Source organism: Belliella filtrata, from assembly GCF_022549775.1.
GTDB classification, from domain to species: Bacteria; Bacteroidota; Bacteroidia; order Cytophagales; family Cyclobacteriaceae; genus Belliella; species Belliella filtrata.
This window is the reverse complement of record NZ_JAKZGP010000016.1, coordinates 1-57,671: the sequence shown is the minus strand read 5'-3', so window position 1 is coordinate 57,671 and position 57,671 is coordinate 1. Positions and strand designations below refer to the sequence as shown.

Here is a 57,671-nt window from a genome sequence, read left to right as displayed (position 1 = left end):
TCCTTGTGCTTCACGCTCAGCATTGATCTTTTCAAATTCTTTTCTTGGAAGAAAAATCTCACCACGGACCTCGAACTTTATAGGAATATTTTCTCCTTTGACATGTAAAGGAATATTTCGGATAGTTTTTACATTTTCTGTGACGACATCACCCTTAGTCCCATCACCTCTAGTTACAGCACGAAGTAATTTGCCATTTTCATAAACCAAACTAATAGCGACACCGTCAAATTTTAACTCACAAAAATATTCATAATTTCTATGCCCAAGACCTTTGGCGACTCTCTCATCAAAGGCAGATAGTTCTTCTTCGGAATAGGTGTTTCCTAAAGAAAGCATGCGGTATTCATGCGCTGCTGACTCAAATTCCTTTGTGATACTACCTCCAACTCTTTGTGTTGGGCTATCTTCTGATAAAAATTCCGGGAACTTTTGCTCAAGTTCTATCAACTCCTCCAATAATTTGTCAAATTCAAAATCTGAAATATCTGATTTATCTTCTTGATAATAAAGGTGGTTGTGATAATTTATCTGCTTGGTGAGTTCTTCTATCCTCAGTTTGGCTGTTGTTGCCATCATATATTTTTGCTTTGAGTCTATTGCTTCTGTAAAGTCAAAATTAATCTTTGTATTCCAAAGGACAAAGCAGAAAGACGTAGTAAAGCATGATAAGCATTTTAAGTTTGTGGAAGTGTTTGCCTATATTTGTTTTGAAATGAAAAGCAATGAGTAAAAAAAACGATACAGAAGCTAAGATTTTAGATATAGCCTATAAGCTATTTGTCAATCAAGGATACAAAAACACAACAATGGATGACATAGCCCAAGACTTGGCAATGAGTAAAAAGACACTTTATAAGTATTTCCCTGGTAAACAGGAGCTACTTGCTGCTTCATTTGATTTACTTAAAAATCGGCTGTCTCTAAAGGTGGAAACTATTTTAGAAAATAGGTACCTACCCTTTATGGCCAAGCTGAAATCTTTTTTGACTGTTGTAGCCAATGACCTGGCACCGATTAATCCAGAGCTTCTCCAAGATTTGAGAGATCATGTGCCAGAGGTTTGGGGAGAATTGCAAGATTATGTCAGAGACTCAGCGTATTTGAGGTTTCAGCGCCTGATAGAAGAAGGTATAGCGAAAGGCTATGTTCTACAAGGATTAAACAAAACACTTATTGTATTGGTCTATGCTTCTGCTATTCAAAACTTAATTGATCCCAAATTTTTAGCTCAATTTCCTAGACAGATGCGAGAAAATATGAATCTAGGCACATCTGAAATTTTTGATCAAGCCATTCAGATTATTTACCAAGGCATCTTAACCGATGAAGGTAGGGAAGAATACCTCAAGGCTTAAGCTGAATAATTTCCTGTCAATTTAAAAATAAGAGAATCACCAAATTTTCTATCTTTGCACGCTATGAATAAGAATGAATTCAAAAGATATACCGTTACAGCGGCACTTCCATATGCCAATGGACCTTTACATATTGGGCATCTAGCAGGATGTTATATTCCTTCAGACATATATGTCAGGTACTTAAGGTCTCAAGAGCGAGATGTGGCATTTGTGTGTGGATCTGATGAGCATGGGGTGGCTATTACCATCAAAGCCAAAAAAGAAGGCATTAGCCCTCAAGAAGTAGTCGACAGGTATCATGAAGTGATGAAAAGTAGCTTTGAGCAGTTTGGAATAAGTTTTGACCATTATTCAAGAACTTCTTCTCCACTTCATCATGAAACAGCCTCTGCATTTTTCAGGGATTTATATGACAAAAAAGAATTCCTAGAACAGTCTACCGAACAATATTTTGATGAGGAAGCGGGGCAGTTTTTAGCAGACAGATACATAGAAGGCACTTGTCCAAAATGTGGACATGAAGGAGCCTATGGTGATCAATGTGAGAAATGTGGCAGCTCTCTAAGCCCTACAGAATTGATCAACCCAAAATCAAAGCTTAGTGGTAATACACCTGTTTTGAAAGAGACAAAGCATTGGTTTTTGGATCTTGCCAGGTATACAGAGTTTCTGAAAAAGTGGATTCTCGAAGATCATCAAGATGATTGGAAAAACAATGTGCTAGGTCAATGTAGGTCTTGGTTAGAAGCTGGAGAAGGATTACAAGCAAGATCCATGACCAGAGATCTAGATTGGGGAATTCCAGTGCCTATAGAGGGTGCGGATGGGAAAGTACTTTATGTATGGTTTGATGCACCTATAGGTTATATTTCATCGACCAAAGAATGGGCTGACGCCAATGGTAAAAACTGGGAGTCTTATTGGAAAGATAAGGACACAAAGTTGGTACATTTTATTGGCAAAGATAATATCGTATTCCACTGTATAATTTTCCCTGCCATATTGAAGACACATGGTGGCTATATACTTCCTGAAAATGTACCAGCCAATGAGTTTTTAAATTTAGAAGGAGACAAGATTTCAACATCAAGAAACTGGGCAGTATGGCTTCATGAGTATCTTGAAGAGTTCCCTGGCAAGCAAGATATTCTAAGATATGTTCTCACAGCAAATGCCCCAGAAACCAAGGATAATGATTTCACTTGGAAGGATTTCCAATCAAGAAATAATTCAGAACTGGTTGCTGTTTTTGGTAACTTTGTGAATAGGGCTGTAGTGTTGACACACAAATTTTTTGATGGTGTAGTGCCTATAAGGGCTGAACTGAATGGGTATGATCAGGAGGTAATAGAAGCGATGAAGGGTTTCCCAGAAAAAATAGCAGCCTCCATAGAAAGATACAGGTTCAGAGAAGCACTATCTTATGTGATGGATTTTGCAAGATTGGGCAACAAATACTTGGCTGATACAGAGCCTTGGAAAACTATCAAAGAGGATAAAGAAAGAACAGGTACAATACTTAATATTGCCCTGAACATTGCAACTAACTTGGCGGTGGTAGCAGATCCATTTTTGCCATTTACTTCGAAAAGAATGTTAGAAATGTTCAATTTGGAGACATTAAAATGGTCTGATGCTTCAAATGATTCCCTGCTAAAGGCTGGACATGCAATCAATGCAGCTGCTTTGCTTTTCGAAAAAATAGAAGATGAGACAGTTGAAAAGCAGGTAAATAAACTCTTGGAAGCAAAAAAACAAAATGAGCTTGCAAATGCTACTGTTCCAGCCATGAAACCTATTATAACTTTTGATGATTTTGCAAAATTAGACCTTAGGGTAGTGACGGTGCTACATGCTGAGCCAATGCCTAAATCTAAAAAGCTCCTAAAGCTTACAGTGGATACTGGTTTAGAAAAAAGAACTGTACTAAGTGGAGTTGCCGAACATTTTAAGCCTGAAGATTTGATAGGAAAACAAGTGACCATGCTTATCAACTTGGCGCCTAGAAAGATGATGGGAATTGACTCTGAAGGAATGATTCTCATGGCAGAAGATAAAGATGGAAGCTTGCGACTTCTTCAGCCTGGACAAGCGACAGCAAGTGGATCAACGATAAGTTAATACGATTGCTGGTTTGGAATATCATGTCCAAATCAAGTTTCAGTGCTTGGAAATTATAAAAAGGATTGTCAGATAAATGCTGACAATCCTTTTTTGTTTAATTGTATTTAAAATATGTGAAGCAAGTATCAGTATTAGCGTAGTTTGGGTTGGTTGGCAATTTTATCTGGCTTTTATGATAATTAACAAGCCAAATTATAGATTAGTATGAATAGCATGGTTTCAGCCGATTATTTATCTATCTAAAAAAAATGAAAGAGGATTATCTCGGTTTGAATAGCTTAAAATTTTATGTAAAATGATTATTGGTTATTTAAACCTGTCATTTGACTGTTTGTTGGTTAAAAATACTTTAAATATAGGTTATTATTCATTTATAGGTCGAGGTGTTAAAATTTTTTTGAATTAAATATTTTCCAGAACGCGTAAAAATCACTAAAGTTTGGAATATTCGTAATTTTTAGCTATATTAATGATCAAATTTTTAATTAAACAAACAATATTTTATGGATCTACAATCTTACGAGTTTAGTGCCAATTTTGACGAAATGTTTGATACCGGAGGGAAATGCAGGGGACATTATCAAGAATTATTAAGTCTGATTAAGAAAACGAGTTCTAAGAAATTGGGGCAGTTGCAGTTTTCGGCAAACAAGACACAAGTAGCCATGGGAATGACATTCAATGTCTATCATGATAGTCAAGGCACAGAAAAAATTTTACACTTAGATATAGTACCACGGGTTATCCCGAATGCGGAATGGAGCATGTTGGCTGCTGGTTTGAAGCAAAGAATCAAAGCATTGAACCTTTTTTTGCAAGATATATATAACGATAGGCAGATACTCAAAGATGGGATAGTTCCAGAAGAACTAATTCTGAATAGCAAAGATTATTTAGAGCCTTGTATAGGCTTGACACCTCCCAAAGGAATCTGGTGCCATATCACGGGTACAGATTTGGTGCGGGACAAGAGTGGAGAATATTACATATTGGAAGATAATTTGAGGTGTCCTTCGGGCGTATCCTACATGTTAGAGAGTAGGGAGATTATCAAGCGAGCTTATCCGGAGCTTTTCAATGAATTAGGAGTAATGCCAGTATCAGATTACCCAGCTAAACTCTTGAAGATGCTTCAATTTCTTTCTCAAAAAGATAAGCCTGTTGTCGGTGTTTTGACCCCAGGGATATATAATTCAGCATACTTTGAGCATTCTTACCTTGCCTTACAAATGGGAGTAGAATTGGTTTCTGGAGTAGATCTTGTGGTAAAAGATAAGAAAGTCTACATGCAAACGACAAAAGGGCTTCAGCAAATCGACGTATTGTACAGAAGAATAGATGACACCTTTTTGGATCCTTTGACCTTCAACCCAGACTCTATGCTTGGTGTTCCAGGAATTTTTGAGGCTTACAAAGCTGGAAATATAGCGTTTGCAAATGCGCCAGGAACAGGTGTAGCAGATGACAAAGCTGTCTATGCCTATGTGCCGAGAATCATTCAATATTATCTCAATGAAGAACCAATATTGAAAAATGTGCCTACTTACTTATGTAGGGAAAAAGAAGATAGAAAATATGTTTTGGATAACATTGAAGCATTGGTGGTCAAAGAAACTAATGCAGCTGGAGGCTATGGTATGCTTATAGGGCCTAAAGCTACTAAAGAAGAGCATGAAAAATTCCGTGAGCTTATAAAAAACAACCCCAACAACTACATCGCTCAACCTACACTTTCACTTTCCACAGTTCCAACACTTACAGAACAAGGTTTAGAAGGTCGGCATGTTGATCTGCGACCTTATATACTGTATGGCGAGGATATAGAAGTGATACCAGGAGCACTGACAAGAGTAGCGCTCAAAAAAGGATCATTGGTAGTGAATAGCTCTCAAGGTGGGGGCAGTAAAGATACGTGGGTTTTATATAAATAATAAATATGTTAAGTAGAGTAGCAAATTCAATATATTGGCTAGGTAGATACCTGGAAAGAGCCGAAAATTATGCTCGTTTTATTGATGTTAATATAAATCTATCGATGGACTTACCTCCTGATTTGAACGAACAATGGGAACCTTTGGTCAAAGCCACTGGAAGCTTTGAAAGTTTTAAGACTAGAGGTTTAAGCTTCGATAGAAAGCAAGTGATACACTTTTTGACTTTTGACACAGAGAACTTGAATTCCATAATTTCTTCTGTGACTTTTGCTAGGGAAAATGCTAGGATTATTCGAGAGAATTTGACCAAAGAAACTTGGGAAAAACTCAATGAATTGTATCATTTTGTAAAAAAGAAAGCAATTAAAAAAGAGTGGAAAGCAGAAGATCTTCGGGAGTTTTTTGAATCAGTCAAAAATCAAATTCTTTTAATTTATGGACTTGCTGAATCCACAGTAGCCCGATCAGAGAGTTGGCATTTTCGACAGCTGGGCATGTACTTGGAGCGAGCAGATATGTCTAGTAGGATTTTGGATGTGAAATATCACATTTTACTACCCTCTCCGAATATGATTGGAACACCTTTGGATTTCTTACATTGGACAGCATTGCTCAAGTCCGTGACTGCATTCAATACTTACAGAAGACTTTACGGAAACATAGATTCATCAAATGTAGTAGAATTTCTAGTATTGAATGGGACTTTTCCGCGGTCGATATACTATTGTATGTTGGAGGCAGAGAAATCTCTTCAGAAAATATCAGCTGAAGGAAGAAGTGGAGGTAGAAATAGTGCCGAAAAAGCTTTAGGAGAATTGAGGTCAAAACTTGAATTTGATGATGTTACAGATGTGATCAATTCAGGACTTCATGAGTACCTTGATGAAGTTCAATTGAAAATAATTAAAATTTCAAATGAGATTGACAAGAATTTTTTCCAGATTAAACATAATTTTATAACTCAAAAAATCGAACAATAATGACATTTTGCTTAGGAATCAAAACTAAAAATGGATTGGTGGGATTGTCTGATACCAGAATTACATCAGGTAATGAAACTACTACATCCAAAAAAGTATATAAAGTAAATAAAGAGAAGCATTCATTTTTCATCATGACTTCAGGTCTTCGCTCTGTTAGAGACAAAGCGATCACTTATTTCTCTGAAACAATCGAAAAGACTGACGACCAATTCAAAAAATTGTATGAGGCAGTGAACGAGTTTGGAGATCAGATCAAACGTGTGGCCAAAGAAGATAAGGAAAGTTTGGAAGAGGGGGGACTATCTTTTAATCTATTCTCTATCATAGGAGGTCAATTAGAAGATGATAAAAGTCCGAAGTTGTACCTACTGTATCCGCAAGGCAATTGGATAGAAGTTAGACGAGGAACACCATTTGTAATCATTGGTAACTCTGGAGCAGGAAATCCAATACTGAAGCGATCATTGAAATATGAAGAATCCTTAGATTACGCTTTGAAATGTGCTTTTTTGGCATTTGATGCAACTAGAATTTCGGCAAATGACGTGGATTTCCCGATTGATACGGTAATATTAGAAAATGACAGTTACCATATCATAGAAAAGCGCTTTGAACAAGCTGAACTTTCACATATTTCTGAATTCTGGAATTCAAGAATTAGAGAAGCGATCAGTGAACTTCCAGCTGATGTATTGAAAAAAGCCTTTCAAGACGCTGCTGCTCTCACAAATCAATGAGTAGGTTACTGAAAATTGACCATAAGTCAACATACTTTTATGAAGAAGTTGTTTCACTTAGTCCTCATGATGTACTGATTTTTCCCCAGCCTAGGACATATTTTGAGCTTAAGGATACAAGCCTGCATATCAGACCAGACCCTAAAGGAAAGTATGAGAGAATCAATGCCGAAGGTAATATTTATTATAATATGTGGTTTGAAGGTGAAACCACAAAACTTGAAGTGCTTTCATCGATCACCGTCGAGTTATTTGAATTTAATCCGTTTGGGTTTATTCTCAAAAGGGATTTAAAGTATCCATTCAGCAATTTCCAATATGAGGAAAGCGATAAAATTGCTCTTAGTCCATGTTTGATTCAAGAAGAGGACGCAAGTCTTCTTCTTGAGTTTGTTGACAAAGTGATGCAGGAGTCTATGGATTTAGTTTCATTTTTGACCCGCCTAGTTTCGCAAGTGAAAGAGACCTGGAGCCATGTACAAAGAGAGGAGGAAGGTATTCTTCCATTGTCAAAGATCTTTGCTTCCAAGTCAGGTTCATGCCGTGACTTGTCTTGGTTGATGATTCAGATGCTAAGGGCCAAAGGTTTAGCTTCCAGGTTTGTAAGTGGATATGCATTCAATCCCGATCTGGACACGGGTCATGAGCTTCACGCTTGGGTAGAAGTGTATTTGCCAGGCGGGGGCTGGGTTGGATTAGATCCTAGTCTGGGTTTGTTTGCTGATGAGTTTTATATTCCATTGGCCTGTAGCCATGACCCCTTGTTGACAATGCCAATTTATGGTTCATTTTCAGGAACTAAAAGTAGCCGGTTGGAAACTCAGGTTGATATTATTCAAATTAACAAATAATATGATCTAGATCAGAACTATTATAGAGGAATAACTGTATAAGACTTCGTACAATTTATAATTAACAATATGAATCAAGTAGGAAGTCTTATTTTTCTTGTTGCACTATTCTTATTTTCCACCTTTCTGAATTGGTATGTTTTTCAAGCTTACAAAACGGTTCTTTCTGGAGTGGATTCAGAAAGGTCAAAGCAAATGCTAAACCTTATCTATTGGATAGTATTTGGAGGGATTTCCATTTGGGTAGTATATACTTTTCATCAAATATTTAAAGCAGGGGAAATTTCCACAGCACATCAACAAGTATTGAATGTTTTCTTGACTATCGTAGTGACTCAATTGGTCTGTACTATTTTTCTTTTCGGGGAGGATATTTTTAGAAATATTCAAGCTGGATTTTCACTTTTGGTAAATGGCAAATCGGAAACAAGCTTCCCAACGAGACTTAAATGGTTAAGTATTATAGCTATAGCGATATCTATGGTGCCATTTACAAGCTTCGTTTATGGTATCACCAAAGGAAAATACAACTTCACTGTACATAGAGAAATCATTTATTTCGATGATCTTCCAGATGCATTTGATGGTTTTACCATTACCCAGTTGTCAGATATTCATGCAGGTAGTTTCAAGAATCTTGATGCTGTAAAAAAGGGTGTTGACCTGGCAATTGCCCAGCAATCTGATCTTTTTGTATTTACAGGGGACCTTGTCAATCATGAGGCAGGCGAAATTGAACCCATGATTGATATTTTTAACAAAATCAAAGCACCTTACGGGCAGTTTTCAATCATAGGAAATCATGATTATGGTGACTATGTATCTTGGGAAAGCCCTGAAGCAAAAGCTGAAAACTTCAAAAAGTTTATCAAACAGCATGAAAGGCTAGGGTATAAGCTTCTGATAGATGAGCACGTGGTTATTGAAAAAGATGGCCAGCAGATCACTTTGGTCGGTGTTCAAAATTGGGGTAAAGGATTCCAATCAAAAGGAGATCTTACAAAAGCAATGGAAGGAGTAGCTTCTGAAAATTTTAAGATTTTGCTATCGCATGATCCTTCACATTGGGACTATGAAGCCAAAAATGAGCCTCGAAAAATTCACCTGACACTTTCTGGCCATACACATGGTATGCAGTTTGGCATAGAAACACCCCTCATCAAATGGAGTCCAGTTCAATACAGGTATCCAAATTGGGCAGGCTTAACAGCTTACCAAGGAAGGTTTTTATATGTAAACAGAGGCTTTGGCTTTCATGCATTTTCAGGAAGGGTAGGGATCTGGCCAGAGATTACAGTGATTGAGTTGAGGAAAAAGTGATTTTACAGTACAAAACCATACAATCAGAGTATTTAAAATAAGAGCTAGATAGATATTATAGTAAATATGTGTAAGTAATTTGGGTGTAAACATACCTTTTATTGGTACTTACGCCATTATTCCTATTTATTTTGATAGATTTAGCAATCTTAATCTGAATGTATTTTTCTTTAAAATAATTAATCAAAGAATAAATATTGATAATTATAGATTTGTCTCAAAAATACCTAGAAGTAGGTATTTTTTGGTTTGATGGTATTGGGTAAATTTCGAATCTAAACTCAAGGAGATATGAAATTCTTTTATCTAAGTACTATAAGCGATGAAAATGGTAATTTTCAAATTCATGAAAAGGAATGTCCAAATCTTCCAGATGCACTGGATAGAGACTATTTAGGGCCATTCAATAATGGAAAAGAAGCATTAAGAAGGGCCCTTTCACTAAATGAAAATGCCAGCTTATGTGACACTTGTTGTGAGAAAAAATCAAAATTATCACTTATAAAACTAAAGGAGCTCTAATCGAGCTCCTTTTTTATCTAGGGCTAGGAAATTTAGTGATAAGAAACTGTATACCACATTTCAATTCTTTCCAAGTAATGCCAATATCAAGGGAAATTGATATCAAAATGTGAAATTTAAATTCACAATTGGTGAAGATAATTGAGCATAATTACTGAAGTTATTTGCCTTTGCTTGTAGTTGTTGGTTCAAAAAGTAATTTTCAGGATTGACTTCAAGATTATACTTTAAATTTTTCTTTTCAGTTTTACCAATGTTTCCTTGAAACCTCAAGTTTTCATTTTTGTATTTATGAAAAAGAAGCTCTTGGGTGATTAGTGCAAAGCTTGATCCAAGTGCTAGGTAGACCGTTGCAGACTCGCTTTCTGCTAGAGCAGCAATACCTACACCTACTAATGCAGCTCCTGTGGAAGCATAGTTTATGGTACTACCTTGCTTTGCACTTAAGTTTACTCCTTGAGTTTTTCGCTGGCCTAAATATGTTCCAAGGACCCCAAAGCCAGCAGGAATAAGGGCCAAACCACTTCCTTCAGATCCACTATAGGCTATTTCATTTGCAATTGCGAAACCCAATCCCACACTTACATTGCTCATGTTGATAGCGTATCTTCCATCACCTTTGGTATAAGGATATTTTCGAGAAGCAATATTTCCTACATAAAGACCTGTTGCTCCTCCAAGTAGTGAGGCTAAACCATAAACCCAGCCTTGGTCTCCGTCACCAGCTGCGATTGCAGATAGCCCGACGTAGCTCCCTAGTAAGCCATGGTGTCGCATGATTTCAATGTGTCCTTCAGAATACCTTTTCTTCTTTTGTAATTGAAAAGCGTATTCACCTAAACCTATACTGCCAATGGTAGAACCAATGAAGGCAATTTTTCCTTCATCACTACTATTTCCTGCGACTAATAACCCCAATGAACCACCATAAACTAACCCCAAAAGCCTTCCAGAATTGTTTGCCCTGATCACTGATCTATCAATACCTTCAAATTTTTTCGGGTTGATTAGTGGTCCTAGAGCCCACAATCCGCCAGTTATCATTGGAATCCCTACTACCCCTGCATTGTCAATCTCAAAAAGTGATACCAGAGAAGCACCATACCATATTCCATAACCGATGCTAACTAACCGATCCCTTCCTCTCCATTCAAAATCATTTGATTGATCAGCTGGATAAATAACAGATGAACCCTTATTACTTTCTCTGTCCCATTGAGTCTTCATCTTTTGATAAAGGTCCTGCTCTTCGGAAGACATTTTATTGTAGTAATTGGAAAGGAAAAGCTCGAAATCATTCAAGTAATCAAGCTCTTCTGCTTCAAGTGTGTCGCCGACAGCTTGTTTATGCTTGATTTGCTTATAGGTTGGCTTATTTGATTCTTCCCAATACCCACGTGCGGTGTAGATTCCTTGCGATTGAACACTGAAGTTCGCAGTTATGCAGAATATAGCAAGGAGCAAGATTAATTTTAGGGTTGTTTTCATAGAAAAGGAGAAATTAGAAATCGAATGTATCAATTTTTTTTCTAATTTCTCCTAAACTATTAATCTGTGAAATTTAATGTCTTTTAAAATTTAGCTGAGAAGACCCGGAAAGTATGATCAATGTATTGTGAATGAGACACATATCTTGCACTTACACTATTTGATAGTAAATTTGACAGGTCTAGACTAAACGACATTGAACTGAGTCTTAAATTTTTGCTATAGGGGCAGCTATGCAAGATTCTGGGATACCAAATGAGGCTGTCAAAGCCAATGCATTCTTTCTGATCTCCCAACACAGCTGATTTACTTCTTTTCGGATAGCCTTGGTTTTGACACCTTCCATATAGCCTTGCTCCAAATACCAACCTCTATTCTTCTCAATGGTATGAAGTGCAAATAGCTGACACAATTGGGTTAGTGCGGTCTTTACTCCGTAATTAGGAGTAGCAATGATTTCCTTTTGAAACTCCTCAAGGATAATTCTTTCTATATAAGCTTGACCCACATTCAAAAGATGGTGTTGGACTACATTGAAAGCATCGAATGAGTCCATACCTTCATCGATATGTTTTTTGATTCTTTGCGCAGCACTAGCCAATATAGCTCTTTCTCGATATTTAAAAGCGCTAAGGTGAAAATCCATATCCAATAAATGAGCCTGATCAGTACTTCTGATGATCAATGGATTTTTTTCGGACAGGCTAGTTTTAGCTTGACTGACTACATAGTTGAATATCGTGAACATATTCATATCACCAAATTCCTGTCTGAATTCAGTTAGCCTATTCTTAGCAACCAATTGCATCAAGACAACATTGTCACCTTCGAAGGTAGTATATACATCTGTATCATTTTTGAGGGCATCTATTCGATTCTCTGATAGATATCCTTTACCACCGCAAGCCTCTCTACATTCTTGCAGGGTCGCTGTGGCAAACCAAGTGGTATATGCTTTCATTCCCGCAGCCAAGGCTTCTATCTCTTGAGCTTCCTCTTCAGTTCTTTCCAAAAATCTTTTGGTCAAATACCTTAATCCAAAATGTAGCGCATAACTAGCAGCTAAGGGTGGCATTAACCTTCTTTGATGCATTCTGTAGTTCAAAATTGGAACTTCAGCACCGCCTTCTGGCCCGAATTGCTTTCGTTTTTCACCGTGTCTTATGGCTATCGTTAGTCCAGTTTTGGCAGCTGAAAGTGCAGATCTAGGAATGCCTATTCTTCCACCTACAAGCGTACCAAGCATGGTGAAGAACCTTCTGTTGTCAGAACTTATTTCACTTTCAAACTCACCCTCATCATTGACAGTAGAGAACCTATCGAGCATTTGATCTTTTGGAATCACCACATTATCAAAGTAGATCACCCCATTATCAACCCCGTTTAAGCCCATTTTTCTACCGCAATCTTCGATCTGAACACCTTTAACAAGATTTCCTTCTTGATCTCTTAAAGGAACAATAAAGGCATTTACTCCAAAATCCTCCCCGTCAATGATGAGTTTTGCAAATACAGTTGCCATTTGACCATGAACAGCTGCATTTCCGATATACTCTTTTCTGGCATCTGGATTTGGAGTATGTATGGTGAAGGTCCCAGCTCTATGGTCATAAGTAGCCGTGGTCTCCAAGCCGCGTACATTCGAGCCATGTCCAGTTTCTGTCATCGCAAAGCAGCCAGGAAGCTCAAGACTTCCAATATCCTTAAGGTATTTTTTATGGTGCTTGTCTGTACCTAAGAAAAAAACACTCATTCCCCAAAGTCCAAATTGTACTCCAAATTTTATCACTAAACTTAAGTCATGATAGGAAAGGGTTTCCATGATGGTGAAATATCCTTTCATATCATCTTTTCCACCTGCAAATTTTGGGAATGCCCATGCACCTAAACCATGATCTGACAAAACCTTGCACCATGCGAGCACTTGCTCTCTTTGATCACTCAAACTTTCATATTCCCGATAAGCAAAACTTGGATCGGAGATTATCTTTTTTACTTTTTGTATGATCTTTTGTTGATCACCGTCCAGAAGCGCGATCATTTCTGCAACATCAAAAGAACTATCTGAGACATGGCTGGTAGTGATTGTATCATGTCCCGTTCTAAAGGCGTACCCAGCCTCTTTTCCTAATAGCCCCAACGCAAGTTCTGTGTGATGGAAATCTTTAATTTCAGCTTCCGAAAATTTTGCATCAGGATCATACTTCTCCACCAGTTTGAGACCGATAGAGGTCAAACCACTGTCGGCAGAGATCTCAAGATTCTTGATCTCCTTTTTCCAAGATTTGAGCAATTTTGGCTTAGGTGGTAAAGCAGGATTGAGATGCTCTATGAGCATATTTTTTTCTATCGGATTGATCCATTTTTGTCTGGAGATCAGCGATTTCATCTCTTCAATCTCCAAGGGTGTCAGAACACTATCAGCCCACAGTGTATAGTAAAGTGGTAGAAAAATATAAATTTTGGGATTCTGGGTGGTTAATTCAGATTGTATCATATGGTTGTTTGGTTAGTCTTTGATTATACTATTTTTTTGATCCTAGGTTATATTAAGGAAAATTCAAAGCACACTTTGCCATTCATTTTTGCATGCTTTGCACTTTAGATGATCGATCTTAAAATTTCGATAAACGATAAATCATTTTTACATTTGCGGAAATCAAAACTCCCAAATTTGAAGAAGTTCATTCCTCTTGATCAGGAAATTCAAACTCTACAACTACCTGAAAAGTTTAATTTCCCATTCTATTACCAACCTTCAGCCATTTCATTATTAGCAGCCCAAAAACTCAAAGCATATCTTTCAAATCAACAGGATTGGAAACATAATTTTGGTTTTGATAAAGATGATGAGCGTTTGGCGATAGGCAAAATGTTTGGAGTTTTGGTGGTTAAAAGCCAAGATGGAAAGTTGGGATTCATAGCTGCCTTTTCAGGTAAGCTAGCAGACAGCAATCACCATACATATTTTGTGCCACCAGTATTTGATATGCTGGCTAATGATGGTTTTTTTAAGAAAGAGGAAGCAGTGCTCAATGATTTGAATAGGAGGATCGAATCATTAGAAAAGGATAACGAATTTATCAATAAAAAAGAAAACCTATTGAAATTTCGGGAAGCTGCAGCAAAAAAAATCGCTGATGGTCGCTCCAAAGTCAAAGCTGCTCAAAAACTGAGAAAAGCCATTCGGTCTCAAAAAGTAAAGGAACTGGATGAAGTTCAATATGAGGTATTCATGGAAGGTCAGCGTGAAGAAAGTTTAAAGATGCAGTATTTTCAACGAAAGCTTGAGCAGGAATTGACCCTTCAAATTGAAGCACTTGAAGCAGAGGTTTATCCATTTGAACAAAAACTTTCATCTCTTAAGTCAGAAAGAAAAGAAAGATCACAAATATTGCAGGACAGACTTTTTGATGAGTATCAATTTTTAAATGCTAAGGCAGAGTTGAAAAGCTTGAAGCAGATTTTTCTTAAGGAGCTTAACCTGCCCATTCCTGCAGCTGCGGGAGAATGCGCAGCTCCAAAATTGCTTCACTATGCTTATGCCAATCAATTGACACCAATTGCCATGGCGGAATTTTGGTGGGGAAGGTCTCCCAAATCTGAAGTTAGGAAGCACGGAGAATTTTACCCTGCCTGTAGGAGCAAATGTGAACCCATACTTGGTCACATGCTTCAGGGAATAGTCGTAGATGAAAATCCCATGCTCTCAAATCCAGCTGAAGGAAAGGAGTTCAGGGTACTATATGAAGATGAAGTATTGATGTTGATCGACAAACCTGCGGAGTTTCTCTCTGTTCCAGGCAAAAACGTAGTCGATTCTGTACAAAAGCGAATAAGCGACATTCATCCAGATGCGGTATTGGTGCATAGACTGGATCAGAGCACATCCGGGATCATTCTTGTGGCGAAAACAAAAAAAGCTCACCGACAGCTTCAGGCTCAATTTATCAAGCGAACTGTAGAAAAAAAGTACATTGCCTTGCTAGATGGAGAGCTTGATCAAGAGTCAGGCGTGATAAATTTGCCCTTGAGGGTGGATTTGGACAATAGGCCAAGACAAGTAGTTTGCTACGAATACGGCAAACCCGCAGAGACAAGGTATGAAGTAGTAGAAAAGACAGGTGGAAAGACACGTGTGGAATTCTACCCGATCACAGGACGGACACACCAACTCAGAGTACATGCGGCACATGATGCAGGTCTTGGATTACCCATTGTTGGAGATGATTTGTATGGAAAAAAGGCGGATAGACTTTGTTTACACGCAGCCTTACTAGCCTTTACACATCCTAACTCTGGAGAAAGGATGGTCTTTGAAGTTCCACCAGCATTCTGATAAAATCCACTAGTGTAATTTCAGCATTTAGCTTACTTGAAATGTTTAATTTTAAGCAAAAAATAAAACCTAAATATATGAGAATAATAAACATTTGTTTTTCCCTATTACTTTGTGGGGTTTTTGGTGGTCTATCAGCCCAAGATGCCCCAAATTGGCTTAGGTATCCCTCTATTTCTCCAGATGGTAAGCAAATAGCTTTCACCTACAAAGGGGATTTGTATACCATTCCCTCTTCAGGTGGAAAAGCTACTCAGCTGACATTTCATGAAGCGCATGATTTCATGCCCGTATGGAGCAAAGATGGACAGCAGATTGCCTTCGCCTCTGATAGGTACGGCAACTTTGATGTATTTGTGATGTCAGTAGATGGAGGTGCTGCCCAAAGACTTACCTATCATTCAAATGATGAATTTCCATATGCTTTTTCATCAGACAATAAAGGTGTGATCTTTGGCGGGTCAAGACAAGATGCAGCTAATCATAGACAATACCCAACAGGCTCACAACCTGAACTATATCAAGTACCCTTGAAAGGTGGGAGAGTAGATCAGTTGTGGACTATACCTGCCGAGTATGTTCAAGTGAGTAAGGATGGTGGCAAGATGATCTACCATGATAAAAAGGGTGGTGAAAATGAGTGGAGAAAAAAACATCAATCAGCTATCACGAGAGATATTTGGATGTATGATTCCGAGAAAAAATCTCACAGTATGCTGACTACTTTTGGAGGTGAAGACAGGAATCCAGTTTTTTCTCCCGATGAAAAATCTATCTATTACCTATCCGAAGAGAAAGGTTCATTTAATGTATTTAAAATGAACCTTGCCAATCCTTCTCAAAAAACTGCATTGACAGATTTCAAAGACTTTCCAGTAAGATTCTTGAGTATTTCCGATGAGGGATTGATGTCCTTTTCATATGATGGGGAGCTCTATACTTTGAAGGATGGAGAGTCACCAAAAAAACTGGAAGTAAGCATCAAAACACAAGCAATTCAAAATCCAGACAGCTTTATCAATATCAGTGGTGGAGTGAGAGAGATGTCCATTTCTCCTGATGGAAAAGAGATTGCATTCATCGCAAGAGGTGAAGTATTCGTGACCTCAGTGGAAGGTGGCCTGACCAAAAGAATCACCAATACACCAGAACAAGAACAATTTGTTCAGTTTGCACCTGATGGAAAATCCATAGTCTATGCAAGTGAAAGAAATGGCAAATGGACAATTTATCAAGCAAAAAAGGTTCGAGAAAAAGAAGAGCCTTTCTTCTACGCAAGTACTTTAATAGAGGAGAAGCCACTCGTTGAAAATGAGCATGATAACTACCTACCTGTATTGTCTCCAGATGGGAAAAAGCTTGCATATGTCCAAGCGAGAAGAAACTTGAAAGTAATGGACCTATCTTCTAAGTCTACGGTCACATTGATGGGACCAGAGCAGCTGATGCATATGAGAGATGGGGATCAGTATTTCACTTGGAGTCCTGACAGCAAGTGGCTATTGGCCTCATACAGCCCGACTATGGCAAACGGTGAAGTGGTTTTACTAGATGCTTCTGGCAAGTTGCCTATGGAAAACCTTACCAAATCTGGATATGGAGATAGAAAACCTAAATGGGTCAATGGTGGAAAACAAATGCTTTGGTTTTCAGATAGAGATGGTCTAAAAGGCTTTGCAACAAGTGGCGGTGCCCAATATGATGTGTTTACCATGTTTTTCACCAAAGAGGCTTATGAAAAGTTCAGCATGAGCAAAGAAGACTATGATTTGATGAAAGAGATCGAAAAAGCAGCAAAAGGTGATGATAAGAAAGACGATAAAAAGGACGAAAAGAAGGATGATAAAAAGGTAGAAGATTTAAAAATAGAGCTTGAGGATATCGAGCTGCGCAAAGCTAAGCTGACTATTCATTCTTCATCATTGGGAGATGCTGTGTTGGACAAAGAAGGAGAGAAGCTTTATTATCTTGCTAGGTTTGAAAAGGGAATGAACCTTTGGAGTACTGATCTAAGAACGAAGGAAACAAAGATGGAACTCAAGCTCGATGCAACTGGGGGTAGTTTGGAATGGGACAAAGAGATGAAAAACCTTTACTTACTTAGTGGTGGAAGCATATCAAAGATCACAAGTAATGGAACCAAGCGAGAAGCTGTCAAGATTCAAGGAGAGATGGACATGGACACGGAGGCTGAGAGAGCACATCTATTTGATCATGTTAATATAAGAACCAAAGGAGTGTTTTATACACCTGATATGCATGGTGTAGAATGGGATCAGTTAGCGGAGTCTTATAAAAAATACTTGCCACATATTGGTAATGGTTATGAGTTTGCCGAAATGTTGTCTGAGATGATTGGAGAGTTGAACGTATCTCATGCTGGAGCCAGATACAATAGGACTGTACCACAAGCAGATGCGACAGCAGCTTTGGGTATTTTTATGGATTATGAGCATTCAGGACCTGGTATCAAGATTGCTGAAATCATCAAGGGATCGCCATTGGATAAGTCTTCATTGTCTGTCAAGCCTGGTATGATCATCGAAAGCATCGATGGCGTGACCATAGCTGAAGACAAGGATGTAGCACAGTACTTCAATAGAAAAGCAGATAAGTTTACACTTCTGACCGTACTTGACCCTAAGTCAAATTCACGTCAACAAATCACGGTAAAGCCAATTACCCTTGGAGAAGAAAACAGGTTGCTTTATACGCGATGGGTAAAGAAGAACCAAGAAGAGGTGGAGAAGCTTTCTGATGGGAAGCTCGGATATGTTCATATTCCAGGTATGTCGGATGGCCCATATAGAAATATCTATGAAGAGATGATGGGTAAGTTTCACGATAAAGAAGGTATCATTGTAGACACTAGGTTCAATGGGGGAGGTGACTTGGTTGCTGATTTGGCGATGTTTTTTACGGGAGAAAAATTCATCACCTATGCCACAGAAGACAGAGAGGTAGGCTATGAACCTACTTTCAGATGGACTAAACCAACTTTGGCCATGTTCAATGAAGCCAACTATTCAGATGGACATTGTTTTGCTTGTGGGTATACAGATTTGAAAATTGGTAAAACTGTAGGTATGCCTACTCCAGGTACTTGCTCCTTTGCTGGGTGGGAAGCATTGCCAGATGGGACAAGATGGGGTGTGGTGCCAATTTCAGCTAAAAATAAAGCTGGTGAGTGGATGGAAAACAACGAAACGGCGCCACAATTCCAAGTGAAAAACATGCCCGGAAAAATAGATCAAGGCGTTGACCAACAGCTAGAAAGAGCTGTTGAAGAATTGCTGAAAGACATTTAAATCTAGGAAAAGGACGAAGTTTTTTGAATGTTGTTCAAATGAAAGCCACATGAATCAAAGTCAAGTAAAAAAGACTTTGAGCCATGTGGTTTTTTAATTTTTAAGAAATTTTAGAATAAAGTCTCTTAAGCGTTTAACCGGATTTGCTTTATTTTAAAAGGGAATCAGTATACCTACAAAGATGCCAGTAACCAAATCCTTCATGCTATTTCGAAGATTCTGCTATAAATTGATATGAATGGCAAAGTGCAAATGATCTAATTCGGATAAAATCAACAATTATATTGTATCAGTTAATATCTATTCAATCAACATTTGAGCCTTTAGAACAATTAATCCTGATTGGAATTAATTTAAGCATCTACTTCGATGATGTAATAGTTCTTTTTGCCTTTTTGAACCAATAGGTATTTGTTCTGAAGCAAAGAGGCGGAAACAGAAGCATTCGGATCTGCTACCTTTTCTTTGTTGATACTCACACCACCACCTTGGATCATTTTTCTGGCTTCACCCTTGGAAGGGAAAATGGCGTTGCCAGATTGCTCTGCCAATAAATCCAAAACTGAAGTAGTACCTTCATAAGAAGCCCTATCGATAGCAACCTGAGGCACACCTTCAAACACTTGAAGGAAAGTTCGCTCGTCTAATGCAGCAAGATCTTCCGTGGATGATTTTCCAAATAGGATGGCGGAAGCTTTCAAAGCCATTTCATAGTCAGCTTCACTGTGAACCATAGTAGTCACTTGCTTTGCTATTTCTTTTTGTAAAATTCGCAAATGTGGAGCTTGTTTATGTTCCGCTTCCATGCTTTCAATAGTTGCTTGATCAAGGGTAGTGAATATCCTGATGTATTTTGAGGCATCTTCATCAGAAACATTTAGCCAGAACTGGTAGAAAGCATAAGGTGATGTTTTCTCAGGATCTAACCAGACTGACCCACCCTCTGTTTTTCCAAACTTAGTTCCGTCAGCTTTGGTGATCAATGGTACAGTCAGGGCAAAAGCAGACCCACTTCCCATTCTTCTGATCATTTCAGTACCAGTGACGATATTTCCCCATTGGTCGGAACCTCCAAGTTGAATGCTCACGTTCTCGTTTTTCCAAAGATGGAAGAAATCATATCCTTGAATCAGCTGGTAGGTAAATTCTGTAAACGAAAGGCCATTTCCATCTTCAAGTCTTCTTTTGACAGAATCCTTAGACATCATGTAGTTTACGGTGATATGCTTACCAACATCTCTGATAAAATCAAGAAATGAAAATTGAGACATCCAATCATAATTATTGACTAGTTCAGCTTTGTTTTCAGCCCCTTGCTGAAAATTCAAAAACTTACCCAACTGCCTTTTGATACCAGCGACATTGTGATCTAAAGTAGCCGTATCTAGGAGGTTTCTTTCAGCAGATTTGAAGCTTGGATCTCCAATCATACCAGTGGCACCACCTACGAGCGCAAAAGGCTTGTGACCTGCCCTTTGAAAGTGTAAAAGTGTCATTACACCTACCAAGTGTCCAATATGTAGAGAATCTGCCGTAGGATCAAAGCCTAGATATGCTGAAGCCATACCTTTGTTAAGGTGTTCTTCAATCTCTGGTGTCATATCTTGGAGCATTCCTCTCCAGCGCAATTCTTCTATGAAATTATTCATCTGATTATTTGATTCGGATTTTTAGAAGTGCAAATATAGCGCTTTGTTTGGGAAGCTTAAAAAAATGATAAAAACTGATGCAATTCTCTTTTTTGCCAAGAGCAAATTATTGGCTGATTTGATGTGGAAATTGTAATTTTGGAAGAATTGTGATACATTTAAGGCAGATTCTGATCATATACAAATCACAATAGCTTTAGATGTATTCACTTTTTCTTTATTTAATGAGTGGCTTATACGTTTTTGCTGGTTTCATGCATTTTATAAAACCCAAAATGTATGAGCGAATTATCCCACCCTATATTCCAAATCCAAAATTGATGAATATATTAGCAGGAGGATTTGAGATAATACTTGGAATCGGTTTGTTGTTTGAAGAGACAAGATCTTTAGCAGCTTTTGGAATCATTGTTTTACTGATAGCAGTGTTTCCCGCAAATATTTATATGTACCAAAAAGGAGCAAGAGGAATACCAAAGTGGGCTTTGTTGTTAAGACTTCCCATTCAGTTTCTTTTGATCGCATGGGCATATGTATACACTTAAAATATTGAATAGTTTTGAACTTTAGTGAATTTAATTTAGAATCTTCTCTTCAAGAAGGATTAGATGCAATGGGCTTCGAGAAGCCAACTCCTGTGCAAGAGCAGGCCATTCCAGTTATATTGGAAGGAAAAGATATTATCGCCTGCGCACAAACTGGAACAGGCAAAACAGCGGCTTTTATATTGCCCGTATTGAATAAGATAGCCCAATCTGGTGGTGGCAAGCTCGATACTTTAGTATTAGCTCCCACTCGTGAACTTGCGATTCAAATTGATCAACAGATCCAAGGTTTCGCTTACTTTGTAGGGATCAGTTCTATCCCAATTTATGGAGGTGGTGATGGTGTAATCTGGGAGCAACAAAAAAGGGCTTTGGAACAAGGTGCGGAGATTGTGGTAGCTACTCCAGGAAGGTTGATAGCCTTGCTGGCTGGAGGAAAAATCAAATTAGATACGCTTAAGCATCTCATTTTAGACGAAGCTGACCGCATGCTAGACATGGGTTTTTCGGATGATCTTTTGACCATAGTCAATTATTTACCGAAAGAAAGGCAGACCATTTTGTTTTCTGCAACCATGCCGCCTAAGATCAGGACTTTCTCCAAAAAGCTTCTTAACAATAACCCTGAAGAGATATCTCTTGCTGTGGGTAAGACAGCGGAAGGGGTAACACAATCAGCATACCTGGTCTATGATGCGCAAAAGGAGGATTTGACCAGACATATTCTCAAGCAGAAAGATTATGAGGCTGTGATCATTTTTGCTTCTACTAAAGAAAAAGTAAAAAGCCTTTACAAGGCTTTGAAAAAAGATGTTGAAGTAGAAGCATTTCACTCTGATCTTGAGCAAGTTGAAAGAGAGCAGATCATGTCAAAGTTTAAGAATAGGGCATTGAAAGTACTGATCGGGACAGATATCATCTCCCGTGGTATTGATGTGGTAGGAATTGAATTGGTTATCAATTTTGATACACCAAATGATCCTGAAGACTACGTACATAGGGTAGGAAGGACAGCAAGGGCTGATAGTCAAGGAGAAGCCATTACTTTTATCAATGATAAGGATAGACACAAGTTCAATCGCATAGAGGCACTGATAGGTATGGAAATAGAAAAGCTACCCTTACCAGATGGCTATCCAGAGGGTCCAAGCTATGGCAGCGCGGCTTCATCGAAGCCTAGACATAAAGGAAATGCTAAGAACAAGGAAAAAGCCAATACACAACATAAAAGTCCTGATAGGTCCGAAAGAACCAAAAAACCGAGGGCTAGACAGAATGTCAAAGAAATCCCAAGCTCTAGTAATGTAGAAAATAAGGAGCAGGCTACAAGCATAAAACCTAGACAAAATCCAAAAATTGAGAGAAGTCCTGAATTTGAAGAAAAACCTTCAATCTCAAAATATGCGTCTAGAAAGAATGTTATTGATTAAGTTTATCATTCAATAGATCAAAGTAGCTCCCACTGATGGGAGCTACTTTTGTTTTGAAGCTTACTTGATGCCTTTCTAGTTTGATGATCTTGGTCAGGTTTACTAGAAAAGACCTGTGAGTTTTGATAAAATGTGCAGGTAGCATTTTTTCCGTTTCAGCCAGTGTCAAGCGACTAAGTATTTTTTGATTTTCTAAATGGAAATTGACATAGTTTCCATTAGCCTCACAGAAGAGAAGATCATCGAAGTGAATTTTGACTTGCTCATATCCTGTTTTGATAAAGATAGATCCATTGCTTTGTGTACCATTTTTCAAGGATATGAGTTCTTGGGCTTTTTGACAGGCTTTGAGGAAGCGACTTAGATTGAATGGCTTCAGCAAATAATCTATTGCATCCAATTCAAAACTTCGCACTGCATGCTCTGAATAGGCTGTAGTAAATACAATCAAAGAATCCTTAGGTAGAAGAGAAGCTAGCTCCATGCCAGAGATATCAGGCATTTTGATGTCCAGAAAGATCAAGTTTACTGGATTGTCTTTCAAGTATTCAAGTGCTTTGATTGCATTGGTAAATGTCTCTTTCAAACTCAAAAAGGGGACTTTGCTTGCATGAGACTTTATTACCTCCAATGCCATTGGTTCATCATCGATTGCGATTGCTGTGATCATCTATTTTAAATTTTCATTAAATCAAACCTTCATTTTTACTACTTCCTAAAATCCACAGACCTTTCAGGTTTTTACTGACTACCAATCAGTTGTTAGAAATAATCGAGTGAAACCTGGAAGGACTATTGTCACTATAAATCAATGGAATACAACATTGTCTTGCAGATTTAAGGTTGTTTATAGCTATTACTTAGTAATTTGTACAAAGTATACGCTACAACTTGACACTCAAATGTACAAAGTATTCTATTTCATTTTCTCTGATCATCAGTTCATAATCATTTGGATAAAGTAGATTAAGTCTTTGTTTTACATTTTCTAAACCAATTCCAGATGCTTTTTTCTCCGGATCTTCATCATTGCTTCTGTGAATACTGTTGTTGACATCTAGGTGAACAGATCCTTCAAGACACCTCAAACTGATTTTGATCCAAGATTTCTTTTGTAGGCTGATGCCATGTTTGAAAGCATTTTCTACAAATGGAATCAAAAGCATGGGAGCAATCATCCCAGTGCAGCCATCTTCGGTTCTGTTGAATATGATTTCTACATTCTCATGCTCTTTGATCCTTAAGTTTTGAAGATCAATGTAATTGACCAAGTATTCCTTTTCCCTTTCTACTGGAATCTGATCTTGGTTGTTCTCATGCAGCATGAACCGCATCATGTCGCCAAGTTTTTGGATTCCTTCAGCAGTCCGGTCAGCTTGTTCTTGCAGAGCGGTGCCATATAGCGTGTTGAGGGCATTGAATAGGAAATGAGGATTGATTTGTGAGCGTAGAAATGAAAGGTTTGCAGTGCCTTGATCCACTTTGACAGTCAAGGTGTTCAACTGACCCAAGTAGTTATCATACTTTCGAAAGAAGAAGTTTGAAAGTGGAAAAAGAATTGCCACAATGCATAAAAGTATGATTACACCAACCACCAAGAATTCAGGTTTGTTCTTAGCAATAGCCAAGCTGATAAAAGCACCTGCAATAATTGAAATTAGGAGTACATAGAAAGCGATTGATTCGCCTTTTCTACCTTGATTTCTCAATCCATAGATCAAGAAAAAATTATACATCACAAGCCCGATGATCGAGGGTATAATAATTACAAAGATGATGGTGATAAATTCCTCAGCAATTTTTTGAAATTGTAATAGAAAGATCACCACAAAAAGATATATCAATAGAAATCTTAAAGCATTGTAAAACCTAAAATCTATCTCATTTTTACTCAGTAAAATCTGATTGATGATATAGATTATTGCCAAATATCCCGCATAGATTGCCAAAGTGTTGAAATAGAAAGGCATCATAAAATCATTCGAAAATCGCGCCCCCATAGAAAATGCTCCGACAATAAAGAATGAAACAAAGACTATCAAACAACTATATATGATCAATTTGAAAAGTTTTTTGTCCCTTTGAAAGATGGGGATCAGCTTCATATGGACAAAATAGAATGAAGCCAAGAATATCAGTGGAATAAATAATTTGGCAAAATACACCACACCTTCTCTTCCTGAAAAGTAGAAATCATTGGATTTCATAACATTGGACAAAATGATGCTGACGAAAAGGAAGGTGACTACCCACCATTCTATCTGCCTAAAAGGTAAAATTTTCTCTTTCATGATTGTTAAGTTAAGTGCTGTTTATGATTTTTTGCTTCGTTTATTTAAATAAGTATGAAAATTATTTTGAAGAAGCCTTTAAGTTAGCTCAAGGCTAAAATGATACTGTAACATACTCCGATAGTTATCAGGATATAATAGGTCCACTTTTCTTTATTCATTGACTTTTGCATGATTACAGAGGCAAGAATACAGTGACTACCAAAAACAGGCAAAAAAATGTGATGAAGGAGTAACCTAATGTGAGGAAGGTTTAAAGTTGAGGGATGAGATTTGAGGGATGAAAGGATGAAGGGTGAAGGAAATAGAATTGATATGTCTTGTCCTGAAATTAGCTGACAGTTTGCTCTTGTTTCTGTCTCTAATCTCTAATTTCTCGTCTCTGGATTCTCCTTACTGAAATATGCTTTCGGCGAGATATTGGACAGGATGAGTAATCAAATAAAAATAATGAATGATACGCAAAAAATTATATTTCACCGAATGCCCAAAATTCTAAAGGGAAGCATGAATATGGCTTTGACCACATCAAATGAAAGCTCAATGGCAAATCCCAGTAGCCTGAATGGAAGCAGTAACAGCCAAATAAAAGGATAAAGGATCAATGCAAAAATAGCTATTGGCCAACAAATGATAAATAAGATACACCAAAGTAGGAATGTAAGCATAGTTTTTAATTTTTTTTAAAGATCAGCAAGTCTAGTACCAAACACACTTTTCCTTCATATTAGCCCAATTTCAAACATTCATCATGCACTACTGTGCATAATTGAACATTTTTTTCTTAAAAATGAACGGCTCACCATGCTATGTAACAAAAGTTACTTCATGACTTTTATCAGCTATTTACATTTGTGTTATCATTTTAAAACATTAATTCATGACTAGTTTAATTATCGGATATATATTGGCAGTTTTTGTTGGCGTATCCTTAGGACTTATTGGGAGTGGTGGTTCTATCCTTACTGTTCCTATTTTGGTCTATGTGATGGGGGTAGAACCTGTATTGGCTACAGCATACTCGCTGTTTATTGTGGGGGCTACTTCCTTGATTGGTGGAGTTCAAAATGCGGTACAAAAGAAGGTTGATTTCAAAACGGTAATTATTTTCGGAATTCCCTCTATAGCGGCCGTTTATTTTACTAGAGCTTATTTGGTTCCATTCATTCCTGATGTAATATTTTCTACCGGCACATTTGTACTCACCAAATCAATAGCTTTGATGGTTCTCTTTGCTATAGTGATGATTTTCGCATCTATTTCGATGATAAGACCTTGTCTACATTGCAACGAATCGGAAGATGCCGCGATCAAATACAATTATCCTATGATTCTATTAGAGGGTACCTTGGTAGGGACTGTCACTGGTTTGGTCGGTGCTGGTGGTGGATTTTTGATAATCCCAGCGCTTGTAATCCTTGCACGCATGCCAATGAAATTAGCCGTAGGAACATCTTTATTTATCATAGCGGCCAAATCTCTACTTGGCTTTACTGGAGATCTTCAAAGAAATGAGGCCATTGATTGGTCTTTATTGGGAATATTTACCTTGCTATCAATCATTGGAATTTTCATAGGAATAGGACTCACCAAAAAAATAGAAGGAGGGAAGTTGAAAACGGCCTTTGGCTGGTTTGTTTTAGTAATGGGTATATACATATTGGTAAAAGAACTGTTCCTATAATATCCTTATGTAATCAAAGTTACTTACTGATAATGCAGTAATGTGTAAATTTGATACAAATTAAGTTTATGATTTAGGATCATGTGTTAGATATAAAAGGTCCAAAAACTATAGTAAATTGAACAAAAGTCAATAAATGATTTGTTTAAAAACAAGGTAAAAATTCAAAAAGTATTTAATCGAAAGTATATCAACATTTTAAAAAATAATTAACATGTTTTTCCAACACATTTATGATAAAACATTAGCTCAGGCGAGCTACTTAATAGGTTGTCAGGCCAAAGGTGAAGCAATCGTAATAGATGCACAAAGAGATATAGATGTCTATCTAGACATTGCTCAAAAAAACAACCTAAAGATTACCCATATAGCTGAAACACATATCCATGCTGACTTTCTATGCGGATCAAGAGAATTGGCAGAGGTGACAGGAGCTGAAATGTACCTTTCTGATGAAGGGGGTAAGGATTGGCAATATCAATTCCCTCACAATGGCTTGAAGCACAAGGATAAAATCAAAGTTGGTAATCTCACTTTAGAAGTACTTCATACACCTGGACATACCCCTGAAAGCATTTCATTCCTACTTACAGATCATCCAGCTACGGACAAGCCCGTGATGGTATTTACTGGTGATTTTGTCTTTGTAGGTGACGTAGGTAGACCTGACCTTCTCGAGAAAGCGGCTGGCATTACCGGTACGCAGGAAAAAGGTGCAAAGCAGATGTATGAATCTATTCAGCGGTTTTCCGAGCTGCCTGAATATGTACAGCTTTGGCCTGGACATGGTGCTGGTTCTGCGTGTGGAAAGGCTTTAGGAGCTGTGCCGAGCTCTACGGTCGGGTATGAAAAGATTCGAAACTGGGCTTTTCAATATGAAGACAATGAAGAAGGATTCATTGACTATCTTCTGGATGGTCAGCCTGAACCTCCAAAGTACTTTGCAATGATGAAGCATCTCAACAAAGTAGAAAGGCAGCTTTTGGTTGAGGTACCTGTGCATAAGGAATTGTCCAAAGAAGCTTTTTTGTCTGCCTATGACAATGGACTCACAATCATTGATACACGAAGCAAAACAGAATTTGCCAAAGGCCACTTACCAAACAGCATAAACATCCAAGGCAATAATTCATTTGCAACTTGGGCAGGTTGGGTTTTGAATTACCAAGAGCAATTCATCCTAGTGGCTGATCATGATCAGGTGGAGGATCTTACAAGGAAATTAATGAGAATAGGGCTTGACAATATCTACGGATACATTGCTGATATTAATGCATTCGGAATTGAAATGGAAGCAGCTGATATCATTGATATGGATGAGTTCGAATCTTATATAGAGAATCCAAATGCACAAATTGTAGATGTAAGAGGAGCATCAGAGTTTCAAAGCTATCATGTAGAAGGAGCGGAGAACATCTTCGTTGGGCATATTGTGGACAATTTAGATAAGTTTGATACAGAGAAGCAAATAGTTATTCACTGTCAAAGTGGTGATAGGGCCACTATCGCACAATCTTTACTTGCGAAATACGGGTTCAAAGACGTGAAAAATTATAGCGCAGGTATGAAAGAATGGATGGCTGAAAAAGCGGTTTCATAATATATAAACCCAATTCTCGCATCAATACCAACTCGTTTGGTGTTGGTGCAAATTGGGATTTTAACAAAAATAAAAGATCAAAAGCATGTTTGGAATGTTTAAAAACCTCTTAGGGGGAATTAAAAGCATTAGAATAGTTTCTGTACTTTGATAGGAAAGTACACTTCAACCCTACACGAATTTCAAGCATCACTTTTGGAACAATATCAATTTTCCAATATACTTTTCAAGTTATTTAAACCCACTTCAAAATCATCACCGATCATTTTATCCATGTCCATAAACCATAACATAGCATTCATGGGGTAATTCATCCTACCATTATAACCCCATATTACTTTGGTTTGATTACCTGAAAGAGATTCAAGTTCGAGAAATGCAAAATCAGAAGCTTCAAAAGGTTCCTTGAACCTCAAGGCATAGTCGATTCTTTTATTTTCTTCCATTTTCAAGATTTCCTGTTCACCAACTCCTACATCTGGTTTATCACTGAACCATGCATATACAAAGCCTACTTGTCCATCAGTGCCAGAATACTCCTTTTTCATCTGAGGATCCATAGTGTCCCATTTGCTATACTTTTCATGATTTTTCATGAACTTGATATAATCATATACTTGAGCACTGGATTTATTGATAATTATTTCACGGGTAACCTTTACTTCTTTCTTTGTAAATAGTGCCACAACAAGGGGCGTAATTATTAAAATTAATAGCCCGATTCCAAGAACTTTTATTACTTTCATAATGCTGATAATTAGAGGGTTAGTTGTTTGGTAAATCGTTAATCAAACTAAGTCAATTTTTTTTACTGAATTTAATTAAAAAGTGCGAACTTTATTGAGCTAATATGTATTTTATGTTAATTCATTAATGCAATCCAATGGTTTGATTAAATTAAATAGATTTTCTTAATACAAATATTATCATCGTGCCACTTGCCTAAAAAAAGAATATGATATATAATTTGCACGAAATTCTAATTTTTTATTCTATAGTACTTTTAGTTTTTTAATATTTTGAAATTTAATTCTAAAATAAACCCAAGAAACTTTGAACTTATTGAAAGTTTCCGCAGTTTTGCGGGAAATTAAATAAGATTTGGACACAAGAGAAAAAATTATCGTTTCGGCAGGAGAGCAGTTCATGAAATATGGAATCAGGTCTGTAACGATGGATGATATTGCGAGACTTGCGGGAGTATCCAAAAAAACTGTATATCAAGAATTTGCTGATAAAAATCAGCTGGTTCTATTTGTATTTAAACAGGAATTGGAAAATGATCAATGTAGAATTGATGAACTCCCAGCCAATAGTGAGGAAGTTATAGATCATCTGATCAAACTATCAAACTATCTGAGAAAGCGGTTTTCAGAAATGAATCCATTTATCTTGAACGAGATTCAAAGGTATTATCCAGAATGTTGGCAGTTGTTTGAAGAATTTAAGACCAAACACATTCATGCTGAGATTAAGGAAATATTAGAAAAGGGAGTAGATGCGGGATATTTTAGACCTGAGATCAATATTGAGATCATCACATCAATGCGTATAGAACAAATGACGAGCTTGTTTGACCCTGTGAAATTTCCCCCTTCCGAGTATGATATGGGACAGCTTCATATGGAAGTCTTCGAGCATTTTATCTTTGGATTATTTACAGAAAAAGGAAAAAACACTTATCTAAATAAGAAAACCAACCAGCAATGAACAGTAAGAATTTGAAACTCCTTATTGGAGTTTGGGCTGTAATCATGATGCAAATTCACCCATTGGTGACCCAAGCACAAGAACAAGTAGTGTCTTTGACTTTGGAGGAAAGCATTAAGTATGCCTTAGAAAATAATGTAGAAGCAAAAAATGCACAATTGGAGGTATTAGCTGCTAAAGGTACGATTGGCGAGAATTTGGCAAGAGGCCTACCTCAAATAAATGGATCGTTCGAATTCACTCATAATATGGCAATACCTATTATGTTCGTTCCAAATGAGCCGCCATTCGGTGATCCATCCATCGATTCAGAAGTTTTACCTGTAAGATTGGGAGTAGATTTTCAATCTACGCTTGGTGTTAGGCTTGAGCAAATGATATTTGATGGATCTTATTTTGTAGGTCTTAAGGCTGCTAAAACTTTAAGAATGTTAACAGAATATGATAAAGAGAAAATCGAAAATGATGTAATTGAAAATATCAAAAAAGCTTATTTCACAGTTTTAGTGAATAGAGAAAGGATGATTCTGGTTGAAGCAAATTTGAGTAGGGTAGAAAATCTATTAAAAGAAACTACAGCATTAAATAAAGAAGGGTTTGCTGAAAAACTTGAAGTATCAAGGGTTAAGGTTCAACTTAATAATTTGAAAACCGAGTATGATAAAATTGTGACTGCAACAGCTATAAGTGTCGAGCTTCTAAAACTTCAAATTGGAATACCTTATGGTGTTGAAATTGATATCTCGGAAACATTAAATGACCATAATCAAGCAGATTATATAAACGAAATATTGCAGAACAATGGATATAGAAGAGTTGAAATTGATCAAGCGAAAACCAATTTGGAATTGGCAAAACTGGATTTAAAAAATAATCAGGTTCAATATATTCCGACGATAAACGGATTTTTAGCTTATCAGAGGTCTGGTGCAGCTTTAGATTTTGATAGAGCATTTAATAGTTCTAATTGGTTTAGTGCCGCTTTTGTAGGTTTAAATATGTCAATTCCGATTTTTGATGGTTTTCTGAAGAAAAATAAGATTCAAAAAAATCGAATTCAAATAAGGCAATTAGAAAATCAAATCTCTTTTCTTGATCAAAATATTGACGTAGAAATTTTTCAAAGCAAGAAGAATTTAGTGAATAGCTTAGAAACGCTCAAAGTCCAAGAAGAAAATAGAGAGCTTGCTTTAGAGGTCTTTGAAATGACAAAAATCAAGTATCAAGAGGGGGTGGGATCAAACTTAGAAGTAGTAGAAGCAGACTCTGCATTGAAAGAAGCAGAGACCAACTATTTCTCCGCATTGTATGATGCATTGATTGCAAAAGTAGAATTAGAAAAAGCATTGGGAGTACTTTAATTATTAATTCAGAAAAAAAGCAAAAAATATATGAAATTTTCATCGAAGTTTTTGATTATGCCTATTACCATGCTAGTCTTTGCATGCGGTGGTAATGATGAATTGGCTCAAAAGAAGTCCGATTTGGACGAAAAGCGAAAAGAAGTAGCTACTTTAAATAGTGAAATTGAAGCCTTAGAAAAGGAGATTGCAAAACTGGATCCTGAGTTTGGAAAAACCGTAAGAAAATCAGTTTTGATCACTACTACTGCTCCTTCAAAAGAAAACTTTAGACATTTTATAGAACTCACTGGAGCCGTACTTTCCAAAAAGAATGTCAGTATCTCTGGTGAGGTTTCAGGAAGAATCCAAGAAGTAAGAGGTGTGGAAGGTATGCGTGTCAATAAAGGTGACGTTTTAGCTACAATTGACTCTGAGTCAGTGGAACGAAACATGGATGAAGTACAGAAGCAATTAGAATTAGCAACTATAGTTTTCGAAAAACAAGAAAGACTTTGGAAGCAAGAAATTGGCACTGAAATCCAATACCTTGAAGCAAAAAATAGAAAAGAAACCTTAGAAAAAAACCTTTCAGGAATCAAAACCCAACTGGACAGAACCAAAGTTAGGGCTCCTTTTACTGGGACAATCGAGACAGTAAATGTTCGTCTTGGTGAATTGGTTCAGCCAGGTACTCCGATGTTTCAGTTTGTCGGAGAGAGTGATTTATTTATTGAGGCTGATGTTTCAGAGCGCTATGTTGGTATAGTTGGCAAAGGAGATTCTGTCGAGATTGCATTTCCTTCTATAAAACAGACCTTGAAATCTAAAGTGTCGTCAGTAGGCTCTGTAATCAATCCAAACAATAGGACCTTCAAAGTAGAAGTGTTCTTACCAAGAATGGAAAATGTGAAACCAAACATGATCTCAATTGTAAAAATCAATGATTATGAAAATAGTGAAGCGATCACAGTTCCAAACTACTTGATCCTTCAAGACAGCAAAGGAGATTATGTGTTTGTGGTAGAAAACGACCAAGCTAAAAAGCGATACATCACTAGAGGAATGACTTATAAAGAGATTACAGAGGTAGAAGATGGGTTGAATGGATCAGAGGTTTTGGTAGACAAAGGATTCAGAGAAGTTGGAGATAATTTCACCGTAAAAATCACAGAATAATTTTCTTATGTCCAATCAAGAAGAAAAGAAAAAAGAAATTACTAGGGAGTTTGGTTTAAGTTCACTTTCAGTTGACAATCAGACCTCCATAGTTATATTGGTCTTTATCATTACCATTTTAGGTTTGATGGCGTATAGGACCATGCCAAAGGAAAGTTTTCCTGAGATTGTAATCCCTACGGTGTATGTAGGGACAGCATATCCAGGAAACTCACCTGTGGATATGGAAAACTTGATTACTAGGCCAATCGAGAAGGAGTTAAAATCGCTTAACAATGTAAAAGACATCAAGTCTACATCTGTTCAAGATTTCTCATCTATAGTGATTGAATTCAACCCTGGAGTAGAAATTTCTAAGGCAATTCAAGATGTTAAAGATGCTGTAGATAAGTCCAAAAGTGAACTCCCTACGGATTTGGACAATGATCCAGATGTTATAGAAATCAATACTTCTGATTTCCCAATCATGAATGTCAACATTTCGGGAAATTATACTGAGGAGGAATTAAAAAAATTTGGTGAGTACCTAGAGGATGAAATTGAGAAATTACCAGAAATTTCTAAAGCTGAACTGAGAGGAACCATTGAAAGAGAAATTAGGATAGATGCTGATATCTATAAAATGGAGGCCCTTGGTGTTTCTTTTTCTGATATTTCTGATGCTGTAAGTCAAGAGAATGTAACGATCTCTGGTGGAAATCTCCTCGCTGGAGATTACAGAAGAGCACTAAGAATCGCCGGTGAATTCGAAGATCCAATGGAATTGTTGGAGATCATTGTAAAAACAGAAAATGACAAAATTGTCTATCTCCGAGATGTCGCAGAAGTAAGTGATACTTTCAAGGAGAGGACTTCCTATGCAAGAAGCAACAAGCTGCCTGTGGTCACCGTCAATGTGGTCAAAAGAAGTGGCGAAAACCTTCTAGATGCTTCAGATAAAATCAAAGAGCTGATAGAAAGAGCTCAAAGTAATCGTTTCCCTGAAGATTTAGAAATCACAATCACCAATGATCAATCGAAACAAACTCGCTCGCAGGTAAACGATCTTGAGAACAGTATCATTTTCGGAGTTATTCTCGTGATTTTGGTATTGATGTTTTTCTTAGGATTTAGAAATGCACTCTTTGTAGGTATTGCGATACCACTTTCCATGTTTATTTCATTCTTGATTCTCAATGCTTTTGGAATCACACTGAACTTGATGGTACTCTTTGCCTTGATTTTGGCGCTTGGGATGCTAGTGGATAATGGGATCGTAGTGGTCGAAAACATATACAGGCTGATGCAAGAAGGTAAGCCAGCTATGAGAGCTGCCAAGGAAGGAGTTGGAGAAGTGGCATGGCCGATTATCACATCTACAGCTACTACACTCGCCGCATTTTTACCTTTGGCTTTTTGGGATGATATTATAGGTGAGTTTATGAAATACTTGCCCATAACATTGATCATCGTATTATCATCTTCCTTGTTTGTCGCATTGGTGGTCAATCCAGTATTGACTTCTATGTTTATGAAAATACAAAACCTTGACGAAGTTAGACCACGCAAAAAACCATTAATCATCGCTTTAGTGCTTTTTAGCTTGGCATTGCTGTTCTACATTTTCGGTTGGATTGTGATGGGTAACTTGGCAATGATTGCAGCTTTACTTACAATTTTCAATGTATTGGTGATGCGAAAAGCTATTCGCTGGTTTCAGAATGTATTCTTGGTAAATCTTGAAAATGCTTATGAAGGCGTTTTAAGTTATGCTCTCTTAGGAAAGAGGCCATATATATTCTTTGTTGGGGTCAACTTATTATTGGTCTTATCAATCGCATTGTTATTTGTAAGATCACCTCAGGTGCTGTTTTTTCCTGACAATGAGCCAGCTTTGGTCAATGTATTCATAGAAAAACCAATAGGTACAGATACAGAAGCTACCAATAGTTTTGTGTTGTCTATGGAAGATGAATTGATGAGTGTATTGAATCCATATGAGGAGATTATCGAATCTATCATTACGCAGGTAGGAGAGGGAACTGGAGATGAATCTGAAGGGCCTAGTATTGCCAATACACCACATAAAGCAAAAGTCACCATTAGTTTTGTGGAAAGTCAATTCAGAAACGGTATCAATACCAACCAAGTAATGGAAGAAATCCGTGACTTGGTAGAAAAGTACCCAGGTGTATTATTTACTGTGGATAAACAAAGGAATGGTCCCCCAGTAGGAAAGGCTGTTAATATTGAAGTTGCTGGTGAAAACTTTGAAGAGCTTATCGCTTATGTAAGTGAATTTAGAGAACATTTGGTATCAGCAAATATCCCAGGAATTGAAGAATTGAAGACAGACTTAGAGTTGGGTAGCCCAGAAGTGATTTTGAATATCGATAGAGAGAAGGCAAGGAGGTTTGGACTTTCGACTTCTACGATTGCAAACGAGCTTAGAACAGCACTTTTTGGATTGGAGGTTTCCAAATTCAAAGAAGGCGAAGATGATTATCCTATCCAGTTGAGACTCAAAGATGAATACAGGTATGATATTACTTCTTTGATCAATAAGAAAGTCAATTTCAGAGATAAGTTTGGAAATCAAAGAGAAATTCCAATTTCTTCAGTTGCAACACTTGAGTATGGGTCAACTTATGGTTCTGTCAAGAGAAAAGATTTGGAGAAAGTTATCACCATTTTCTCTAATGTTACGGATGGCTTCAACCCAACAGAGATCAATAATCAATTGAAAGATTTGGCAGCTAATCATAATAGGCCAGATGGAATTACGGTGAAGTTCACTGGTGAGCAAGAAGAACAAGCAAAATCACAATCATTCTTGATGAGGGCATTATTTATTGCTGTATCTGTGATTTTCTTGATTATCGTAGCACAATTTAATTCTGTGACCACGCCATTTATCATCATGGCATCTGTAATTCTGAGTACCATTGGTGTTTTCCTAGGCTTGGTGATTTTCAATATGGACTTTGTAGTGATTATGACGGGTATAGGTATCATATCTCTAGCCGGCGTGGTGGTTAATAATGCCATAGTATTGATAGATTATACAAACTTAGTTAGAACACGTAGACGAGAAGAGTTAGGCCTAGGTGAAGATGAGTTCCTAGATTATGACGAACTTCTCAATAGTATCATACAAGGCGGTAAGACAAGGTTGAGACCAGTACTGCTTACAGCTATCACTACTGTGTTAGGTTTGATCCCACTGGCTATAGGTATGAACATTAATTTTGCCACCATGCTCTCTGAATTTGACCCTCAGTTCTACATTGGAGGTGACAATGCAGACTTCTGGGGACCAATGGCATGGACTGTAATATTTGGGTTAACCTTTGCTACATTTCTTACGTTAGTGATCGTACCTGTCATGTATTTACTGGCAGACAAATTGAACATGTATTTGCGTAGATTCAAATAACATGATTTAATAAAGGTTGGTGGTTTTAAATGATTAAACCCTTGGGATATTATCTCAAGGGTTTTTATTTTTGTACTTTTATGAAAATATGGAAGAATTACACTGGTTTGTTTTATACACTACAGCTCGGGCAGAAAAGAAAGTGGCTCAAAGGCTAGAAGATCAAGACATTGAAGTTTTTTTACCTATAGTAGAAGAGTTAAGGCAGTGGAGTGACAGGAAAAAGAAAGTTCAGCGGCCCTTATTCAATGGTTATTTGTTTGTGAAAACATCTAAAATTAATCTTTGGAAAAGCCTTCAAACACCTGGTGCAGTCAAGTTTGTGAATTTCAATGGGGAGCATGCCACAGTACGTGAGTCTGAAATAGAGATGATCAAAAGAATACTTGATACAGGAGTGGCTGTTGAAACTGACAATGAAGATATTGCCCCAGGCCAGCAAGTCAAAATTATCGGTGGAGCTTTAGAAGGTATGGAAGGAGAGTGCGTAAATAAAGGCAACAAGGATTATTTTATTATACGAGTACCAGGTATCAATCAAAATTTAATAGTCAATATCCCCAGGAAGTTCCTTCTTACAAATTCATAGTTTGTGGTCTTTAACTTTTACAAAGTTGGATTAGTAGGGCAAAAGTATAACCTGAAAAGAGTTAACTTTTGAAAAAGTTAATCATAGTTTAGTAAGATAGGGCCTTCGTCTTTGATTCCCAATATAATTTTAACAATCTGACAAATGAAAAAAGTAGGATTATATATCGTAAATGGGCTATTGGGTTTTTTGCTTTTGATTTTAATCATATTGATCAGCAGCTATAGGTCGGATTTGACCTTGGATGAATTAGCACCTCGCTATATGGACCAGTTCAGTCACATGATCACAGTAGATCAAGTGCCTGTACATGTAAGCATCAAAGGTAAAGGTGAAGCTATTATTTTGATTCATGGAAGTTTTTCTTCTCTGCATTGCTGGAAAGAATGGGAAAAAGAGTTATCACAGCATTTTCTTACTATCTCGATTGATCTACCAGGCCATGGACTTACTGGTCCAGATCCAGAAAAGCGCTATAGCATAGGAGATTATGCAAGGCTTGTAGCTAGCATTGCACAGCAATTGGAAATCAAGGAATATCACTTGGTGGGAAACTCAATGGGTGGGGCTGTAGCAATGATGATAGCTTCTACATTTCCTGATCAAGTCCTTACGCTAAACCTAGTCAACGCTGCCGGAGCATTCAATCTTCAATCAGAAAATGATAATGTTGAAATAGTGGAGAAGGAATCTAGCTCAAGACCTACTATTTTTAAAATTGCCAATAGTCCATTGGCTTCTAAGATACTTTTGAAATGTACGCCTAGGTGGTTGTTCAAATTAAATCTTCAACAAGTCTATCATGATAATTCCAAGATTGATGATGAGCAAGTGACAAGATACTATGAACTCATGCGTCGTGAAGGTAACAGGCAAGCTACATTGGATAGGTTGGCAATTCAAACTTCCTATGTGATAGAAGCTGAGAAACTCCAGATGCCAATCATGATCATGTGGGGTAAGCAAGATACTTGGATACCTGTAAGTAATGTTGATCAGTTCAAAAGGATGCTTCCAGAGGCATATGTCAAAATATACAACCATACAGGCCATGTACCTATGGAAGAAAGACCGACAGAGACTGTCGCAGAATATCTATCATTCCTAGGTATACAAGCAGATCGAGATTACTTTAGTGCTCCTAATTATTATAGCTATGCATACAGATAATCTTTTGATGCTCATTTGTGCCATTCAGTTGGTTCTTTTGTTTATTTTGATTTACCGTTCTTTTAGCTCAAAGTCTGATGATAAGGATGTGATTCAATCCCTTAGAAGAGAGCTTGATGATCAAATGCAGGCCAATAGAAAAGAGATTTCACAAGGGCTTGTTCAGCAGTTTAGTTTGGTTTTTGATACACTTCGGGCTACTTCCAAAGAACACCGTGAGGCCCTTGGTGCATTCGAATTATCCTTCAAATCAAGTGTTGGAGAATTTAATGCTTTGCAAAAAGAAAAGTTTCAAGACCTGATTCAGAAGCAAGAGCGAATGCTATCAATTACCGACGAAAAGTTGGAAAAAATGCGCGAAACTGTCGATGAAAAGCTTCAAAAAACCTTAGAAGCTAGAATTGGGCAGTCTTTTGAGTTGGTCAACAAGCAGTTGATGGCTGTGCAGAAAGGACTTGGAGAGATGCAGAATTTGGCTGTGGGAGTGGGAGATTTGAAAAAAGTATTGAATAATGTAAAAACAAGGGGCATTTTGGGAGAATATCAACTTCAAGCCATACTAGAAAATGTACTTGCTCCTGAGCAGTATGAATACAATGTGCAGGTAAAGCAAGGAGCTTCTGAACGTGTAGAGTATGCCATAAAAATGCCAGGATCAGGTCAGGATGAGCGAGTGTACCTTCCCATAGATGCCAAGTTTCCTCAAGAGACCTATTATCGGTTACTTGATGCTTATGAATTAGGCGATAAATTGCTGGTAGATGCTGCAAAAGCTGATTTGAGAAAGGCTGTCAAAAAAGCAGCAGCTGATATTCATCACAAATATATCCACCCTCCTTTTACCACTGATTTTGCAGTATTATTTCTTCCTATGGAAAGTCTTTATGCTGAAGTGATCAGAGAAGGTGATTTAGCACAGCAGCTGCAGAGGGATTTTAAAGTTATCCTGGTAGGGCCGACTACCATGGCAGCTATCCTGAACAGTCTTCAGATGGGGTTCAGGACTTTGGCCATTCAGCAGCGTAGTGGCGAGGTTTGGAAGGTTTTGGGTGCTGTGAAGACAGAGTTCAATAAATTTGGGGATTTGATCAGCAAGGCACAAAAAAAGATAAATGAAGCAAATAATGATTTGGATCAGCTCGTAGGTACCAGAACCCGTGTGATACAAAGAAGGCTGAAAGATATCGAAGAGTTACCGGACAGTGAAGGAAGTCAATTCTTGGATAAACCTTAGTATTTCTTTGGATAGTGTTTTGTTGATTGGCGTTTAGGTTTATAACTAATCTGCCACAGATTCGTTATTTTTTTGATATCTTGAACTTTATGTTTCTTTTAGATCTTTCTATTTACTCACAACTATAATGAATACTTGTATTATGAGATATTTATCCATTTTCATACTATCACTCTTTCATGTGTCTGTCTCTTTTGCTCAAGAGATGTACGAAGTAGATGTAGATGAGCGGAACAATTCCATAGTGATCACCAACACTGCCAATGATATGATGGAGAATGGAAATTATGAGCAAGCAGCAAAAGTTTTAGAAAGTATTTTTAAAAATGATCCTACGTTTCATCCAGCATATATTGAATACTACAAAGCTATCTATGGCACCCAGCATGATAGTAGCAAACTAATAGAAGTACTGAAACAAGGTTTAACAATTTTTGAAGATGATGATGAATTAGCATACTATTTAGGCAATGTGTATCAGTCAGCCCGTAGATTCAATGATGCCATAGACGCTTATTCGGATGCCATAGCATTCAGTAAAATCAATGGAGAAGATTATCCTATAGTGTGGGGATACCATTTCAACCGAGGAAATTGCCATTTGAAAACGGCACAATATGAAAAGGCTATCAAGGATTATTCTTATGCACTCGAATTAAGCCCTGATAATGGAGACATTCTGACCAATAGGGGTACGAGTTATTATCAGGTCAAGCAAAAAGCCTTGGCTTGTGAAGATTGGACAAATGCGCTCAAGTTTGGTGCTGATGCGGCAAAAAAATATGTTGATCTCTATTGTAAAACTATTGACTAGGATAATCTATCACATATATATTGTTAAATATCCTATAATCCTACGATAATTATTGATATCGCTAGATTAAGCGATAATTTATAATATCCTAGGATCCTAAGATATTTTGAATTATCGTATATTTCAACGATAATTGTAGAATGATAGCAATAATAAGAGCAGATATCGTCTCTTCTAGAACTTTGGATGACCAAGATAAATGGATTCGCCCACTCAAGCAGCTATTAGCCACATGGGGGAAATCACCAAAAACCTGGAAAGTGGACTGGGGAGACTCCATACAAATAGAGATAGCAAACCCTGAAGAAGCACTATTGAAAGCCTTTCAAATCAAAGCATTGATCAAGAAAGTAGCACCAGGAGAAAGGAGCAAACTACAAAGTAGTATCGATATACGTATTGCTATTGGAATAGGAGAGAAGACGTACGCTGCAAAGTCAATATCGGAGAGTAATGGACCAGCATTTATAAATTCAGCGGAAAAATTTGATCTACTGAAGAAAGAAAATGTCAAATTGGGAATTAAAACTCCATGGGAGGTATTTGATGAAGAAATAAACCTCTACCTCAAGCTTGCTGGGCTTTTTATGGATAAGTGGACTATTTCATCAGCTGAACTCGTAGAGTATGTGCTTTTGGGGTCTCATAAGACCCAAGAGGAAATCGGCAAACTACTAGGAATCAAGCAAAACACGGTCAGTGGAAGATGGAACAGAGCAAATATTGATGAAATCAAAGCTGTCGAGAGAATTTTTAGAAAAAAAATTAAGAACCTTCTACAATGATCATTATCATCAAGCTTCTTTTGGCTCATTTTATAGGTGACTTCGCTTTTCAACCAAGGTCTTGGGTAGAAGAAAAGGAAAAGCGAAAAGCCAAATCTCCCAAGTTATACTTGCACATTCTGATTCATGGTGGCTTGATCATGTTGCTTTTGTGGGAGTGGGAAGTATGGCCACTGGTATTGATCTTGATGGGGCTACATGGGATTATTGATGTGGTGAAACTCTATGCTCAAAAGAAAAAAAATAAGACATCTTGGTTTATCATGGATCAAGTACTGCATCTTGCGAGCATCTTTGGAATATGGTATATCATCTATCAACCAGCCATAGATTTCATTAGTCTACTCCAAGATCCGATGGTATGGATTTATATGTTGGCTATTTTGATAGTGACATTAGTGACTGGGATCATGATGCAGGTTTTTATGCACAAATGGGCGAAATCTTTGCAAGAAGGTAATGAGTCTTCACTCAAAAATGCTGGCAAATATATTGGGATCTTAGAGAGGCTATTAGTACTTACTTTTATAATAATAGGAAGATGGGAAGGTGTCGGGTTCTTATTAGCAGCTAAGTCAGTGTTCAGGTTTGGAGATTTGAAAGAGAGTAAAGACAGAAAATTGACAGAATACATCCTGATAGGTACCTTGATAAGCTTTGGTATCGCTATTGGTGTAGGATTGATTTTAGTTCAATTACAAAATATTCTGTAGACTCATTGCCGTAAAATTTCTTTTTCGTTCGTTTTTTTATCTATATCTGGACCCAATATGATATAAAGTACTTACCTTTGTTGCTTAAACATTTGCGTTTTCGTCACTTATGGGAATGAAGATTGTAATTGCAGGAGCAGGAGATATGGGATATCATTTGGCCGAGCAATTGAGTTTTGACAATAAAGACATCGTATTGATAGATACGGACAAGGATGTACTTGACAATGTATCTTCACACCTTGATGTGCTGACAATCGTTGGGGATGCTACATCTTTCGAAGTACTCAAAAATGCAGGTGTTAAAGATGCAGCCATGCTCATGGCAGTCACCACATCCGAAAAAACTAACATTGTAACAGCTGCCCTTGCAAAACAACTAGGTGCCAAAAGGGTCATAGCGAGAGTGCGTACGCATGATTACCTTCAAGCTGGTCATGAGAAGTATTTCCAACAAATGGGTATAGACAACATCATTTCACCAACCATGCTTTGCAGTGGGGAAATCAAAAGGATGTTAAAAAACTCAACTTTTACTGATGTTTTCGAATTTGAAGAAGGGAAGTTAAGTGTAGTCGGGATCACCCTAGACCAATACAGCTCATTAGTAAATAAGAAAATTTCAAAAATGAGGCAAAATCCAAAATTTAAAGATATAAGGATTATTGCGATTGTAAGAGGTCAAATGACGATCATTCCACACGGTCAGACAATCATTAGAAATAATGATCATGTTTTTTTTATTTCAAACAAACAAGCTGTAGAGTCTATTTTAGAATTGCTTGGTCAAAAGAAAGTCACTGTAAAAAATGTGATGATCATCGGTGGTGATGATATGGCTTATGCTACTGCTCTGAAGCTAGAAAATGACTATCGAGTTACGCTCATACATAAAGACAAAGAACGTTGTAAATGGTTGTCCGAAAAACTTGATAAAACTTTGGTTATCAATGGTGACTATAAAAATATTGAACTATTGGTTGAAGAGGGCTTAGAAGAAATGGAGGCGTTTATTTCAGTCACGGAATCTTCTGAGACTAATATTATCACTTCACTTTCAGCAAAAAATCATGGTGTATACAAAGCCATTGCCCACGTTGATACCAGAGAGTATATTCACATTTCACATAGTATCGGTGTTGATTCCTTGATCAACAAGAAGCTGGTAGCCGCTAACCAGATAACGAGGTTTTTGAAAAAAGGAAATGTAGAAGTTGTCTCAGGAATCCAAGGAGTAGATGCTGAGTTTATTCAATATGTGATCACCAAAAATAACCGAGTAACAAGAAAGCCACTTAAAGACTTGCATTTTCCAGAAAGCGCTATAGTAGCTGGGGTTATAAGGGGAGAGGAAGTTTATATTCCAGATGGAGATTTCACCCTTCAATTAGAAGATAAGGTAATTGTATTTGCACTACCAGGTGCTAAGGCTCCATTAGAGAAATTATTTCATTAAACCATGATCCATTACAAAGCCATAGGAAAAATCATGGGAGCATTACTCATGCTCTTAGGATTACTCATGCTTCCAGGAGTTGGATTTTCACTGTACTATAAGAGCAATGATCAAATTGCCTTGTTATCTTCAGCATTTGTTACCCTAAGCATTGGAGCGGCATTTTATTTTTCTCTATCAAAACAAGATCAGCATATCAGAAAGCGAGAAGGTTATTTGATTGTAACCCTGAGTTGGATTTTGATGTCTCTGTTTGGGATGTTACCATACATTTTTAGCAATACCATACCAGAAGTTCATGATGCTATATTCGAGACCGTATCTGGATTGAGTACTACTGGCGCATCGATTCTCAATGACATAGAAGCCATGCCAGCTGGTATTTTGTTTTGGAGAAGTATGACACAGTGGATTGGAGGACTAGGAATCATTGTGTTGACAGTGGCGATATTGCCACTATTAGGTATTGGTGGTATTGAGCTCTTTGTCGCAGAGTCACCAGGTCCTACTTCTGATAAGTTGCATCCAAGAATCCGTGAGACAGCCAAAAGACTTTGGTTAGTCTATGTTGGGCTCACTTTACTTGTTTGTTTTTTATATTATTTAGGAGGAATGACTTTTTTTGACGCAATCAATCATGCCCTTACTACTATGGCTACTGGTGGATTTTCTACCAAAAATGCCAGCATGGCATTTTATGATTCTGCATTTATTCAATATACAGCTATTGTATTTATGTTTTTGGCGGGTACCAACTTCACGATTATTTATTTCGGACTTAGAGGTAAGTTTGGTAAAGTATGGAAATCAGATGAGTTTCGATCTTATGCAATGGCAATTGTCTTTTTAGCTTTGCTGTTCGTTTGGCCTATTTATTATTACAGTGGGGAAGGTTTTGAAGTTTCTTTCAGAAATGGATTGTTTCAGATAGTTTCGTTGATTACGACCACTGGTTTTGTAACAGCTGATTATACCTCTTATCATCAAGGACTTACTTTATTGTTTTTTATGATGTTGTTTCTAGGTGGTTCTGCGGGTTCAACAAGTGGTGGGATTAAGTTTGTAAGACACTTGACCTTTGTGAAAAACACTTGGCTTGAATTTAAAAGAATCGTACACCCTAGGGCTATTGTACCTTTAAAGATTAATGGTGATCGAGTGACAGGGAAAATCATCACGCACATCATGAATTTTCTGCTGATTTACTTAATGATATTTGTGCTGAGCTCTGTAATTATGGCTTTGATGGGTTATGATATACTCACTGCGTTTGGAGCAGTGGCTACTAGTCTTGGAAATGTAGGCCCTGCAATAGGTCAAGTGGGACCTATGGATAATTTTGCTTTCTTTTCACCTGGTGCTAAGCTGTTTTTGAGCTTTTTGATGCTTTTGGGTAGACTGGAATTATTCACCATTTTGATAGTGTTCACACCTTTCTTTTGGAGGGCAAATTAGTTTGCCTTTGGAATTTCAAAAAAGAAATCTGACCACAGTCCATATTCACTTTCTACCCAGATTTTTCCCTGATGCATTTCTATGATTTCTTTGCATAGCATCAATCCAATACCAGTTCCTGTTTCTTGGTTTGTACCTAAAGTGGAGTAGAAATCAGCTTTGAATAGTTTATCAATGTCCTCAGGCTTGATACCAGTCCCACTGTCTCTTATTGTCACACGAACCTTGCTGTACCAACTAGTTGCTGTCACTACAATTTGATCCTCAGATCTGGTGAACTTTAACGCATTTGACAATAAATTTCTGATCACAATATCAATCATGTTTTTATCTGCCAAAACAAAAAAATCACTATTTACGCTGTTTATTATAACTTGACCTTTAAAATAACCACTATACGGGAGTAAGTCTAAGTTTTTCTGAATCAGTTCGTTTAGGTTGAATGAAGTAGGTTTTGGCTCCAATTTTTTCATTTGACTTCTTGACCAGAGAAGTAGGTTCTCCAAAAGGGTGTTGTTGTTCCCTAAGTTTTTAGAAATCATCTCCACATAGCTGGTAAACTCTTTCTTAGTTAGGCTCTTCTCCTGAACCAGGTTAAGAAGACCCGTCAAAGAATTTAATGGACTTCTGAGATCGTGTGCAATGATAGAAAATATCTTATCTTTTTCTGTATTCGATCTCTGTAATTGATGTGCCTGTTCTTCAATTTGATCTTTATGAATAGAAAGATTATGCAAATTGACTTTTTCTCTTTTCCAAGCTCTAAAAATGATAAAGAACCCTATACTTACTAAAAGAATGATGATGAAAAGCACTATGGATAGGTATATTTTTATCCTAGCATTCTCTTCAATGAGCTGTTGTTGCCTATTCAAAAATGCTATTTCCTCTCTTTGATTCTTGATTGTAATTCCTGCAAGATGATTTTTGGTTCTCTCATTTTTGATGATATTTCTTTCAGCTTGCAATAAGGATTGATATTTGGCTGATCGGGTAGTATCACCTCTTGTGAAATGCATCTGATTCATTTGCTGATAGATATCTATCATGGCTTCAGAGTTTGGCTTTTGCTTATGAAGTACTTCAGCTGTTTCAGCATACTTTATAGCATCCTCAAACTTTCCAGTTTTGATTTTCAGTTCTACGAGTTTTTCCAATGCATGTATGGCTCGTACCTTGTCGTTTTCTAAACCATATTGAAATAGTCTTTGAATATGTTCCTCGGCTTCATCATAGATACCTATAGACATCAGTATATCTGCCTTATTGAACTTCGAAACAATGACTTGACGAGAAAGCCCAAGTCCTTCTCTAATTTCTATAGCCCTATCAACTTTATCTAAGGCCTCTCGAAACATACCTAGTTCGCTTAAAACTAAGCTCATTCCAGTATAATTATATCCGAGCCCACTCAAATCATTAGCTTTCAAAAACTCTTTTTCTGCCTCTAAATAATACTCAAGAGCTTCTTCATAAAACTCTTTGAGATAGTACATTTGACCAATATTATTTAAAGAATGTCCGATCTGGGTAGGGGTATTCAGTGATTTACTCACTTCTAATGCCTCCTCATAGAGAATCAATGCTTCTTCTTGAAGATTCATGTTTCTGAAATATACACCTAACCTATTGAGGTTCTGTGCCAGTAGTTCTTTACGGTCGTATTGTCTTGCCAATTTGATTGCTTCTTGGTAGTACTGCAATGCAGAATCAGAATAGTGGATTTCTGTAACCAAAGCACTAAGTAAATCTAACTTCCTAAGTTCTGATTTAGAGTTCTTATAGAGCCTATATAAACTGTCTGCCTTTACCTCATGCTCTTCAAGTTGAAAAGCATTAGATGATTGTGTACCAGACAACAAAAGAAATGAAATTATGATGAAAAATTTTGAGAATTTGGTTTCTTTTGGGTTAAGAGATTGAAGCATTTTCCTACTCGTTGAGGTTGGAAAAATAGTTGTTTGTTACCAGTAAAAAAAATATTGTATCAATATTCAATCAAACTAGCTTTCATTTTTACAATACGATCTTCTATAGACTCCGATGACAAGGTTGCTCTTAGCCTGTCCACCATGATTGGGAATGAAAATGGTGTAAATTGAGTAGGGGATTTGAGGATGATTTTTTGCTGATTGATCTTTTTGATCGCTTGTAAAATCTTATCTTTCTCCATTTGGCTGTCCAATACCTCTCGGTGAGCTTGCTTGAGAAGTAGATTGTCTGAATCATAGGATTCAAATACGCCGTATAGAATTCCAGAATTGGCTTGTAAGTGTTTGGTGGTAACAGGCTTGCCTGGGAATCCTTGGAAAACCAATCCTGAAATAGTTGCTATGTCTCTAAACCTCCGCTTAGCCATTTCACTTTCATTGATACAATGTATCAAATCATCAGTAATACCTTCTTGTGTGAACAAAGTACCTTCTTCCAAAAAGCTCTCTAAGTCAAACTTTTGGTCTGTCAATAATTCAAAGCCATAATCATTCATCGCTATACTAAATGTAACAGGGATGCTTTGGCTAATGCGGTAGGCGAGGAGAGCACCTAAAATTTCATGAATCAACCTTCCTTCAAATGCAAAGAAAAAAATGTGATACCCTTCCTTAGAGTGATGTTGCTCAATGAGAAATGTTTGGTGATTTGGTATTATTGATAGCTTTTGCTGAAGTTCAAGCAATGGTTTGATGAATTGTGCCTCAGAAGTCTTGAAGTTAGCCTTTGATGCCTCTTCTAGTATTTCGCGAATTTTTTTTGAAAGCTGTGAGGTCAGCGAAATTCTTCCTCCCATGTAGGCTGGAACATTGTTACTTTTCTTCTTAGATAGCTGTACCAATGCAGCATTGTCATGAACCTTAAGAAACTCTAAGTTTCGACCAGCGAAAAAGAATCTTCCGCCAGGTTTTAATTTTGAAAGAAAATACTCTTCAATCATTCCCAAAAATGAACCATTTCTAAACTTTACTTTGATCATGGGGTCAGATACAATGGTTCCCATGGATAAGCGATGCCTCATGGCTGTCTTTCTGGACAATACTTTATATAGCCCACTTTCAAGAATTTCTACTTTTGAAAATTCTTCATAACGCTGCAAACTATTCCCTCCTTGGGTAATGAAACTCAATATCCATGCGTATGTTTCTTCATCTAAATCAGCATAACTGTAGCATGATTTAATGGCAATGTATGCTTCATCAGCAAAGAAGCCCTCACCTACGGCTAGGGTAATTAGAAATTGAATCAATACATCATAAGAAAGTGTGGGGCTATAGATACTTTCCATTTCACCAGCATTTACTGCGTCTCTTAATGCAGCTACTTCCAAGAATTCTAGCGAGTTGGTAGGCACAAAATATATGATAGATGGTTTGCCGGGTTGGTGCCCAGACCTGCCAGCACGTTGGACAAACCTTGCAACTCCTTTAGGGCTTCCGACTTGAATGACCGCTTCCACCGGCCTGAAGTCCACACCCAGATCTAAACTTGATGTACATACAACTAACTTAAGTTTTCCTAGGTGCAAAGACTCTTCAACCCATGACCTTACCTTCAAATCGAGTGAACCATGGTGAATAGCCAGGTACCCTGCCCAATCAGGTCTGGTTTCAATGATATTTTGATACCAAATTTCTGTTTGTGCTCGGGTATTCGTGAATAACAAGACTGATTGCTTTTCTTCTATGATGTCTATTACTTTTCCTAGAAGTTGTATTCCTAGATGCCCTGACCAAGGATACTTTTCAAGCTCCTCGGGATACACCGTGTGTATTTGTAATTTTTTCTCTACTTCCGATTTTACAATGTGTATGGGTTTCTGATGCCCCAGAAGTACCCGGTGTGCCTCTTCTAGGTTACCAATTGTAGCTGAAATCCCCCAAACCTGAAGCTTTTGAGAAAGTTTACTTTGAATATAGCTAATCCCCAACTGAATTTGAACACCTCTTTTGTTACCTAGCAATTCATGCCATTCATCTACGATGATAGCTTTAAGGTTTTTAAAAAGTTTTGAATTGTCCTTTTGAGCTAAAAGTATATGCAATGTTTCTGGCGTCGTTACGAGACATTCTGGTGGGTTTCTTTTTTGAGATTCTTTTTGAGATGCACTCGTGTCACCGTTTCGAATACCCACAGTCCATGGTAGGCCTAGAGCAGTACAGGACTCTTGCATTGCAGCAGCAATGTCTTGAGCCAATGCGCGAAGTGGCGTGATCCAAATCACTTGTAAGCCATTCTTCTTTGACTTTTGCCAAGTGTCCTGATTAGCTTCTATGTATTGAAGAATTACAGCAAACCATAGCGCAAATGTTTTCCCACTTCCTGTAGGGGCGTTGAGAATTCCTGATTGCCCGTCTAAGTAGTCTATCCAAGTTCTTTCTTGAAAAGGAAATGCAGTCCATCCTTTTGATTCAAAATATGTTAATGCTTGAGTTATTCGCCTATCTTTCATGTCATGATTCCAAATTTGATTTACTGAAGTTAATCTTCAAGCAGATGCTTAAATTTGGATGAAAATTTAGATTTATTTTGAGTTCTCTTTAACTTATTTAAAATTTATTGCGTTATTGAAATATAAACACGAAACTCATGAAAAAGTTAGTCCTCATCCTGTTTGTACTTCCAGTATTTTTTGCCTGTGAGAGCGATTCTGAAAACCTTTATACTGATAACAGCATTACCTATAACCTCTACCAGGGTTCTGATTTTAATTATTCTGGAAAAGTTGAGGTTAAAGAACTCAAGTCGGGACAACTTGAGTTGTTCATTGACTTAAATGGTGCCAAATCTAATGATGAGTTTTACTTTCCTGCACACTTGCATTTTGACTCTTATGATGGAGTAGATGCACCCATTGCATATCAGCTGAACCCTGTAGATCAAAGACACCTAACTAGTAAAACGATTCTAAGCACGCTGTCTAATGGAGAAGTTTTAACTTTTGATAAAATGAAGAGTTTTGATGGGCATGTAAAGGTACATTTGGCAGAAAGTGGTCCTGATTATGAAGTGATTTTAGTAGCTGGCAATATTGGCATCAACGACAATAGCATGGCATCTTTCAATCAAGAAGCAATAGCTGTCTGTTCTTCAAAATATTAAAATTTCAATTGTGCTATTTAGAAAATGTCTGCTGCATGCAAACCTAAATTGATAAGATAGATTGAAAAAGCCTCACAAGTTCGAAGAGATTTGGTATTATTTCATCGTGTTTGTGAGGCTATTTTTATAAAAATTCAATAGCTGACTATTAAAAGCTTTTGCTTAATCATCTGCCATTACATCATTGCTGAGTCTTCTTTTTAGCTTAGAAGATAGTTCCACGATTTCATCGTGCATGACTTCTTGGTAATTTTTATGCTCTTCTGGAGTAAATTCCTTCATAGGGTTATGTACATGGTATTTGCGCTGATGCTCATCATCATGTGAGTGTTCAAACCCAGGGACTTCAATGATGTCTTTATCCCAAATTTTTAATTCTTCTTTCAAATCGGTATAGTCAATCTCAGCCTCTTTAAGGTCTTTCTCTACTTGAAGCAATTCTTCTCTGATGTCTAATGACTGTTGGTGGATCCTATTGGCTTCGATGAGATATTCATCGTCGACATCCTCATGGTGGTGATCATGTCCTGATTTGCTGTTGCAAGACATCAGAAGACCAAGAGTAAAGATAATTGCATAACTGAATTTATTGAATGTGTTCATCTTTAAGGAATGGTTTTGTTGATTTTATAAAATAAAAAAGAGGAAAACCAGTACTGATTTTCCTCTAAATATAAGTATTATCTCTTAATGAGCATGTACCTCATAAGTCTTTTGAGTAACATTTCCATTGATATCTTCCACCCAAATGATCAAATCTAAATGATCTTCCCCAGTAGGCAAAGTGATAGCATGCTCTCCAGATAGGATATCTTCAAATCTAAGTTCGTTAACGTTTGGTAGTTCTGGTCCAGATAAGTTTGTTCTCCAAGTAGACTGACCCCACATTTTTTCATAAAAAGTTTCGTCCATTACCCTGTGACCAGCTCCATGATGATGATCATCATGCTCTTCGGCTAATCTAATCCATATAAACTTGATATCAGAGCTAAGCTCGTGAGCACCTTTTGCAATTCTTCCTGAAAGCTCAAGAACTTCTCCTGGTTCGCCTTCTAGTTCATCATCTTCAAGGTTGCTTACTTCAATTACAGGTGCATATGGTCTTTCAATGAAGAAAGTTGCCAAGTAGTTAGACCCGTCTGCATAACCTGTCTGATTTCCATGAATATCAACAGCTGAGATGATAATATCATATGGTCCAGCCAATACATTTCCATCTACTCTGGAGCTAGGCCCATCCCAGTAAATATCTGTTGTAGACCCATCTACATTGTGAAAAGTGGCTCCTTCTGGAAATCTAAAAGCTGCGTTACTCGCATCAGGACTATAAGTATCTTTAACATTCAAAGCCTCAAAATCACTTTGAATTCTTCCATGTGTATGACCATCAAAGGTATTGTGAATATCCACCAGAATAGAACCAATTCCAGATTCATCACTTACACTAAACCTCAAGTGTAGGTGATCTGTAGTTGTTGCTCTCACCTCATTGTTTGCTGGTCTGAACCCATCTCTATTCTCAGCAAATCCTATCACTGGAGCATCTAGATCCAATGCACTTGGATCTTCATTTTCAGTACAGGCAAATGTCATCAATCCTGCAATAGCCAATAATCCTAAATTCTTTTTCATAGTAGTTAAATAATGTAATGCAATTTTGTTGTATGTGCAATATAGTTGCAAATATACTTTGCTTTGAGTTAAGACTCAAGAAAAAAATGAAATTATCTCAATGAAACAGGAATATTTAGGCTAAGCGAAATGTTTCGACCTTGCTCGGGAAGATTGAGTAGCCTATACCTACTCAGGTGATTGAAATAGACTTCATTGGTAAGATTCTGTCCCGATAGCTGAAATTTAAACGCTTGATTTCTCACCTTCAAATCCCAGCCAAGACCCATTTCCAAAAGGTGATATCCAGGTGTAATTCGTTCATTTCTATCAACTCTCTCTTGGGCTGATACTGACCTATATTCGGCAAATAGAAAAATTTCACCAATTGGTCCTGAAAACTCAGGAAGCTTATATTCAACACCAAGCAAACTCGAAAATGGTGGTGTCAATGGTAGGGGGAGTCCCGTGTTCAAATTTTGGCTGTGTACATATTCCAGAGCCAAAGAAAAGCTCAGATTTTTTATTGGATTAAATTGACTCATTAATTCAAAACCTGAGAAAATGGCATTATCCTGTCTATATTCCCATAAGAGACTAGCACCTGGCAGTGGGGAGAACCTTGGGGCTGGGGCTAAGTATATGTATTGATCAAAATATCCCCAGAATGGACTAAATGTAATCAGAAACTTTGGTTTTGAGTAAGCTAGATTCCAGTCAAACTGATAGCTTCTCTCTCCATCAAGGTTGGCATTTCCTACTTCATGCCTGAAGTTTCCATGATGAATACCGTTGGTAGCAAGCTCGATTGGGGTCGGGATTCTGAATGCACTTCCAAAATTAAATTTGAGATTAAAATTTTCCATGAAAACCCATGACATCCCTGCACTACCGCTAAAGTTGCCAAATGATCTTTCTATATCTGGGTTTCGCTGATCAAGCTCTCCTGTCGGTCTTCCATTTTGATACAAAGGCTGCAAATGTTCTTGGATATCGTGGCTAGCTCCGTCCAGCCTAAGACCGGCATTAAAAACAAGGTTGCTCAAAGCTTTGTATTCTCCAAAGTAAAACAAGCCACCTTGAAAAGAACTAAAGTCTGGAAGAAGAAATTCAAAACCACTTTTTTGATTAATTGATTTTTGAGCATTGAACCCTATGATGGATTGTGTTTTTTCATTGTGCTGCTTGTTGAATCGGAGATTGGCTGTGTAAACATCCAAATCTAAACCTAGTGCTAGATTTCCAAAATCTGTTTGACCCACACCTTGATTATGGGGAAATGAATTTTCTTCTCTTTGATTTTTCTGATAACCTAAATCGACCTCCATCCATGATTTCCCAATCTGAATACTATTGTTCCATATTACTTTTAAATGGCTATTATCTTGATTAGGGATATCTATGTTTCTAAAATCTCCATCACTTCTCAGGTTATAGCTATTTGGAATACCTACTGCACCAACAAAAATCCCAGCATTTTGAGCAAATCTACTTACAGTTATGGTCGAGTATCCCCATTTTTTTTGGACGCCACCCATCAGGGAGAAATGCCTCTCTTTGCCTGCTGTATTCTTTAGCCTATTTTCATATATCGGTAATATAAACCCTGCGTAAGAAAAGCGATCTGCTGGTATTTTATAATCAGCATAATCCTGAGTAGTCAACCTGCCCCTAAATACAAAATCTCCTTCATTACCATCCAATGCCAATGAATTAGAATACATATCGTTATTGGATCTGTAAAAGCCAGAATAGTTTAGCTCAATTTCGTTGTTTTGCATAAAGCCAGCAGGGCTTATGTTGATCACACCTGCCATCCCATCTGAGCCGTACATCAATGATGCTGGGCCTTTGATAATTTCTACCCTGTCTACATCGAATGGATCAATTTCTAATCCATGATCTGCACCCCATTGTTGTCCTTCTTGCTTGATGCCTCGATCGTTGACCACGATTCTATTGAAACTCATACCTCTGATCACTGGCTTGCTGATTCCTACGCCAGTATTGATGGTAGATATTCCAGGGAGTTTTTCTATAGAATTGGCAAAGGTGCCACCATTATTTTTATTTATAAACTCCCTGTCTACAATCAAGATAGTCTGGGATTGTTCTAGTGGGCCATTCTTGAATGGATTAGCCTCTACGGTCATCGCATCCATCAGGATATCGGATGGTTTTAGGATAATGTAAAGCTCGGAACGCTGTTGAGTTACAGAAACATTCTTGCTATAAGAACGAAACCCCATATGTGTAATGTGAAGATGATAGACTCCCTCATTCAATCCTTTAAAAGAAAAATTCCCGTCAGGGTCAGCAACAGTATACTTTCCCAACTCATGAATTGATACGATAGCTTGAAGAGGTTCACCCGAGTCTTCATGTACTTTTCCCTTTAGCTCTAGGGAAGATTGGGCAAAAGAAATGTGAATAGTTAAGAGCAATATTAGCCCTAGAATATATCTGGAAATCAATTGAAATTCGTTTTTGCAATATTGTTACAAAAACAAAGGTAAATATTTATACAATAAGTTCCCTATTGATAAAAAAAAACGACCTGAATGATCAAGTCGTTTTATTGAACTTCTAAATCCTAAATATCCTATGAAGAAAGATTTCTACTACAAATATGATAGATTGTAAGACGCTACCTGTTATGTATTCATGAACCTATTGTTAAGCTTTCAGAACCTTTTTTGGCTTAATTAATATGCTTCTTTTAAAAAAAGAAATGTTTTACTTGTTGATGTCCATCATAACTTCCTTGTTGGCCAATATATCCATGGCAAAGGAAGTCATGGCCTTTACACCAGTTTTGATCGTCGGTTCTGGTACAGGAGCAAAGTAGGGACTGTGCAGTCCTGGTATTTCCTTTCCTTCAGCTTTTTGTTTTTGAAGAAAACCTGGATCATTAGCTCCAAGAAAAAACATACTGATTGGAATTTTTCTTTCCTCATTGCCATAAGCACTAAAGTCTTCACCTATCATTTGTGCATCTATAGGTATAAGATTCTCATCACCAAAATTTTGCCTGAACACTTCTATCATCTGATTAGTAAGTTTTTCATCATTGATAAGAGGTTTTGTAAATGGATCTCTTATCCAGTATTCTGGCATTTTATGCTCATCTAATCCAGCAGCGCGCGCATAATGTTCACTTATTTCCTTGACTCTATTGATAATTTTTTCTCTTACATCCAAGTCGTATGTTCTGATTGTGAGCTGCATCAAAACTTCATCTGGAATGATATTGTGTACTGAGCCTCCGTGAATAGCGCCTACAGTAATGACAGCTGGATCAGTGGGAGTGAGGTTGCGACTGACAATAGTCTGGTAAGCTTGGATGATCTGTGCACTGAGTACTACGGGGTCTATTGTCTTGTGAGGGGCAGCCCCATGACCACCTTCGCCGAAGATCTTTACATTCATCATATCGACTCCTGCCATCAAAGGCCCAGCTTTGTACCCAAGCTGACCAGCCGCTAAAAACGGATCATCATGCAAGGCTATCGCAAAGTCTGGATGTGGAAACTTTTCATATAATCCGTCTTTTAGCATATTATAGGCTCCCAAACCATTTTCTTCAGCTGGCTGCGCGACCATTATCAATGTTCCTCTCCAATTGTCTTTGTAGTCCTTCATCATTTTTGCAGTACCGATGAACACAGACATGTGAATATCATGACCACAGGAATGTGCGATAAAGGTTTCTTTTCCATCATTACCAACTCCCTTTTTGGTAGAGGCGTATGGCAGACCAGTTTTTTCTTCCATAGGAAGTGCATCCATATCAGTACGTATGAGTAGTACAGGGCCTGGGCCATTTTGGAACATGCCTACTACTCCATATCCACCAATTTTCTCAGTCACTTCATACCCTAGAGAGGCTAACTCTTTGGCCATTCTTGCTGATGTTTCTTTTTCTTGCAAAGAAAGTTCTGGGTTTTGATGCAGCTCCTTGTACATCTTATCCAAATAGGGGTAGAAATCAGCAATAGATCGATCTAAATCTTGTGCTTGAACACTAAAAACGAATAGCAAAACGCTTAGTAACGAGAGGTATAGTTTCATTTTAATTTTTGGCTTTGAATATTGAATTAACAAAAAAATTGCTGATTAGCCGATATGTTTTTTACTTTAGTAGCTAAAAGTAGCTTTCTATCATGCCTCTTATTTCTGACTCCACATATTCTAAACCTCCCAAATACCTATTCAACGGGCATTTAGAGACTATTATTCCAAGTATCTTTAGAAAAATAGAAGGAGTAATTTATAGTCGTGAAAGAATTGTAACTCCAGACGATGATTTTCTGGATTTGGACTGGTCCAAAGTAGGAAGTAAGAAACTGCTCATCATTTCTCATGGATTAGAAGGGAGTTCTCACAGGCATTATGCAAAAGCTTTGGTAAAATTATTCAATCAGCATGGAATCGATGCCTTGGCATGGAATAATAGAACTTGTAGTGGAGAGATGAACAAACAAGCTATCATGTATCATCATGGTGCTACGTATGATTTGGATACTGTGATCGATCATGTTGAATCCGCTAGTCCTTACAATGATATTTTTCTTGTAGGTATTAGTATGGGAGGGGCACAGACTTTGAAATACTTGGGGGAAAAAGGAGTTGACTTAAGTTCAAAAATCAAAAAAGCAGCCGTATATTCTACACCATGTAACTTGACAGATTCTGCTGCAACCCTTTCTTTTAAAGGAAATGCATTTTATAGAAAGCGATTTTTGAAAAAGCTTAAGCTAAAGATGCGACTTAAAGGCGCACAATTTCCAGGATTGGTAGATCTCGAGTTGCTAGATAGGGTGGAAGACTTCACTTCATTTGACACACACTTTACTGCAAAAATACATGGCTATAAAGACGCAGCAGATTTTTATAGTTCTGTTAGTGCGGATAATTGGATAGCGGATATCCAAATCCCAACATTAATTATCAATGCACAAAATGATCCTTTACTTTATGGTAGGTGTTATCCAATTAATTTGGCTCAAAAATCTCGGAATATCTATCTTGAAATGCCCATTAGAGGTGGACATACAGGATTTATGGTACAAGGACAAGAGTTTACTTGGGCAGAGTTACGCTTTTTATCTTTTCTTGGTGAGTGATAAGATTTTATTGTGTCTAGATGCTTTTTTTTAATGATAAAGAAAACTTTTGTCAAATAATCCGTAAGATAACTAAGATCAAAATACATGATATGAAAAATCTCCTCACTAACATCATTTATCTTTTTTTGACCTCATTTCTATTTTTCAATTGTTCTACGCACTACATAGGAACGTGGGACAATTATGATAAAGAAGGCTTTGTCAATGAATCGGGAAATCTTCTTGTGAAAAATGACACTTTGGGAATTTCTCATGCTTTCAATAAAGCTTCTGGAAAAGTTCAAGTGAGAATGGAAAACTATACCGATCAGCCATTATTGATCAATATGACGAAGTCGACGATGACAGTGAATGGTCGAGCAATGGGCTTTGTTGATGGTAAGTCTACGATCTTTGGAATTCTTGATCAAGACTTACTAGCAATAGGTAACACTTTTGTATTCAATGGAGAGATGGAATCAAACCCAAACACGATCATCATACCACCTCATAGCTACGCAGAAAGTACTTCGGTGAATGTAATTGAAGAAAAGCGAAATCTCTTGGGTCAAAGATTCGATGAAGGTGTAACGAATTACCCACTTTTTGACCAAGCTACCCCTATGAGAGTAAGGTTCTTTAATGAATCAAATTCTCCAATTAAATTAACGAGTTATGTAAATTACTCAACTTTAGACAAGGATAACCAACCAACATCCACCAATACACTAACACAAAACTATTTTTTATCTAGCTATGCAAAAGTTACCGGTATGACTATCAAAGAAGTAGACTACAGAATGCGTAATAGAGAAGATGTCTCAAGTTTTTATGAGGTAAAAGGGGTTGGTGTAGGTTTAACACTCGCATTGGCAGGAATTATTGTGGCGGCATTGATTATAGATCCTGACTCCGAACTTTAAGAAATTGAAATTTTGATAAAACTTAATTTATAAGATTTGATTAGTAAGTGATTTAAAAAAATCCTTCTAAGCTGATAAAACTTCAAATTAAACATACTTTGAAGAAGATCAATATTATCATAATCATTATATTTTTAACTCACCTTACATCTGCTCAGCATGGAGTAAGTGAACTACCAAGTCCAAAAGAAAAGGGACAGGAATTTTTCGTAAGCAATCCAGATTATGTCATTAATCAGCAAACGGAAGATTCATTGAATGTAGTTGCTCAGGAAATTGAGCTAAAAAGTTCCTCTGAATTTGCCATGGTGATCATTGAAGATTTCATTGGGGATGATGATTTTGAATATGCATTGGAAGTTTTTAAAAGTTGGTCGATTGGTAAATCTCAAAATGATAACGGGCTTTTACTTCTTGTTGCAAAAAAGCGTAAGGTATATAGGTTCATTACAGGCTATGGTATGGAAGGTGTATTGCCTGATGCCATGCTTAAAAGAATTGGTGAAACTTATTTGGTACCAAACTTTCAAGAAGGAAGGTTTGATGAGGGAATGTTAAAGGCAGCTGCGGCCATTCACACCATACTTACTGGAGATGTAGAATCAGAAGAACTATTTGCAAAGACGCTACAAAGCTCATTCTGGGATAGAAATCTCGAAAATTTGATTTATTCACTCTTGATATTCCTTTTAGGGTTTATGATCTTGAAATGGATGAGTTATCAAATAATTAAAAAAGTGCCTATTGGGAAAAAGCCAACAAATCAGCGTAGTGATGTTTATCAGCAATTCCGAGCATAAATTTTCAAGTTGATTGTTAGGTTGTTACAACTATGCTTAAGAATTAATCTTCGGGCTATTCAAAAGGAACGTAAAAAATCCTATATAACTGAACCTGAGTCACATGCAT

General features: G+C 37.3%; 43 protein-coding genes (1 of these 43 running past the window's edge). 30 read left to right on the top strand and 13 right to left on the bottom strand.

Translation table 11 applies throughout. The features are described from left to right. Nucleotides 1-579: the start of an NAD-dependent DNA ligase LigA gene (gene ligA / locus MM239_RS08405; RefSeq protein WP_241347758.1), read on the bottom strand. Its footprint begins 1,872 nt before the window's first position; only the first 579 of its 2,451 coding nucleotides appear in the window; the start codon lies at nt 577-579; the stop codon falls past the left edge of the window. Nucleotides 580-725: 146 nt separating this feature from the next. On the opposite strand from ligA, the gene MM239_RS08400 reads away from it, so the two are divergent. The 8 genes from MM239_RS08400 (at nt 726) to MM239_RS08365 (ending at nt 9,832) form a co-directional block, all read left to right on the top strand. Further along, on the top strand, nt 726-1,358 hold the full coding sequence (locus MM239_RS08400; RefSeq protein WP_241347757.1) for a TetR/AcrR family transcriptional regulator: 633 nt from the start codon (nt 726-728) through the stop codon (nt 1,356-1,358). A gap of 63 nt (nt 1,359-1,421) precedes the next feature. Continuing rightward, nucleotides 1,422-3,482 carry a methionine--tRNA ligase gene (metG, locus tag MM239_RS08395; protein ID WP_241347756.1) on the top strand — a complete coding sequence of 687 codons (2,061 nt, stop codon included), beginning with the start codon at nt 1,422-1,424 and terminating at the stop codon, nt 3,480-3,482. Nucleotides 3,483-3,988: 506 nt separating this feature from the next. Then, nucleotides 3,989-5,416 carry a circularly permuted type 2 ATP-grasp protein gene (locus MM239_RS08390; RefSeq protein WP_241347755.1) on the top strand — a complete coding sequence of 476 codons (1,428 nt, stop codon included), beginning with the start codon at nt 3,989-3,991 and terminating at the stop codon, nt 5,414-5,416. Nucleotides 5,417-5,421: 5 nt separating this feature from the next. Next, on the top strand, nt 5,422-6,399 hold the full coding sequence (locus MM239_RS08385) for an alpha-E domain-containing protein (protein WP_241347754.1): 978 nt from the start codon (nt 5,422-5,424) through the stop codon (nt 6,397-6,399). Continuing rightward, the gene (locus MM239_RS08380) at nt 6,399-7,139 is read left to right on the top strand and encodes a peptidase (RefSeq protein WP_241347753.1); all 741 of its coding nucleotides are present in this window, start codon (nt 6,399-6,401) and stop codon (nt 7,137-7,139) included. The genes MM239_RS08385 and MM239_RS08380 overlap by 1 nt, the downstream gene beginning before the upstream one ends. Then, nucleotides 7,136-7,990, top strand: a complete 855-nt coding sequence (locus MM239_RS08375) for a transglutaminase family protein (protein ID WP_241347752.1) — start codon at nt 7,136-7,138, stop codon at nt 7,988-7,990. The genes MM239_RS08380 and MM239_RS08375 overlap by 4 nt, the downstream gene beginning before the upstream one ends. Before the next feature lie 69 nt (nt 7,991-8,059). Further along, nucleotides 8,060-9,310, top strand: a complete 1,251-nt coding sequence (locus tag MM239_RS08370) for a metallophosphoesterase (RefSeq protein ID WP_241347751.1) — start codon at nt 8,060-8,062, stop codon at nt 9,308-9,310. A 291-nt stretch (nt 9,311-9,601) separates the two neighbouring features. Continuing rightward, nucleotides 9,602-9,832, top strand: a complete 231-nt coding sequence (locus tag MM239_RS08365) for a hypothetical protein (protein WP_241347750.1) — start codon at nt 9,602-9,604, stop codon at nt 9,830-9,832. A 102-nt stretch (nt 9,833-9,934) separates the two neighbouring features. On the opposite strand, the gene MM239_RS08360 is transcribed toward MM239_RS08365, so the two are convergent. Together MM239_RS08360 and MM239_RS08355 are read right to left on the bottom strand one after the other, a co-directional pair. Then, complete coding sequence (locus MM239_RS08360; RefSeq protein ID WP_241347749.1) at nt 9,935-11,320, bottom strand: hypothetical protein; 1,386 nt, start codon at nt 11,318-11,320, stop codon at nt 9,935-9,937. A 208-nt stretch (nt 11,321-11,528) separates the two neighbouring features. Further along, complete coding sequence (locus MM239_RS08355; RefSeq protein WP_241347748.1) at nt 11,529-13,817, bottom strand: acyl-CoA dehydrogenase family protein; 2,289 nt, start codon at nt 13,815-13,817, stop codon at nt 11,529-11,531. A gap of 177 nt (nt 13,818-13,994) precedes the next feature. Between MM239_RS08355 and MM239_RS21185 the strand changes: the two genes are divergently transcribed. Together MM239_RS21185 and MM239_RS08345 are read left to right on the top strand one after the other, a co-directional pair. After that, nucleotides 13,995-15,659 carry a pseudouridine synthase gene (locus tag MM239_RS21185; RefSeq protein ID WP_241347747.1) on the top strand — a complete coding sequence of 555 codons (1,665 nt, stop codon included), beginning with the start codon at nt 13,995-13,997 and terminating at the stop codon, nt 15,657-15,659. Nucleotides 15,660-15,736: 77 nt separating this feature from the next. Next, the gene (locus MM239_RS08345) at nt 15,737-18,967 is read left to right on the top strand and encodes a S41 family peptidase (RefSeq protein WP_241347746.1); all 3,231 of its coding nucleotides are present in this window, start codon (nt 15,737-15,739) and stop codon (nt 18,965-18,967) included. A 353-nt stretch (nt 18,968-19,320) separates the two neighbouring features. Here MM239_RS08345 and tyrS read toward each other — a convergent pair whose 3' ends face one another. Beyond that, complete coding sequence (tyrS, locus tag MM239_RS08340; protein ID WP_241347745.1) at nt 19,321-20,616, bottom strand: tyrosine--tRNA ligase; 1,296 nt, start codon at nt 20,614-20,616, stop codon at nt 19,321-19,323. Between the two features lie 200 nt (nt 20,617-20,816). On the opposite strand from tyrS, the gene MM239_RS08335 reads away from it, so the two are divergent. Beyond that, nucleotides 20,817-21,161, top strand: a complete 345-nt coding sequence (locus tag MM239_RS08335; protein WP_241347744.1) for a DoxX family protein — start codon at nt 20,817-20,819, stop codon at nt 21,159-21,161. Nucleotides 21,162-21,175: 14 nt separating this feature from the next. Further along, nucleotides 21,176-22,591: a DEAD/DEAH box helicase gene (locus MM239_RS08330; protein ID WP_241347743.1), complete on the top strand. Its 1,416-nt coding sequence runs from the start codon at nt 21,176-21,178 to the stop codon at nt 22,589-22,591. Here the strand turns inward: MM239_RS08330 and MM239_RS08325 are convergent. Beyond that, nucleotides 22,581-23,261: a LytR/AlgR family response regulator transcription factor gene (locus MM239_RS08325; RefSeq protein ID WP_241347742.1), complete on the bottom strand. Its 681-nt coding sequence runs from the start codon at nt 23,259-23,261 to the stop codon at nt 22,581-22,583. The two genes, MM239_RS08330 and MM239_RS08325, sit on opposite strands and share 11 nt — an antisense overlap. 214 nt (nt 23,262-23,475) lie before the next feature. Next, a complete protein-coding gene (locus MM239_RS08320; RefSeq protein ID WP_241347741.1) occupies nt 23,476-24,882 on the bottom strand; it encodes a sensor histidine kinase in 1,407 nt (468 codons plus the stop codon). A gap of 880 nt (nt 24,883-25,762) precedes the next feature. On the opposite strand from MM239_RS08320, the gene MM239_RS08315 reads away from it, so the two are divergent. Together MM239_RS08315 and MM239_RS08310 are read left to right on the top strand one after the other, a co-directional pair. Next, complete coding sequence (locus MM239_RS08315; protein ID WP_241347740.1) at nt 25,763-26,566, top strand: sulfite exporter TauE/SafE family protein; 804 nt, start codon at nt 25,763-25,765, stop codon at nt 26,564-26,566. Nucleotides 26,567-26,780: 214 nt separating this feature from the next. Continuing rightward, nucleotides 26,781-28,166, top strand: a complete 1,386-nt coding sequence (locus MM239_RS08310; RefSeq protein ID WP_241347739.1) for an MBL fold metallo-hydrolase — start codon at nt 26,781-26,783, stop codon at nt 28,164-28,166. A gap of 206 nt (nt 28,167-28,372) precedes the next feature. Here the strand turns inward: MM239_RS08310 and MM239_RS08305 are convergent, their stop codons facing one another. Beyond that, nucleotides 28,373-28,912 carry an SRPBCC family protein gene (locus MM239_RS08305; protein ID WP_241347738.1) on the bottom strand — a complete coding sequence of 180 codons (540 nt, stop codon included), beginning with the start codon at nt 28,910-28,912 and terminating at the stop codon, nt 28,373-28,375. A gap of 355 nt (nt 28,913-29,267) precedes the next feature. On the opposite strand from MM239_RS08305, the gene MM239_RS08300 reads away from it, so the two are divergent. The 12 genes from MM239_RS08300 (at nt 29,268) to MM239_RS08245 (ending at nt 44,026) form a co-directional block, all read left to right on the top strand. After that, on the top strand, nt 29,268-29,876 hold the full coding sequence (locus MM239_RS08300; protein ID WP_241347737.1) for a TetR/AcrR family transcriptional regulator: 609 nt from the start codon (nt 29,268-29,270) through the stop codon (nt 29,874-29,876). Then, the gene (locus MM239_RS08295) at nt 29,873-31,237 is read left to right on the top strand and encodes a TolC family protein (protein WP_241347736.1); all 1,365 of its coding nucleotides are present in this window, start codon (nt 29,873-29,875) and stop codon (nt 31,235-31,237) included. The genes MM239_RS08300 and MM239_RS08295 overlap by 4 nt, the downstream gene beginning before the upstream one ends. Before the next feature lie 30 nt (nt 31,238-31,267). Beyond that, complete coding sequence (locus tag MM239_RS08290) at nt 31,268-32,395, top strand: efflux RND transporter periplasmic adaptor subunit (protein WP_241347735.1); 1,128 nt, start codon at nt 31,268-31,270, stop codon at nt 32,393-32,395. A gap of 7 nt (nt 32,396-32,402) precedes the next feature. After that, the gene (locus MM239_RS08285; protein ID WP_241347734.1) at nt 32,403-35,810 is read left to right on the top strand and encodes an efflux RND transporter permease subunit; all 3,408 of its coding nucleotides are present in this window, start codon (nt 32,403-32,405) and stop codon (nt 35,808-35,810) included. 88 nt (nt 35,811-35,898) lie between these two features. Next, nucleotides 35,899-36,399: a UpxY family transcription antiterminator gene (locus MM239_RS08280; protein WP_241347733.1), complete on the top strand. Its 501-nt coding sequence runs from the start codon at nt 35,899-35,901 to the stop codon at nt 36,397-36,399. A 144-nt stretch (nt 36,400-36,543) separates the two neighbouring features. Next, complete coding sequence (locus MM239_RS08275; protein WP_241347732.1) at nt 36,544-37,569, top strand: alpha/beta fold hydrolase; 1,026 nt, start codon at nt 36,544-36,546, stop codon at nt 37,567-37,569. Beyond that, on the top strand, nt 37,556-38,803 hold the full coding sequence (locus MM239_RS08270) for a DNA recombination protein RmuC (RefSeq protein WP_241347731.1): 1,248 nt from the start codon (nt 37,556-37,558) through the stop codon (nt 38,801-38,803). Before MM239_RS08275 ends, MM239_RS08270 begins: the two co-directional genes overlap by 14 nt. A 142-nt stretch (nt 38,804-38,945) precedes the next feature. Then, complete coding sequence (locus tag MM239_RS08265; RefSeq protein ID WP_241347730.1) at nt 38,946-39,617, top strand: tetratricopeptide repeat protein; 672 nt, start codon at nt 38,946-38,948, stop codon at nt 39,615-39,617. A gap of 140 nt (nt 39,618-39,757) precedes the next feature. Next, nucleotides 39,758-40,402 (top strand): SatD family protein, encoded by a 645-nt coding sequence (locus MM239_RS08260; protein ID WP_241347729.1) that lies wholly within the window; start codon nt 39,758-39,760, stop codon nt 40,400-40,402. Beyond that, a complete protein-coding gene (locus tag MM239_RS08255) occupies nt 40,399-41,115 on the top strand; it encodes a DUF3307 domain-containing protein (protein WP_241347728.1) in 717 nt (238 codons plus the stop codon). The genes MM239_RS08260 and MM239_RS08255 overlap by 4 nt, the downstream gene beginning before the upstream one ends. Nucleotides 41,116-41,224: 109 nt before the next feature. After that, nucleotides 41,225-42,571: a Trk system potassium transporter TrkA gene (trkA, locus tag MM239_RS08250; RefSeq protein WP_241347727.1), complete on the top strand. Its 1,347-nt coding sequence runs from the start codon at nt 41,225-41,227 to the stop codon at nt 42,569-42,571. A gap of 3 nt (nt 42,572-42,574) precedes the next feature. Continuing rightward, nucleotides 42,575-44,026 carry a TrkH family potassium uptake protein gene (locus MM239_RS08245; RefSeq protein ID WP_241347726.1) on the top strand — a complete coding sequence of 484 codons (1,452 nt, stop codon included), beginning with the start codon at nt 42,575-42,577 and terminating at the stop codon, nt 44,024-44,026. Here MM239_RS08245 and MM239_RS08240 read toward each other — a convergent pair. Both MM239_RS08240 and MM239_RS08235 read right to left on the bottom strand, forming a co-directional pair. Next, nucleotides 44,023-45,954, bottom strand: a complete 1,932-nt coding sequence (locus MM239_RS08240) for an ATP-binding protein (RefSeq protein ID WP_241347725.1) — start codon at nt 45,952-45,954, stop codon at nt 44,023-44,025. The genes MM239_RS08245 and MM239_RS08240 overlap by 4 nt on opposite strands. 59 nt (nt 45,955-46,013) lie before the next feature. After that, nucleotides 46,014-48,470: a ligase-associated DNA damage response DEXH box helicase gene (locus MM239_RS08235; protein WP_241347724.1), complete on the bottom strand. Its 2,457-nt coding sequence runs from the start codon at nt 48,468-48,470 to the stop codon at nt 46,014-46,016. A 137-nt stretch (nt 48,471-48,607) separates the two neighbouring features. On the opposite strand from MM239_RS08235, the gene MM239_RS08230 reads away from it, so the two are divergent. Beyond that, nucleotides 48,608-49,120, top strand: coding sequence for a hypothetical protein (locus tag MM239_RS08230; protein WP_241347723.1), 513 nt, complete (start codon nt 48,608-48,610; stop codon nt 49,118-49,120). Between the two features lie 162 nt (nt 49,121-49,282). On the opposite strand, the gene MM239_RS08225 is transcribed toward MM239_RS08230, so the two are convergent. From MM239_RS08225 to MM239_RS08210, 4 genes are all read right to left on the bottom strand, one after another. Beyond that, nucleotides 49,283-49,723, bottom strand: coding sequence for a hypothetical protein (locus MM239_RS08225; protein WP_241347722.1), 441 nt, complete (start codon nt 49,721-49,723; stop codon nt 49,283-49,285). Between the two features lie 84 nt (nt 49,724-49,807). Further along, complete coding sequence (locus tag MM239_RS08220; RefSeq protein ID WP_241347721.1) at nt 49,808-50,752, bottom strand: DUF4625 domain-containing protein; 945 nt, start codon at nt 50,750-50,752, stop codon at nt 49,808-49,810. A 92-nt stretch (nt 50,753-50,844) separates the two neighbouring features. Beyond that, a complete protein-coding gene (locus tag MM239_RS08215; protein ID WP_241347720.1) occupies nt 50,845-53,205 on the bottom strand; it encodes a TonB-dependent receptor in 2,361 nt (786 codons plus the stop codon). Between the two features lie 262 nt (nt 53,206-53,467). Then, nucleotides 53,468-54,802 carry an amidohydrolase gene (locus MM239_RS08210; protein WP_241347719.1) on the bottom strand — a complete coding sequence of 445 codons (1,335 nt, stop codon included), beginning with the start codon at nt 54,800-54,802 and terminating at the stop codon, nt 53,468-53,470. A 92-nt stretch (nt 54,803-54,894) separates the two neighbouring features. Here MM239_RS08210 and MM239_RS08205 point away from each other — a divergent pair, with 92 nt between their 5' ends. The 3 genes from MM239_RS08205 (at nt 54,895) to MM239_RS08195 (ending at nt 57,562) form a co-directional block, all read left to right on the top strand. Next, nucleotides 54,895-55,857, top strand: coding sequence for a YheT family hydrolase (locus MM239_RS08205; protein ID WP_241347718.1), 963 nt, complete (start codon nt 54,895-54,897; stop codon nt 55,855-55,857). Nucleotides 55,858-55,949: 92 nt separating this feature from the next. Beyond that, nucleotides 55,950-56,762 carry a hypothetical protein gene (locus tag MM239_RS08200; protein WP_241347717.1) on the top strand — a complete coding sequence of 271 codons (813 nt, stop codon included), beginning with the start codon at nt 55,950-55,952 and terminating at the stop codon, nt 56,760-56,762. Between the two features lie 98 nt (nt 56,763-56,860). Further along, complete coding sequence (locus MM239_RS08195) at nt 56,861-57,562, top strand: TPM domain-containing protein (protein WP_241347716.1); 702 nt, start codon at nt 56,861-56,863, stop codon at nt 57,560-57,562. The last annotated feature ends 109 nt before the right edge of the window (nt 57,563-57,671 follow it).

Coding starts and splice junctions, on each gene's coding strand:
- MM239_RS08400 (WP_241347757.1), top strand. CDS start 726: ATGAGTAAAAAAAACGATACAGAAGCTAAGATTTTAGATATAGCCTAT.
- metG (WP_241347756.1), top strand. CDS start 1,422: ATGAATAAGAATGAATTCAAAAGATATACCGTTACAGCGGCACTTCCA.
- MM239_RS08390 (WP_241347755.1), top strand. CDS start 3,989: ATGGATCTACAATCTTACGAGTTTAGTGCCAATTTTGACGAAATGTTT.
- MM239_RS08385 (WP_241347754.1), top strand. CDS start 5,422: ATGTTAAGTAGAGTAGCAAATTCAATATATTGGCTAGGTAGATACCTG.
- MM239_RS08380 (WP_241347753.1), top strand. CDS start 6,399: ATGACATTTTGCTTAGGAATCAAAACTAAAAATGGATTGGTGGGATTG.
- MM239_RS08375 (WP_241347752.1), top strand. CDS start 7,136: ATGAGTAGGTTACTGAAAATTGACCATAAGTCAACATACTTTTATGAA.
- MM239_RS08370 (WP_241347751.1), top strand. CDS start 8,060: ATGAATCAAGTAGGAAGTCTTATTTTTCTTGTTGCACTATTCTTATTT.
- MM239_RS08365 (WP_241347750.1), top strand. CDS start 9,602: ATGAAATTCTTTTATCTAAGTACTATAAGCGATGAAAATGGTAATTTT.
- MM239_RS08360 (WP_241347749.1), bottom strand. CDS start 11,320: ATGAAAACAACCCTAAAATTAATCTTGCTCCTTGCTATATTCTGCATA.
- MM239_RS08355 (WP_241347748.1), bottom strand. CDS start 13,817: ATGATACAATCTGAATTAACCACCCAGAATCCCAAAATTTATATTTTT.
- MM239_RS08345 (WP_241347746.1), top strand. CDS start 15,737: ATGAGAATAATAAACATTTGTTTTTCCCTATTACTTTGTGGGGTTTTT.
- tyrS (WP_241347745.1), bottom strand. CDS start 20,616: ATGAATAATTTCATAGAAGAATTGCGCTGGAGAGGAATGCTCCAAGAT.
- MM239_RS08335 (WP_241347744.1), top strand. CDS start 20,817: ATGTATTCACTTTTTCTTTATTTAATGAGTGGCTTATACGTTTTTGCT.
- MM239_RS08325 (WP_241347742.1), bottom strand. CDS start 23,261: ATGATCACAGCAATCGCAATCGATGATGAACCAATGGCATTGGAGGTA.
- MM239_RS08320 (WP_241347741.1), bottom strand. CDS start 24,882: ATGAAAGAGAAAATTTTACCTTTTAGGCAGATAGAATGGTGGGTAGTC.
- MM239_RS08315 (WP_241347740.1), top strand. CDS start 25,763: ATGACTAGTTTAATTATCGGATATATATTGGCAGTTTTTGTTGGCGTA.
- MM239_RS08310 (WP_241347739.1), top strand. CDS start 26,781: ATGTTTTTCCAACACATTTATGATAAAACATTAGCTCAGGCGAGCTAC.
- MM239_RS08305 (WP_241347738.1), bottom strand. CDS start 28,912: ATGAAAGTAATAAAAGTTCTTGGAATCGGGCTATTAATTTTAATAATT.
- MM239_RS08295 (WP_241347736.1), top strand. CDS start 29,873: ATGAACAGTAAGAATTTGAAACTCCTTATTGGAGTTTGGGCTGTAATC.
- MM239_RS08290 (WP_241347735.1), top strand. CDS start 31,268: ATGAAATTTTCATCGAAGTTTTTGATTATGCCTATTACCATGCTAGTC.
- MM239_RS08285 (WP_241347734.1), top strand. CDS start 32,403: ATGTCCAATCAAGAAGAAAAGAAAAAAGAAATTACTAGGGAGTTTGGT.
- MM239_RS08280 (WP_241347733.1), top strand. CDS start 35,899: ATGGAAGAATTACACTGGTTTGTTTTATACACTACAGCTCGGGCAGAA.
- MM239_RS08275 (WP_241347732.1), top strand. CDS start 36,544: ATGAAAAAAGTAGGATTATATATCGTAAATGGGCTATTGGGTTTTTTG.
- MM239_RS08270 (WP_241347731.1), top strand. CDS start 37,556: ATGCATACAGATAATCTTTTGATGCTCATTTGTGCCATTCAGTTGGTT.
- MM239_RS08265 (WP_241347730.1), top strand. CDS start 38,946: ATGAGATATTTATCCATTTTCATACTATCACTCTTTCATGTGTCTGTC.
- MM239_RS08260 (WP_241347729.1), top strand. CDS start 39,758: ATGATAGCAATAATAAGAGCAGATATCGTCTCTTCTAGAACTTTGGAT.
- MM239_RS08255 (WP_241347728.1), top strand. CDS start 40,399: ATGATCATTATCATCAAGCTTCTTTTGGCTCATTTTATAGGTGACTTC.
- trkA (WP_241347727.1), top strand. CDS start 41,225: ATGGGAATGAAGATTGTAATTGCAGGAGCAGGAGATATGGGATATCAT.
- MM239_RS08245 (WP_241347726.1), top strand. CDS start 42,575: ATGATCCATTACAAAGCCATAGGAAAAATCATGGGAGCATTACTCATG.
- MM239_RS08240 (WP_241347725.1), bottom strand. CDS start 45,954: ATGCTTCAATCTCTTAACCCAAAAGAAACCAAATTCTCAAAATTTTTC.
- MM239_RS08235 (WP_241347724.1), bottom strand. CDS start 48,470: ATGAAAGATAGGCGAATAACTCAAGCATTAACATATTTTGAATCAAAA.
- MM239_RS08230 (WP_241347723.1), top strand. CDS start 48,608: ATGAAAAAGTTAGTCCTCATCCTGTTTGTACTTCCAGTATTTTTTGCC.
- MM239_RS08225 (WP_241347722.1), bottom strand. CDS start 49,723: ATGAACACATTCAATAAATTCAGTTATGCAATTATCTTTACTCTTGGT.
- MM239_RS08220 (WP_241347721.1), bottom strand. CDS start 50,752: ATGAAAAAGAATTTAGGATTATTGGCTATTGCAGGATTGATGACATTT.
- MM239_RS08210 (WP_241347719.1), bottom strand. CDS start 54,802: ATGAAACTATACCTCTCGTTACTAAGCGTTTTGCTATTCGTTTTTAGT.
- MM239_RS08205 (WP_241347718.1), top strand. CDS start 54,895: ATGCCTCTTATTTCTGACTCCACATATTCTAAACCTCCCAAATACCTA.
- MM239_RS08200 (WP_241347717.1), top strand. CDS start 55,950: ATGAAAAATCTCCTCACTAACATCATTTATCTTTTTTTGACCTCATTT.